The sequence below is a fragment of the Pseudoalteromonas sp. SR43-3 genome, from assembly GCF_014163875.1.
Classification (GTDB): Bacteria; Pseudomonadota; Gammaproteobacteria; order Enterobacterales; family Alteromonadaceae; genus Pseudoalteromonas; species Pseudoalteromonas distincta.
Genome location: NZ_JACJEC010000009.1, coordinates 16,444 through 74,114, shown reverse-complemented (window position 1 = coordinate 74,114; position 57,671 = coordinate 16,444). Strand labels below are relative to the sequence as shown.

The window sequence follows — 57,671 nt, the reverse complement described above, 5'->3', positions numbered from 1 at the left end:
TTTATGGCTTGGATCAGCACTTGTATTTTTACTGATTGCAATGCTTATTTTACTGCGTTTTTTTACCAACCCTATTCAACGATTGGCGCGGGATGTAAGTAAAATTGAAGCGGCTAATTACAGTATTACCGATACAAAGCTCAGTAACTATTCAACGCAAAAAAGTAACGAAGTTCATAGTTTAGGGCGAAGTATTCAAGCCATGCTAACGCGTATTAACGAGCAGTTTAAAGCACTTGAACAAGGCGATAAACAACGCAAAGAGTTACTAACTCACTTATCGCACGACCTACGTACACCACTTGCTTCACTGCAGGGGTTTTTAGAAGTATTAAATCAGTCAGGCGAGCAGCTAAGTAAAAAAGAGCAGCAAGAATACTTGCAGGTATCGCTTAATAATTGTGGGCAATTAAAGCTACTCATAGAGCAAATATTTGAGCTTGCTCACTTAGAAAATGGCGAAATAAGTATAAATAAAGAAACCTTTAATTTAGGTGAGCTTATTTACGATTGCATGGCAAAATTTAGTTTAGCCGTTGATAAAAAAGGCATTAGTTTGTCGGTAGAACCTGCGATTTGTGATTTTCCTGTGGTTGCCGATATAGCTAAATTAGAGCGCGTGTTAAGTAACTTAATTGATAATGCAATTAGGCATACCCCTCGCGGCGGCAGCATTGCAGTACATGTAAAACGCAGTGACGATAATCAACTATTTGTGCATGTATCAGACACAGGCGTAGGTATAAAAGAAGATGAGCTGAATGCTATTTTTGACCCGCACTACCAAGCAAGTAATTCTAATAAAGAAGGGCGCCAGCAAGGTGGTTTAGGATTGGCCATTTGCAGAGGGTTATTAAAACTAATGGATAGTGAAATTTACGTACAAAGTGAAATTGGTAAAGGCACTATGTTTAGCTTTAATTTACCACAAAAAAAGGTGCTTTCTTAAAAAGCACCTTATTGAGTTAAATCTATTTAAATATAAAGAGTAACTACTTTTTAATACCCGCTAAATCAAGCATAAATGCATAGTTTAGCGCGGTATCTTCTAGGCGCTTAAAGCGACCCGATGCACCACCGTGCCCTGCTTCCATATCTATTTTAAACAGTAACTTATTGTCATCAGTTTTATAGTCACGCAGCTTAGCAACCCATTTTGCAGGCTCAAAGTATTGAACTTGCGAATCGTGCAAGCCAGTCGTTACTAACATATTAGGATATGCTTGCTTAGATACTTGGTCGTATGGCGAGTAAGATAGCATGTAATCGTAATACGCTTTTTCGTTCGGATTACCCCACTCACCGTATTCATTTGTTGTAAGCGGAATGCTCGCATCAAGCATAGTGGTTACTACGTCAACAAATGGTACCGCAGCAACCATGCCTTTATAAAGCTCAGGTGCTTGGTTTGCTACTGCGCCCATTAATAAGCCACCAGCACTGCCACCTAACGCAAATATTTCATCTTTTGCGCCATACTTTTGAGAAACCAATGCTTTAGTTACATCAACAAAGTCATTAAACGTATTCTTTTTAGTGAGTAGCTTGCCGTCTTCGTACCAAGGACGACCTAGCATTTGCGAGCCACGTACATGGGCAATTGCAAATACAAAGCCACGGTCAAGTAAACTCAAACGCGTGCTTGAAAAAGTAGGATCCATGGTTGCGCCATAAGAGCCGTAACCGTATTGCAGTAGCGGGTTAGTACCATCTTTTTTAAACGCGTCTTTACGGTAAACTAAGCTTACCGGTACTTTTATGCCATCACGTGCTGTTACAAAAATACGCTCTGAGGCGTAATTATCAGCATCAAAATCACCTAATACAGCTTGCTGTTTAAGTAGTTTTTTATCGCCAGTCGCTAAATCTACATCGTACGATGAGCTTGGTGTAGTCATGCTTGTGTAATAAACACGTAACGTGCTGCTATCTATATCGTTATTACCATAAGTACCAATTGTATAAGCGCTATCGTTAAAGCTCAGTGGTAACTCTTTACCTGTTTTTAAATGACGAGCAATCAACTTTGATTGGCCCATTTCACGCTCTTGGTAAACTAAGTAGTCATTAAATAAATCAATGCCTTCGAGCTTAATATCATCGCGCGCAGGGATCACACTTTGCCAATTTTCTTTGTCACCAGCTTTATCAATATCCACTTTCATCAGCTGAAAATTTACAGCATCTAAGTTAGTTACAATGTAGTAAGTATTCCCTAGTTTAGATATTTCATATTCAAGCCCTGCTTCGCGCTCAATTAAGCGTTTAGGCATTGCCTTAGCATCATCAGCACTTAGTACCGATACGCCTGATGCAGCTGTGCTGCTGTGCCAAATATAAATTTCTGACTCATCTTTGCTTTTACTGATACCCATGTAATAACTGGTATCAGTTTCTTCGTAAATTAGCTCATCATCAGCTTGTGGTGTACCTAATGTATGACGATAAACCTGATAACCTAATAAAGTTTGTAAATCTTTTTTAATGTAATAAACCGTTTTATTATCGTTTGCCCAAACTATACCGCCGTTGGTGCCCTCAAGTGCATCTTCGAGTAATTTACCGGTTGTTAAATCTTTTATTTTTATACTATAAATACGACGGCTAACAGTATCTTCGCCATAAGCCATTAAATTGCCATTCGGGCTTACATTTAAGCCACTTACTGCATAATAATCATGGCCTTTCGCAAGCTCATTTACATCTAAAATAACTTGCTGATCGGTACCTGCAAAATCGCTGCTGCGTAAGTAAGTAGTGTACTCGTTATCGCCACGTGTTTGCGTTGAGTAAAAATAATCACCGTTTTTAACTGGGACTGAATCATCGTCTTTTTGGATACGCCCTTTTAGCTCTTCAAACAATTCACTTTGCAGCGTTTTGGTATGTGCAAGCATTGCATCTGTGTATGTATTTTCAGCTTCTAAATAGTTAATCACCTCTGGCGCTTTACGTTCGTCATCACGTAACCAATAGTAATTATCTACACGTGTGTCACCATGAATAGTCATCTCATGAGGCACTTTTTTAGCAACTGGGGCAATAGCTTGGGCTACTTGAACCGTTTTAACTTGTGTATTATTTTTTTTGGTTTCTTCAGGGGCTTGATTACAGCCACTTAAAATAGCTAGCGATAATGCAGCAAGTGCGAATGGAGTACGTTTCATCAGTCAAAGTCCTTGTTGTTTTTTGTTTTTTGTTTTTTATTTTTTATTAAGTAATTAAATATACCTAAAAATAACCTGTGTTGTGATTTACTTTGTGAAGCTATGTAAAGTAAATCAACGTAATTCCTCTTTTCTTAATAAGCCTACATCAGGTACTCTGTAGATATATAAGTCATTTTCAAGCTCAACTGATTAAGGGTAGGAATGAATAACGAAGTAATAAATATTTTAACTATGGCTAAAGTAATTCAAACAGCTGTTGCCCCAGTATTCTTGATCACGGGTATTGCCGCTACTTTAGGTGTTTTATCTAATCGTTTGGCACGTATTACCGATAGGGCACGTCAGTTAGAACGCAGATTAAAAGTAAGTACTGACGAGGACTTTAATAAATCACTCGCTACAGAGCTGCGCGCTCTTTTAAAGCGTTCTCGATGTATTCATATTGCTTTTAGTTTAAGTGTATTAAGCGCATTACTTGTATGCGCTGTGGTTATGTTGTTATTTTTATCGCACATTCAATCTATAAACTTAGGCGTGACTATTGCTTGTTGTTTTGTAGCAGCAATGGCATTACTCATATGTGCATTTATGTCGTTACTTGGTGAGGTATTCTTAGCAACTAGAAGCATGCGTCGCGGGATGATATTTGCAGATATTGATATAAACGATTAATTTTTTATAAAAAAAACCCGAGCAACTAATGTTACTCGGGGTTTTTATTAAATAAGCTTATTTAATAAAATAACTTATTGTGCAGTATAAATCGTCTCTAGCACTTCAATTCTAGCTTCTTTAGCATAACCTGAAGCATTTAACTGCTCTGCTGCAACTAAAATGTCTTGTCCATCATTCACTGCTAAAACGGCAATCTTAGTACCAGGAAATACAGACACCACTTTTAATCCAGCCGCTGCAGCAATGTCGCTAGCAGTAATACCATCTTTTAAAAGTACCGTAATATTACCTGATAAAGAACTTAAGTTATTAGTAAGAATATTACGAACTAATGACCCTTTAGTTACTACATCAGATGTACTTGCAACATTAACAACCGCCATGTCGCCTTTTTGCATAACTACATGCTCATCGGCAGCAACACTTGATGGCACTAAGCGTAAATTTTTCTCTACTTTATAAGAACCAAAATCAGCTTTAGTATACTTTAAGCTAGGTGCTTGCTTCTTTGGTAGTTGAAGCTCTTTATCAAAGCTTGTGTTTGCCGTAGCGCTAAAAGACATACACGCAGCAGCACTTAATACGATTAATTTATTAACTTTCATTTTCATAATCCTTACTCTTGACCTGCGTGACCGAATGCGCGTAAAGACACACCCTCTAAAACACTTGCTGAACTATTATTGCTAATACCTACTACACCTAAACCATTGTCATCACCTTTACTAAGTGCATAGCTATCTGCGCTCGTATCTAGTAAACGAACTGTCCAAGTGCCTTTAGTCGACTCACCATAAAACGCATTTGAAAGCATTACTGCATCTTTTAGTATATAGCCAACACTCCAACTGCTAGTGAAACTATATGCTGGGTAGAATAAAGCTTGCTTAGATGACAGTAATACACTTCGTGTACCCGCTGGCGATGTAACTTCTATAGCTAAATCTGTTCCGGCTGAAGTTTGTGTACCATCGCTTAAGCCAAAGCCCATTTCAGCATTACTTACATCAAACTTAAACTGCATTGCTTCAATGCTTAGCTCTTCAGTCACTTCAATTTCTTGTGTAAGACCCGTTGCATTGTTATCTGGAATTTCAAGTGCAAGTGCGTCTTCAGCAACTGCTGAACCAACACCACTCCACTGAGTAATAACTTGTTCACCTAAAGCAACATCGTAAGATTTAGCCATAGAAACCGCAGCTCCAGCATCTGCACGACCAAAACCATATAAGTTATTGAAGTTATAACCGGCAGAGTTTTCAATCCAACCGTCATGAGCAACAAACTCGCCTTCACCAACTGTTAATTTAACAGCAGCATTATCTGCATCAATTAAAGTGCTAGTTGATGCAAGGATATGGCGAACGTCACGCCATGTTAAATCAGGATTAGCCGAAAGAATTAACGATACCACACCCGATGCATTTGGCGCAGCAGATGATGTACCATTAAACGTTGAAGTATAGTTACAGCTTGCATTATCTGCATGACCTGGGTAGTTAAATGGATATTGACTTGCAGCAAACTCTTCACCGTAAGCAGCAGCCCATGCTGCAATAGAACCACCATTGAAACCTGAATAGCCATTTATACAAGTCATTTGATCTGTTGTTACCATTGCAGGAGCATAACGACCAAACTCACCCGCTGGAGCCGACACCATTACGTTAGCACCCGCTGTAGAATAGCTAGTATGTTTACCATTAGCATTTACTGCAGCAACACTTAAATAATAAGGGTGGCCTTGGCTTGGCTCAAAGGCGCCATTATAACAAGTTAAACCTAAGTCATTTGCGCCATTGTCAGCACATAAAGAACCTTCATCGCCACCGTCTTCAAATGAGTTACCGCTAGATTTCATATTTAGCGCACCTTTACCATCACGAAGGTTAAGGTTAGGGTAAGATTCAATTGCCTCATCTAGCTCTGAATAACCGATAAACGTAGGGAACGTAATACCATAACTACGGTTAAACGCTGAAATATTTTCAGACGTACTAATACCACTACCAGGGAAGCCATGAGCAAGTAAATCAGTTTGTGCTACTTTATCTCCACCAAGGTAGTTCATTCCGATTAAGCCTGCATCAGGTGCAACACCGCGGCCGCCTTTGCCATTCCAACCTTTTGCTGCAATTAAGCCGGCAACACTTGTTCCGTGGTCACCACTGTTTGATGTACTTGTAGGGTCTGTACGGTCTAGCGCTTCAGCGTTAAGGTTTAAAGAGCGATTTGGTAATACATTATCTACTAAATCTTCGTGGCGAATTTCCATACCTGAGTCAACAACAACAGCAGTTACACCAGCACCTGTAACGCCTTGAGCATAAGCGGCTGTTACATTCATATCTTCACCAGCAACCAAACCAGTAGCTTCTGCATTAGCAAAACTAGTATCAACACTTGCTTGCGCTTCTTCTTCGGTATCGCCAAATAGATTTACATATAAATTAACTAAGCCCTGCTTCATTTCATCGCTTAATGAGTATGCTTTTTGGCCTGTATTATTTAGGTGCCATTGTTGATTTGCTAATGGGTCACCAACAACTCCTGAAATGTTTATTTGTGCAGAAGCCGTTTTACCATTTGCGTTTACAGTGTAATCAATAACTGCATCATCATCCGTCATTGGAACATAAGTAAATGATGTTCCCTCTACAGTTAGAGTACCGTGACTAAATGTGAATACGCCATCTTCTGCAACCACTTCTTCACCATTTTCAGTGAAGCTAAATGTAAGTGCATCGCCATCGTTATCGCTGGCTTTAAATTCTGCAGTAACAGGGATCCATTGTTTTAAATCTACAACAACTACATCGCTCGCTTTAGGCGCTACGTCAGTAACTAATGGTACGCTACTTTTATTATCGTCATCACTACTTCCACAACCAGAAAGTGATACCACTATTGCAGCAGACAATGCTGACATTTTAAAAATATTATTTTTCATAAACTCTCTTTGTTAGTTATTTTTATGATGGCGTGACGTTACACAACAACAATCAAAATAACAACGAGGCGTTTACAGTCATTAACAATAAAGACAATAGATGTAACGATAGGGTAATCATTGTATGCTTAGTTAAAGAAACAATTATTAAGCACATATATTAACTTGAACATTTAAAGAAGCTAATATAAAACAGGATTAACAATTACTTTAAAAGGGGCAAACATGAAATTAAAAAAAGTATTAGCAACAATAGCGCTGGCAACGTGTGCATTTAGCGTATCGGCAAATTCTGCATTTAAAGAGCCAAGTGACGCGATTGAATACCGCCAAGCAGCATTTTCAATGATCTCAGTGCAAATTGGTGACATGGGCGCAATGTTAAAAGGTAAAGTACCTTTTGACGCAGAGCAATTTAAAAAGCGTGCTAACAACGCAGCTGCGCTTTCAAAAATGCCATGGGAAGCGTTTTACGAAGGAACAGATAAAGGCGACACAGCTGCACTTGCTGCTGTTTGGTCTGAAAACGATACTTTTATGAAAAAAGCAACTGCATTCCAACAATACGCGGATGAGTTAGCAGTAGCGGCTCAATCAGGCGATAAGGCCGTAATTGGTAAAGCTTTTGGTGCATGGGCTAAAGGCTGTAAAGATTGCCATAAGCAATTTAAAGATTAATTATTGTTGTAGCCAGTTTAACAACAATAAATAGATAATAAAAAGCACTGAGCGTTAATAACGGTCAGTGCTTTTTTATGCTTTTTATCTACGAGACTTTCACAGCTCGGCTTTTAAATGGGCGTTTAAATACGGCACCAATATCACCTAGAATAATATATAAACACGGTACTAATATAAGCGTTATTAACGTTGCAAACATCACTGCAAAGCCAAGTGCTACTGCCATAGGTATTACAAACTTAGCCTGCAGGCTTGTTTCAAACATAATGGGCAATACACCAGCAAAGGTAGTGATTGATGTTAATAAGATTGCTCTAAAGCGGGCACAACCTGCTTCTATTACTGCATTTTTAACGCTAACACCCTCGCGGCGAACTTGGTTTACGTAATCGGTCATTACTAGGGAGTCGTTTATAACAACGCCTGCAGCAGCAATTAAGCCAAAGCCCGACATTAAGCTCATATCTAAATCAAACCAGTAATGACCCCAAATAGCGCCAGTTAAGCTAAACGGAATAACCGACATTACAATAAGCGGTTGTGAATAGCTTTTAAGCGGAACAGCTAGCAGTATGTATACTAAAATCATTCCGCCAATAAAAAACATTATTTGCTCATTAGCTTGAGCTTGCTGCTCTTCAATGGCGCCACCAAGCTCTGATTTAACACTTGGGAATTCTTCAATTAGCTGTGGCAGTAAGTTTTCTTTTACTTGTTTAACCACTTCGCCTGGCTCAATTTGCTCTTCATCAATATTGCCATAAACATACACAGTACGGTAGCCACCTTCGCGGCGTATATAGCTAATACCTGGCGTTTCTGTTAGCTCTACTACATCACCAAGAAGCACTTCTCGACCTTGCGGGGTAGTAACAATGGTGTGTTTAAGCGATGAAAATGCCTCTCGAGTCAGTTTAGGATAACGTACCATTACGCGTACTTCTTCGCCGTTACGGATTACGCGCTGTGCTTCGCCACCATAAAAACTAGCACCCACTTGATTTGCAATACCTGCCAAATCTAAGCCTAAATCGTATGCAACTGGTTTAAGGCTCATTTGCACTTCTTTGCTCGCAGGATCTATGGTTGAACTAATATCAAACAACCCTTTTTGCTGTTGAAGTAATTGAATAAAACGACGACCCGCTTGATTTAAAGTATCTATGTCTGAACCATACAATAAATAACCAAACTCGCCGCCACCATTACCACCGCCGCCACCAACATCGTCTTGAATAGTTAACGACTTAATACCAGCAATAGACGGCATAGCCTCACGCCAGCGACGCGAAAGCTCAAATGCATTGTATGGACGTGAGTCTTCGTCAACCAATGGCGCAAGTAATTGCGACTCGGTTCTGCCTTGATTAAATACCAATACATCACGAATAATTTTTTGACCAAACTCACGCTCAGTTTCTTCATCGACTCTAAGTACCATAGCTTCTATTTCACGAATAGCAGCAATGGTTTGTAAGTCAGAAACGTTGTCGTTCATTTCTACTTGTATTTGTGGAAAGTCGTGCGGCACTTTAGGAGTTGGAACTGTACGTACTTTATTAGACGTAATAAGTGCAATACTGATTATAAACATTGCAATAAAAGCAAACAAAACAGTCCAGCGCCAATCAACACACTTAGCAATAAAACGTTTATATGGGCCATTTACGAAACCAAAGAAGCGTGTATTGAAGCGATCGCGCCAGCCACCTTTTTTAATCGGCGAAAAGTGCGTATGAGCAATGTGAGCTGGCAGTATCAGCTTTGATTCAATCAAACTAAATACTAAACACAGCATTACCACAACGGCTATACCATAAAAGAAGGCACTTTCTGGCCCGCTCGACATTGTGAATGGTGCAAATACAGCAATCGTTGTTAACACACCAAAGGTTGCAGGGGTCGCGACTCGGTTAGCGCCACGCACAACATTTTCTACACCACCGCCGCTTTTTTCAACTTCGGTGTAGGCAGCTTCCCCTATCACTATGGCATCATCCACCACGATGCCGAGCACCATTATAAAAGCGAATAACGAAATAATATTAATGCTAATGCCAAATAGCGGCATCATCATCATGGCCCCTAAAAAACATACAGGTAAGCCAATCATTACCCAAAGCGCTAGTTTAAATCGCAAGAATAACGACAACATAATTGCCACCAAAATTGCACCTTGAAACAGGTTAGCTTTCATCATATCAAGGCGAGCATTTAGGTAGTAGGTCATATCCATTAATGGCTCTAATCGAATACCTGGCGGTAGCTGCTTATTTTTTTGATCAATAAACGCTTTAACCGAATCCGCAACGGGAATCATGTTTTGCTCTTGCGTTGCTTTTACCGATAAATACACCGCGTTTTCGCCATTAAACTTAAAGTAGCGCTCACCTTCGGTAAATTGATCTTTAATAACTGCAATATCTTGTAGTAAAACTTTAGCGCCATACTCGCCAATTTTTACCGGAATTTGCCTAAACTCTTCACCTGAGTAAAACTGATTCTCGACGCGAACAGAAATAACACCTGCGTCTGTTTTTAGCTGCCCCGCCGAAAAGTTAGCTGAGTAACGGCGTACCGCATTCATTACATCACTAAGGGTTAGATTATATTGGCGCAGCGTATCAGGCTCTATTTCAATTGCTATTTCATCAAGAGGAACATCGTTTACCACTAACGACACGTTAGATAACTGTAGTAACTCATCCTCTATTTGGTTTGCTATAGGCTTAAGCTCTGTAAGTGGTAAATCAGCAACGAGCGTCATACCTATTACGTCTTGCCTAAACTCAACCTGACTTATGGTGACCGGTTCCATACCGGCCGGAAAAGTCGCAATACCATCAACACGCAACTTTACTTTATCAAGCACATCAGTAAGTTTTGCATCGGTGTTTATTTCAAGACTTGCTGTACCGCCATTTCTAAATGCGCGATACACGCCTTTTTTAATTTCGGTTATATCTTTAAGTGACTCTTCAACTTTTATAAGAATACTTTCTTCTATTTCCTGAGGAGAGGCACCTGGGTAATTAGCCTCAATATTAATGTAGTTAATCTCTACATTAGGAAACATTTGACGCTGAATCGTAAAGTAACTTATAGCCCCCATAATAATGATAAAAAACATCATTAAATTAGCGGCTACTGAATTATTAGCAAAGTAGGCAATTAGCCCTGTTTGTTTTTGTTGTATTGACTCGCTCATAACTATTACACCCTACAGCTGTTGCGTGTTTGAAGTGCTCGTTTCTGAGCTTTCAGGTTTTGTAGCTACACCTGCAATTTTAACCTGCATTCCTTTTTGCGGGTATTCAGGTAGAGTAATAACAAGTTTATCATCGGCATTTAAACCACTGCTAATGTAAAAATACTCACCCTCTTCACGAATAACCGTTACTTTACGTGGCTCTAGTTCTTGGTTTTCGTTTACTACCCACACAGTCTGGTTGTTAACTAAAGCTTGCGGTAAGCGGTAAATATTATTAAGCATTGCACCTGCAAAATTTACCTGTACGTAGCTGCCAAACTTAATGGCTGGTTGTATGTTTTTAAGACCGTATGGGTCTTCTATACGCACTACTAAACTGCTCATACGCGTAGCGTTATCAACAATCCCTAGGTCGCGGTCAATTACACCTTCACGGGTGAAGCTGTTTAGGCCTTTTTGAATAATCGTTGCGGTAATACCTTTAATACGTTCTGGCAAAAAAACGCTATCGAACCCTGCGATAGGAATAATCACTTCAGCGGTCTCAATATTATTGAGTTCAGCAACTTGCGAACCCATAGTGACAAACTGTCCAACACCTATATTTCGGCTAATCACCAATGCGTCGTAAGGGGCTGTAACATCACAATTATCCAAATCACGTTGCGCGCGCTTTAATGCTGCTTGCGCCGACTTAACAGATGCTTGAGCACTGAGCACTTGAGGTTTACGTAAAAATAAATCTGTGCGCGCTTTACTTGGAAAGCGCTTGGCTTCGTCTTCGGCTACTTGAGCTTGAGCTTGTTCTTCTATTAAACCCGCTTGTGCGCGAGCAAGCTCAGCCTCTGCAACAAGTACTGCTGCTTCATAGTTGTCTTTTTCGATAGTGAATAAGGTTTCACCGCGAGCAACTATGCCACCGGCTACAAAATTAGGATGCCAACTTAACACCTCGCCCGACACCTGCGCCGAGAGCTGTGTATTTTCAAGAGGCTTTACTTCACCGTAGCTATTAATAATAACTTGATGATCGTTTGCAGCCACTGGCTCAACTTGCACTGTTGGACGAGTATCAATTACTTCTTTTTTTTCTGGCTCTTGTGCAATGGCATTTATTCCCATAAAGCCAACAACACCAACAATGAGCGCTACAAATGGAAAAAACCATCTAAGTGAATTTGTTTGCATATCCTATTATCCCCAAAATTCTATTAACGCCATAATACCAGAGCCATATGAAACATTAAGGTGACATTTGTAAGCAACTGTTACAAATGAATATATGCCACTGCTATTTAGGGCTATAGAATATAACTTTACATGCAGCTCACCTCATTCGTTATATTTTGTTACAAACTTTTATTCTTTAATATCAGTTAATTAGCGTTAAACACTTAAATTTCATCGCGAAGATGTGCGAAATTAAATTAATTTACGTACAGTCCAATTAAATTAACAAATATTAAAAGTCTCAAAATGAAATTAACGAGCATCACCCTTGCGCTTAGCTTAGCGTTTGGCAGCCATGCATTTGCAGCCGATAAAAAAGACGAAAAAGAGTCAAAAACACTTAGCGAAATGATCAAAGGACAAACTGAATTTGCCGGTATATTTAGCCTTTATCAAGACGAAAAAACCGGTAAGCACCTTATGGTGATTAACGAATCCCAACTCAATACGCCGTTTGTGTATTTTGCGCACACTGTCGATGGCGTTACAGATGCAGGCCATTATCGTGGTTCGTACCGCGAAACTAAGTTAATTGAATTTAGAAAATACTTTGACCGTATCGATATTATTAGCAAAACACCTCGCTACAAATTTGACGAAAGTAGTGCAATTTCAAAAGCAAGTGATGCCAATATTAGTGAAGCGGTACTTGCGAGCATTAAAATAGAAAAAGAAGAAGACGGTAAAATAGCATTTAATGTAAATAAGTTATTTTTAAGCGAAGCACTTCACAAAGTATCACCTACGCCAAATCCAGCAGATAAAAACGCTAAAGAACGCTTTAAAGTAGGTAAACTAGACGATAAAAAATCACGCATTATTAAACAGCGTCCATATCCTAATAACTTAGACGTAGTTGTTGATTACGTATTTACTAACCCAAGCCCAACGGTACGTGGCTCAAATGCAGTAAGCGACCCGCGTAGCGTATCGGTAAAAGTTCAGCACTCGTTTGTCGCTCTACCTAGCAATAACTACGCACCACGTATGGATGATGCGCGCATTGGTTATTTTACAAATCAATTTGATCAAATGACATCTACCGATTGGGCACCTTATCAAGATGTTATAAAACGCTGGGACTTACAAAAGAAAGACCCAAGTGCAGCGCTTTCAGAGCCAGTAAAACCAATTACTTGGTGGATAGAAAACACCACACCCATTGAATGGCGCGATACTATTCGTGACGCTGTTTTAACGTGGAATACCTCTTTTGAAAAAGCCGGCTTTAAAAATGCCTTAGAGGTAAAAGTACAACCAGACGATGCAGACTGGGATGCGGGCGATATCAATTACAACGTACTGCGTTGGACTTCGTCACCTAAGCCTCCATTTGGCGGATACGGGCCAGCACTTGCTAACCCATTAACAGGCGAAATACTGGGCTCAGACATTATGCTTGAGTTTGCATTTATGAAAAACCGCTGGATTTACGACACACTTTTCACACAAGGAACAATGAGCCACGGTGAAACAACAAATACAGGCGAGCTAAATTGCTCTCTTGGGCATGAGATTCAACAAAATCTAATGCTTGCCAAAGGCCTTGCTAGCGGCGACAAAATTGAAGATAAAGAAATGCTTCGCCAAGGTTTAACACAATTAGTACTTCACGAAGTTGGCCATACTTTAGGTCTTAACCACAATATGAAATCATCTATTTTGTGGGATGAAAAAGAAGTACACGACAAAAACAAAACCCAAGGCATAGTAACCGGCTCTGTAATGGATTATGCACCCGCTAACATTGCCCCAATTGGTATGCAGCAAGGTGATATTTTTCAAACAAAACCTGGTCCTTACGATGATTGGGCAATTAACTATGGCTACAGCGTAGCGCTTGCAGATGAAGCTGCTGAGCAAGCTCGACTTGAAAAAATACTTGCTCGTTCAAGTGAACATGCCCTTGCCTTTGGTAACGATGCAGACGATATGCGCACACCAGGTCGCCATATCGATCCACGTGTAATGATTGGTGATTTGTCGTCAAACCCTGCTGCCTATGGCGCAGATCGTATGGCACTAATTAATAAACTATTTACTGAGCTAAAAGATAAAGCAACGGTTAAAGGTGAGTCTTACCAACAGCTTGTTACCTCTGCTAATAGCTTATTTGGTCAGTACCGAGCTCAAGCAGGTGTGGTTTCTCGCCAGATTGGTGGCGTATACGTTGAGCGCGCTGTAGTGGGTGATGCAAACGCAGATAAACCATTTACACCAGTATCGCTTGAGCGTCAAACACAAGCAATGGATATACTCGCAAAGTTTGTATTTGCACCAGATGTACTACAAAACATGCAACCTCTTTATAGCTACTTACAGCTGCAACGTCGTGGCTTTAATCACTATGGCAAAAATGAAGACCCTAAAGCACACCAAATGATTTTAGGAATGCAAAAGTCTGTACTTGCACAGCTATTACACCCAGCGGTATTACTGCGTATTTCTGATACTGCTTTGTACGGTAACGAATATAGCCTAACTCAGTTTATGGAAGATTTAACCGCCAGCATTTTCGTGAAAAACAAAGACGCAAACTCTATTAGTCACAATTTACAAATTGAGTATGTTAACCAGTTAATTGCAATTGCAGGTCTTGGCAAAGCAAGCAAATACGATAACTTAGCTAAAACAGCAGCGTTATATCAGCTAACTCAAATAGCCGATACCAGTGTTGCTTGGGGTGCAGATACAGCAACTAAAGCGCATAAGAAATATATTGATCGCTTAATTGCAAAAGCGCTAGAAGCATAAAACCTCTATTAATTGAGTAAACCAAGGCCACAATTTACGTGGCCTTTTTTATAACTTAATTCACAGTTTAAATATAAATAGTGCCTTTTAAATACCTTACAGCATGCCCGGTCAAAGTGACGGTTGTATCATCCACTTTGCAAATTAAATGCCCGCCTCTGCTTGAAGCCTGATAAGCACTTAACGTAGTTTTATCCAATTGCTGCGCCCAGTAAGGTGCCAAGCCAGTATGAATTGAGCCCGTTACATAATCTTCATCGCCACCGCTTGCAGGCCAAAAATAACGAGATATAAAATCGTAATCATCACTAGGTGCTGTAGCCACTACATCTAGTGGATAAAGCGTTTTTAAAAGCTCGGAGTTAGTTTTTAATTCAAGTATTTGATCGGCATTTTCATAAATAGCAAAGTAAGCTTGGCGATTTTTAAGAACCTTAATCGGTTGTATAGACAAGCCATCAAGCAATTGCTGCGGTACATTTTGTACCTCAATCGGTGCTTGTTTAGGAAAGGTCATTGCAAAGCTGCCATCAGCGTTTCTATTAACGATTAGCTCGCCCACCGCATCAGCAACAAAGCGAATTTTCGATATATTATGCTCTTCACATAAAACATAGGCAGCCGCAAGTGTGGCGTGACCACAAAAGTTGATTTCCATCAACGGCGAAAACCAGCGAATAACAAAGCTTCCATCGTCTTGCAGGCAGGTAAAAGCAGTTTCAGATACGTTATTCTCAGCGCCAATCTTTAGCATTAAATCGTCACTTAACCACGATTCTAGTGGGATCACTGCCGCATAGTTACCTTTAAATAACTCATTCGTAAACGCATCAATTTGATGAATAGCTAATTGCATTGTTTAAACTTTGTAATGATTAATAGCTTAAAACTGCCATACCTAAACTAAATTAGCACTTTTATTTTTGCTTTAAGCCATTACAGGTCGCATTCTATAGTATTGCATACAACCAAATTGCACAGCATTGGTAAGCAATAGCATAATAAACATAAGTAAGTGCGCCGTGCTTGGAGCAACTGTCGTAAGCTCAACAACTAAGCCGCAAATACCAGCAATAAACTGCAAGCTAAAGTAGCGCGCGCTTAAATTACTCACATTACCCGTACGCAATGTTTTATAAGTTTGCGGCATAACACGTACCGAACTCATCACAAGACCAACATACGTTAAAGCGCTTAATACCGTTGCAGTATCAAGGCTTGAATTTAAAAGCAGTGAAAAAGGCAGTAACGAAAAACCTAGCATAGTAACCAGCTGTACACGTTCTCGTTTAGCTGCATTGAAACGTGCAAAAAAATATAAAATAAGCCCGCTTAACGCACCGGTTACAATAAATGGTAACGCAATATAATAGCGCTCAAAGAAAATATTGTAGGTTATAAAATAAAGGCTTTGTGCTAATCCAAATGCCATCATTAATAGTGACAAACCAGAGACACTACGATTTTTTCGAATTTTGTTTAGTAATGGTAAAAAACTAAAAACCAAAATAAAAGAAGACAATATAGGCAAATAATGCACCAAAGCAACCTCGCTCGTTACATAAATGTTAATTAAAAACAGAAATAAAAACATTTAATAAACATCTGTTTTTAAAAGGCTTTTACTATGAGCGCGGCATTGTAGAGCCGCGTAAATTTAACTCAACTAAATAAGACATTCTTATTTTAGGTACTGGCAAGCTAGGTATACAAAAACCGTAGAATTAAGTTCACGGTTTACTTATTTAATAGGAAACCTACTCACAAGCTATCAAATGAAAATGATAGTTGTTATCATACGCAAGTCATTAACTGCAATATATAAAACTATCTATGAGAAAAACTCTTTTTAAAATTCACAGTTGGATCGCTCTTATAGCTCTCATTCCCTTGATTGTTATTAGTATTACAGGGAGCGTATTAGTTTTTAAAAGTGAAATAGATGGCTTACTTATGCCAAGCAGTCACTATGTTGTAAAAGCACTGCCAGAGCGCATGCCAATCGACAAATTAATCGCAAAAACAGAGCTTGCTTACCCTGAGTATGTAGTAGGTAGTTGGGAGATATTTAACGATGATACTGCTGATCGGGTTTACTTAGTTAAACGCGGGACAGAGCAATGGTATAAGTTTCATTTAAACCAGTATACGGGTGACATTTTGTCAGAGCCTGTTGGTACCAGCCATTATTTTACTGATTGGTTTTTAGAACTGCATTACACCTTTTTACTTAACGACTTTAAAAACCTGCCAGGTCAAACAGGCACAGTACTAGGCTTCTTTTTTGCTCTGTTTTTATTGGTATTAGGTATTACAGGACTTATTATTTATCGTAAATTTTGGCAGCGCCTATTTAGTGTGCGCTGGCGTGCAACACTGCAAATTGTACTTAGCGACATTCATAAAATGACGGGGGTGATAGGGTCGCCCATCATTATTATTTTAGCTATCACAGGTGGCTACTTTAACTGGGCGGTGTGGTATCACGAAGTTATTGAACACGCTGAGGAAGAGCACTTTGTACTAACCAAAAACTTGCACAATAGCGATATTTCGTTTCAACACATACTCGATGACAGTAAAAAGCAAATACCCACTTTTAATGGTACGTTTTTAGTTATGCCACTCGAGCCTGACGAAAACATTACCTTATTCGGCGAAGTCGATACCGCCAACCCACTTGCGAGCGAATATGCCAATACGGTTAGCTACGATAAACAAACAGGCAAACATTTAACTAACTGGGATATTCGCGAAGTAGGCGTTGGCTGGCAAGTAATTGATAGTTTTAGAAAACTTCATTTTGGCTACTTTGCAGGGCTAATAAGTAAAATACTGTGGTGCGTAATTGGTTTAAGCCCAGTGTGGCTAGCAGGTACTGGTTTTTACTTGTGGTTTACCCGCCGTAAACGTAAAAAACAATCACAAAAAAATCGCTCAAGTAAACGCAGTACAGCAAGTGCTTGATTAAAAACCCACCACATTGTAATGTAAAATTTAACAATGGAGTGGGTTTATGATGTTTTATAAAATAGCAGTCTGTATTACTTTTTTATATTTAGTTGGATGTAACACAACCAAGGTTCACCAAGTAGAACAACAAATAGAGCTTGAACAACTATTAAACCATTCTTTGTTTAATAAACTCGACACTCCTTCTGAGTACAGTATTTTCGAGCTGCCAAATGCTGAAAAAGAAAAATTTTTAGCCTATGCCGAAAAACAAAAACAGTCTGAAATCCGTCATGACCGCATTATTTACAACTACCTCGAAAGCAACTTAGCTAACTTTAAATACCACGGCGATACACTTACTTCAGCCCAAGCCTTAAAACTTTCGCAAGGCAACTGCATTAGCTTAGCTGTTTTAACACAAAGCTATGCACAAGCTCTCGGATTAGAAACGAGCTTTCAAGAAGTAACAAGTCAGCCTGTATACGCAAAAGAAAATAATGTTGTTTATGTAGCAAGCCACTTTAGAACAAGAGTATACGCCCCAAAAGTAGATAAAAAGGATGATAATATTGTTGAATTTTTCAGAGCGGGCACCTTAATCGACTACTTTCCTACCCGTCGCAGCTTTTATTCAAGCAGTGCAGATTATAACGATTTAGTTTCTAAGTTTTACAGTAATTTAGCTGCAACAGCGCTAGCAGACAAACAGCTGGATATTGCTTACTCACTTATTCTACAAGCAAACAAATACACTCCCAATGATCCTGAATTATTTAATATAGCGGGCATTTTGCATCGTCGGGCTGGTGATTTACAAAGCGCTAAAAACATCTATCAAACAGCACTTAGTAATAATGAAATAAGTATTAATTTAATCAGAAACTATCAGCTTTTAGCTAAAAAATTAGGCGACAAAGAGCTGGTTAAAGAGCTCACTTCACAATTAGTTAATAAAGAAAAAGACCCATACGAATTACTAGTAATCGCTAAAAACGACTTACAAGCTGGCCACGCTCATCAGGCTAAAGCACACCTTGAGCAAGCGATTACTAAAGCGCCTTACATTGCTGAGTTATACTTGGAACTCGCAAAAGTTCGCTATCAACAAGGTAATATTAAACAAACACAAACCTTACTTGAGAAAGCTATCGAACTAGAACGTGATAACCAAAAAATCGATGTATATCAAGCTAAGTTACTATCCTTGCAGATGGATAAGTAACTTAGTCAATTGATATTTATAGCGAATAATAAAAGCTCAGCCACGCTCGCATTTCATCCTCAAAACTGTCGCCTTCTACTCGCGACAGTCCCATATTAAATATTAAGTCATTTATACCAGCAGGCCCCATTCCAAAACTAAAATCACCTTGGTGTTTTATCCCGTAACTTTGTGCATATACGGTGCCGTCGAGTTGATGCTGCTTGTAATAAAGCCACGGCATGCCTTCTTTAAAGCTAAAGCCGCCACCGTAACCTTGATAGCGCTTTGCAGCTGCGCTATAAAAAGGCAGCTCAGATGAAAGTACATATTCACTATTTTGCTGCTGATTAATAAGATTTGAGCTAAAGCCACCTAATGCAAGGCTGCTGTCATCACGTTGTTTTTGAGAAAAATTTGCATAAAGAGGAATACCAAACGCTTTACCAAAAATTTTGGCGACTAAATCGTAACCTTGCCAACTATTACTTTTACTACTGCCATCGTACCAACTTGCATAAAGGCTTTGGCCTATCACAAAGTCTTGACGATCATATTGCCAACTTTGGGCAACGCCTAAACGCGTCCAATTTTTATGGCGTTGTTTATAATCAGTGTAATTGTAGGCAAGCTCCGGCGTTAAACTTAGCTGCCCAAATTTAACAGGGTAACTTATTGCAGCAAAACCACCACGGGCATCCATATCTGCATTTAGCCTTTGTTGATACTGGCGCGATGTATTTAAATTATAGTCAAACAGTGCAAGTTTCAGTTTTACATCAAGCGCATTATATTTTGCCTGCACATAACCACCGTGCAGTGCTCCATCGTGTAAATCAGTGCTATATCCCGCTTGCAAGTCGAGCTGTTTTAATAAATCGCTACTTTTAATGCTTAAATCTAACAAACTGGTAGAAGCCGAATAATACTGCGTCCCTAGTGCAAAAGTAGCGTGCTGCTCGAGCACGTTGTAATTTGTTTGCTGCGTTGTTTGATGCGTATATATTTTAGCTTTTGGAAGCGTATGTTCGTTTACAATGAGCAGCGGTGCTTTTTTATTAGCCGAAAATTCAGTAACTACAGGGCTGTTTATAGCTTTTGGCAATGTTTTTACATTTGGCCCATCTGCGGTTATCGAAAAATAGAGTAACGAGCCATCGGCCATTTCAATCGGGTGAGCAACGGCTTCCTGCCCCTGAGTTAACTTGCTGAGTGTTTTACTCTCTATGTTGTAGTTATAAATATCAGTAGCGCTATTTAAGCCTGCAACAAAGTAAAGTGACTCACCATTATGGCTAAAGCTAGGCTGACTTAAATATTGATACCCGTTTGGCATAGGTATTAATTGCTGCTTATTACTACCCACATCTTGTATATACAATTGCCAGTTTTCATTTAATGACGTTGATAAATAAGCTAATTTAGTTTCATCAGGACTGAGTATTGGGTAATCGTAAGTTGTCTCAAGGCTTTTTGTAAATAATGGTGTGATGGTTTGCGTATTGAGATCAACCTTTACTAATTCAGAGTAGCCACCTCTTATTTGCTCGCCATACAAGGTTTCACCGTTACTGGTTACGCTAAATCGTCGTATACCAGCAAGCTTGGTAAGCTGTGTAATATTTCCAGTGTCAGTGTTATAGCTAAATATGTCTGACACTTTATTATAAATACCCGACTCTTCATTGCTGTACGCATTAAAATATAACGTTGTGCTATTTACCCATTGCGGGTTTGCAATACCGGCTCGATTAATTTGATTAAGCACTTGTTTTTGTTCGCGCTTAAACACACTTGGCGCTGTATCGGGGATGTCTTGTGCATCGTTTTTGAGTAGCTCTTTTTGCGCTTTAGTAAACTCCTCTTGCGCCTTTATGTTGTCGTCCGTGCTATAAATTATAAGCTTGGTATTGCTCTCTTTGTCTCGCTCAACAATTGCAATTTTACTACCATCTTTTGATGGTGCAGGGTTACTTGCATATAAGTTAAGTTCAAGCCAAAGTTCACTATTAAGTAACGGCTCTCCTTGTTCTATTTGCATTGCTTTATAGGTATATTCAGCTATAAATCGGCGATATAGCTTGGCTGCACTTTGCCCAAACACACCGCTAAATGCCTCATCAAAGTCACGCGTTTTTACGCCTTGCATTCGCGTCCAAACACTATCGAGTGTTTGCTCTGAATAGTTTTGCTCTAGCCAATTTAAAAAGCGACTACCCATTAAATACGCCATTGAGCCGCCCATAAAGCCCTGCTCGCCATTTAATTGCCCATAGGTTGGCAAAGCACCTTGCTGAGCAAATTCTCGCAGTATTGACTCTGAGTAGTTATCAAATAAACGCCCACGGCCCGTCATTTTAGACTCAATCAATGTGGCATAACCTTCGGCTACCCAGCGCGGTGTATCACTGTAAGTTAAGTCGTATAAATCCCATATGCCACGTACTTTTTGCTGCCAGTGATTGCGTGTAGGCTGTGCTAAATGCACTAAGTGAATATATTCATGCAGTACAAGTAACTGCTGCCAGCCAGCGCTGTTTGATATAACGGTGTCGGATTGTGGTGGGGTTGTAAAAAGTGCCATTACAGGATTATTTGAGGTAGGTAGCGCAAAGCCATTTGCCGCATTTAGGGGATCAAACACCACTACATCAACTGTTTTATCAAGTGTTCGGTTTTGCTGCTCAAGCACTTTGGTGCGTACTATTTCAAGCTCTGCTGCAGTTGATTTAGCAAAATCAGCATGCTCAACACTGTAGTGAATGTTGAAATGTTCGGTATGAATAGTTTGCCAATCGGCTGCAAAGATCGGTGCTGCTAGTAATAAAGCTGATGCGATAAGTGTTTTTTTCATGAGCGTCCCTAAAATAATTCCTTAATACCATCTAGGGTATTATTAAATGTCTTTCATGGGCAGTAAGAAAATGTAATAAAACATGTGAAAATGGGTATTTACACATGTTTTATTAGGGTATTTTACATCCAGCTGCGAGTATCTGACTCAATCTGCTTAATTGTAAAATCAATAATAAAGTCAGCATCTTGCTGCTTTATGTAGGGCATAAATACAAAGCCTGAAGCAAGTTGTATATACAGGCTTTTTAAGCCTGATTTTCTCATTAGGTACGTACTTATACTGCGCGCACTTTGCGCTTTATAAAGCTCAAAAACACGGTAATGAACGCCAATCATACCTTTGCGTACAACCATGTAAAATCGACCATTATCCTCATGCATGTAATAACCATAACGCTGATACGACAAAGTCACCAAGCCAGAAAACACCACTAAAACACCAAGGCTTATCAAAGTATTAATATCAGCAATAAAACAAAAGCCAAACACTAATACACTGGGTAACAGTGAATAAAAGCCTAAATTTTTATACAAAAGCGCTCGCTCTGCGCGCTTAAAAGCGAGTTTTTTACTATTAAACCACGGGTAAATCCATTGGCATACACTATCAACTTGTTCGCTATTTAATACAGGTAGTACTAACGTTTGTTTATTTTTTTTAGCCGCCACACCGGCTGCTATTCCGCCGCTACTTGCTTGTAAACACTCAACGGTAAATCGCTTTAGTAATCGCCCCATTAGGTTTTGTTTAATAACAATAGATTGCACCTTGTCCATGCTCATTGAAAGCTGATGGCGCTCTAACAAGCCAGCAATGCGTTTAAACTTTAGACCTTTAAAATAAAGCTCAAAATTATAAAAACGAATAAGCGACATAGTCACCGATAGCATTACAGCCACCAAAACTAACAAACCAATTAAGGTGATCATCGCAAAAGTAGCAGCGCTGGCCAGCATACCAAGCTCTTGTTGGTAAAAGCCTTCTACTTTCGCAATAATTTGCTTCTCTAAAAAATCAACAATTAGGTTTATAAAAGGGGCAAAAGCAGCGATTGCTAAAATAGCCATATTCGACATTAAACCAAATTTGGCTATTTCTTTATTGCTAATGCTTAGGCTGTTTTCGATAGTGTCTGTTTCGCTTTGTTCAGTATTTGGTGCTTCTTGCTGTTGCTGCGCTTTAAAATCAAATATTTGTTTACGCATTTGCTGTGCATAATCTTTAGTGACACCTGGTAAAACAACTTCTTGCGACACACTGCCAGCGGCATCAAAAATACAATTAACTAAGTTTACGGGGGTAAAATAAAACGGCTCGGCAATATTAACGTTTTGCACGCGGCCAAATTTAAGCGTAAGTCGCTCTTTTTTAAATACACCTTTGTTAAGCAATATTTCGTTGTCGCTACTAATACTAAACTTAAAATTTAAATAATATAAAAATGAGTAAACAAGTAGCAAAATTAGTGCAATACCGCCTGCAACCTGCGACCAAAACAACTTATTTTCTACTTGAGTAACAAACACGACAAGCATGGGCAGTAAGTTTAAAAGGCCATCTTTTACAAAGCGCACACTAAAGTGCACAACAAAGTATAAAAGTGCCCAGGGCGATACTTTCTGCCAGTAAATAGGACTGGCTTTATCTTCGATAGTTGTATTACTCATCGACTAAAGCTGCCTGAGTAGTTGCGTCGTCTAGGCGGTAGTTTTGTACAAATTGGCGCATATTTTTACAATCATCATGGGTTAGCCCACTAATTTGTAAATCGGCACTTACACCGCCAGCGCTAAATAATTTAATGCTCGCAAGGCTAAGTTTTCGCTCTATTGGCCCTTGGTGTATTTCCATATGCTGTACACGCGCTAAAGGTAATACCGTCACTTGTTGCCAAATAACGCCTTTTTTAAAAGCAATGTCATGATTTCGCACTGCAAAACCTCGCAACCTCACACTTATTATGTTGTACGCCATAGATACGGCCACCAAAATTGGCATACCAATTAGCAAATACGTTTGTGCATTATTAGCAAAGGCTTCATTAAAATAACAAACAGCAATAAGCGCTCCAATTAGCGGTACATAAAACAGAAGCGAGCTAAGTTGTGTATGTAATAAGGCTTTATCAGCCAATGGCTTAAAGCTAATATCACTATGCTTTGGTAAATCCATTATTTGTTGATTGTTAAACACTATTTGTCCCTATTTCTGCTTTTAATTATGACTAGCTTACCAACTAATGGTAGTTATTAAGGTGTGGCTTTGTTTTGGCTCAAGCGTTACTTTATCTGTCAGTACATTAGCGGCCTCTAGGCACAGCATTGTTTTATACTCATCGTCAGCAAAATTAGATAAGCGTTTTGATTTTTCTATCCATGGATTCCACAGCACACACGAACTTGAGTTTTCGCGGCTCACATTAATAACACCTTCTGGCGTATTAATGCTTTGCACTGTACTTGCTTGTGTATAAACCATATCGGTTTCGCGATTAAAGCTTACAACATCATTTTGTACAAATGGCCCTTCACTAAACTCAATATATTGCGCGCCTTGCAAACCATCTACATGGGTGTTTGTAATATCTGAGGTAGGAAAATAGGTATGCAGTGCTTGAGTAAAGCTAAATGGCACACTACCTAAGTTAGTGGTCGTTAAGCGAACCTGTAATTTATCACTTAATACAAACTCAACTTTTAATGCGCACTGATGCGGCCAATACGTTGTATTAACAAGTTTCATGGGGAGCTTTAAACTAACTGTAATTTGCTCATCAGATTCGTGTACTTCATCGGCTTGCCATACGCTTGTGCGCGCAAAACCGTGGGCAGGCCACCCATCATTAGCGTGTGTACCAAACCACGGCCAACAAATAGGAATACCGCCTCGAATACTCGCCCCTTCTTGATAGGTTTCCTCTTGTGAAACCCAAATAAGTGGCTTGTTATTTTTAGGGATAAACTCGGTAATTTGCCCACCTTGCAAAAATATTTTTGCGTCGCACTTTTCACTAGCTACTTTAATAAACTCAAGTCCGGATTCGCTTTGCTCAATGCTAACTGATGGCGATAATTTCATACCTTCCCCTATAATACTGATACTAAAGATTTTTAATGTTTACATCTAAACAATAATGCATGCTTAAAGTATACGCTATTGATATTAAATATTGATTGCTGAATTTGTTCATTGCCGATTAATACATATACAGTAAACTCACAAACAATTACTTTGTACTAACAGCTGTAAATGAATAATACTAAAGTCTATACAATAAGACTTGCCAATTATTCACAACATACGTACTGTGCGCAACTTAATGCACACAAGGTGCTAATAAAATTTACCAATATTTAAACAATATAATTTTACATTAGTTACTGCTCTAACTATTAAAAACCAATAAAAGCGGGCTAAAGTACAATATATTATTTGAATTCAATTTATTTGATGTGTAACATTTCGCGATTACGGCAAACTACCGCCCCATCGACGAGATAAGCAAATGCAAAAATATGACGAGTTATTGATTTCTTTACGTAAAGTTATCCGCGCGATTGACTTACATTCTAAGCAGCTAAATAAAACTTCGGGTTTAACTGGCCCACAATTGCTTATAATGCAAGAAGTGCAAAAAACCGATGGAATAACGGCGAGCCGTATTGCTCAAAATGTAAATTTAAGCCCAGCAACGGTCACCAATATTCTCGACAGAATAGAAAGCAGAAACTTAGTAACACGCGTACGCAGTCAAATGGATAAACGCAGAGTGAGCTTATACCTCACCGATAAAGGAAAAGAGTTACTTGATAAAGCACCTCAGCCATTGCAAGAACACTTTATTGAAAAGTTTTCTGCACTTGCTGAATGGGAACAGAGCCTTTTACTCTCATCAATGCAGCGTGTAGCCGCAATGATGGATGCAGATAAATTAGATGCATCGCCCCTTCTAGAAGTTGGTGCGCTTACTCAAGCTCCTAAAGAATAAATAATAAAAAAAATACATAGTTTTTGTACTTACCCTAAACGTAAGGCGTTTTTTTACGTCTTGAATTTTTTATTTTTTAATCAAAATCTGAGCGGCAATTATGACTAAACTCTCAAAATTAACACTAGCACTAGTTCTAGGTGGTGTTACAAGTACTTCTTATGCGTCTGATGATCTAGACACGTTACAAAGCCAACTTAAGCAGTTAAAGCAACAAATGCAACTGCTTGAAAATAAGTTAGCTGATGAAAAAACAAAACAGCAAAAAATTAATGAGCAACACAAGCAAGAAGTTGCAAAAATTAGTAAAAAAGCTGATAACAAAGAAGTTGTTGTTGCTGCCGCCGAATCTGAGAAAAAAGACGAAGGCGTTAAAATTGGTGGCGCAGTGCGTTTTAATTACAGCACTAATTCATACGATGAAGACACTCAAGATCGTAGCGGCGACTTAGACTTTGAAGTATTTCGCATTAACTTATCTGGCGAAATAAACGATATTTCTGTTAATGGTGATTTTCGCTTTTACGATTACATGACCATTGTTAAGTATGCATACTTAGGTTACGAATTTACTGATGGCTGGGAAGCACAAGCTGGTATTGCACCTGTCCCTTTTGGTAATGGCCCATACAACTCACACAGCTACTTTTTTAGCACTAACTACTATGTTGGCCTAGAAGACGACTTTGACTTGGGTGTAACAGTAAACCGTAAACTAAAAGATAACTGGAAACTAGACCTAGGCTTTTTCAAAAATGATGAAGTAGGCGGCGTTGATGGCAGCTCTGAAGTTAACGAGCGTTACTCTTTTGATATAGTTGGTAGCCGTGCAACAACCGAAGGCACATACGATGCACCTGGCTCTCGCCTTGGTGAATACAACACATTTGCAGCTCGTACAGTGTACCAAATTGAGCATGGCGAAAACGCTAAAACCGATGTGGGTGTATCATTATTAAGCGGTGGCTTACATGATGGTAACGACCGTGCAGGTAACTACGGCGCATGGGCGTTCCACGTAAACAGCCAAATAAATAACTGGAATATTCAATTTCAGCACGGTGAGTACGACTACGACCTAGACGACAACAGCAACCGCTTTGTTGTAGGTGCGTTTGACTACTACGATACCGTATCAAGCGAAGCTACCATGACTAACTTTAACGTAGCTTACGACCTATCGGTTGATTTAGGCCCTATAACAGGCGTGCAGTTCTACAACGATTACGGCATCATTTACGACAAATCTGACGACAGTGCAGATACATGGATGAACGTAACAGGTATGAGCGTATCAGCAGGCCCGTTATTTACGTACTTTGACTTTATTCAAGCACGTAACCAGCCATTTATTGGCGGAACAATTATTGGTGATGGCGATACAGAGCGTCGCTTTAACATCAACGTAGGTTACTACTTCTAGATAAGTAAAACCTATTTTATAAATTTAAAAGGGCAAACTTAGTTTGCCCTTTTTTATGTTTTTACACTTCGATTTTATAACTATTTGGCCTACAATCGAAAGTATCAGCCATTACTAAAAAGAGCCTAAGTGAATATAAAAGCAGTGTTTATTTGTTATAAAAACTTATGGTTTAAAGCACTTGGCTTAATACTTGTAGCCTTGGGTATTATTGGCATTGTGCTGCCGGTCATGCCTACCACTATATTTTTTATTTTAGCGCTCACCTGCTTTACTCGCTCATCACCCGCGCTTGAACAATGGCTGTTAAACCACCCTCGTTACGGTGTAACTTTGCAGCAATGGCAAGCCCATAAAGTAGTGCCTGTAAAAGCCAAATGCTACGCCGCCATTGGCATGTTAATTGGATTTACATTTTTACTGTATTCAGCCGCCCCTATTTGGGTTATTTATCTCGTTGCAGTAATAGAAGTATTGGTAATGATTTACCTTATTTTAAGACCTTCCAGCCCTCCTAAGCGTTAAATATTCATTTTTTACCTGCTTACCGCCTTTGTTTTAAAGTTTTTATGTAAAGATAAGTAAGTAAATTTGTAATAGCTAATGCAAATCATTATCATGCTGTAAATTTAATTTATTTACTGTTTTTATGTCGTTTATTAACAAGCGGGCTTTGTATAGCACAAGCCGTGCTCTACATATTTATATTTCTACAGCTTTGTTTTTTTTGCTTATCTTATTTTGCGTTAGCGGCATTGTGCTCAACCATATTGATTGGCTTAAAAACGATAAAAATAATGGCCAAGTAACGGCGGTAATTCCAGCAGAGCTAGTTACCAAAGCGAATGAGCAGCTAAATACGCTGCCAACGCTTTACCCTGAAATAGAAGCTTACCTAGCCGAGCAATATGCACTTACAAAAGTAAAAAGCATTGAGTGGGAAAAAGAAGACGCGCTTGTCATGCTCGACTACCCACTGCCTGCTGGGTTTGCCTACGCAGAGCTTGATTTTACAACTGGCGAGCTAAATCTTGATTACCAAACAGGTGGCTTTTTAAGCCTTATTGGCGACTTACATAAAGGCCGCCACAGCGGTGAAGTATGGAGTTGGGTAATTGATATATCTGCCGTACTAATGATTTTATTTGCCATCACCGGCATGATTATTTTGTTTCAAAATAGAAAAAAACGCTTAGCAGGAATATGGATAACCGTACTCGGAGTGGTAACTCCACTGGTTATTTATTTATGTTGGGTTCCACAAATAAAAGGAGTGTCTTAATGGTTAAATTTAAATTATTTATAAGCGCCGCATTACTGCTCGTAGCTGCGTTTTTTCAAACAACGGCGCATGCAAAAACACCACAGCTAGAGGTTGAATTAACGCTGCCTGACTTAGAAGTACAACCGTATCACCGCCCATACGTTGCAGTTTGGCTTGAAACACCAGAGCGCAAACACGTTACAACGCTTGCACTTTGGGTGCAAAAAGCAGAATGGTTTAAAGACTTACGCCAATGGTGGCGTAAAGCTGGTAAAAGCGATGCCAACTTTGACGGCATTAGCGGCGCAACAAAACGCGCAGGTACTTACACCATAAATTGGCAAGGTAATGATTTAGACGGTAACCCAGTAAAACCAGGTAAATACTTACTAAATATTGAAGTTGTACGCGAAGAAGGCGGCAGAGACTACACCCGCGTTGAGCTTGATTTAACTAAATCAGGCAAACTAACAATTGATGGTAAAAACGAGTTTTCTAAAAGCTTCGTCACTGTAAGCACTAAGTAGCTGCTACTTAATCATTTGAATTTAAGGAAATACAATGAAAATTAATTTATTAAAAACGGCATTAATCGGCGCATTGAGCTTATCTGCTTTAGTGTCAACTTCAGCAAGTGCACACGGACGTTGGTTACTACCTTCGCATACATCTTTATCAGGCGATAAAGCGCATTACGTAATGATTGACGCTAGTATCTCTAACGAAATGTTTGCACCAGACAAAGCCTTTAAACCTAAAGAAAAAGGCGCCGAGTACGACGACACATTATTAATGGCACTTGCGCCTAATGGTGAGCCAGTAAGCGACACCATTCGTGCTTATTACTTAAAGCGTAAAAGCTCAGCTGCGGTAAGCTTAACAGAGCAAGGCACTTACCACATTGCAATGACCCAAAAGCCAATGTACATGACCTTCTATAAAAACGAAGAAGGTAAGCGCCAGCGCGTATTTGGTAAAAAAACAGAAGCCGAGTTACCTAGCAATGCAAAAGATGTAACGACAACGAAGGTTGTTTCAACAGTAGATACATTTGTAAGCCGAAATGGCACCTCAAAACCTGCACAGCTAGGTTTAGGCTTAGAGCTTAGCGGTCCAACGCATCCAAACGATTTATTTGTAGGTGAACAAGCACGTTTTCAGTTACTACAAGATGGTAAATCTGCTGGTGAAGGCGTTGAAGTAAGTATTTTAAAAGGCGACACACGCTACCGTAACGAGCGTGGCGAAGTAAAAGTAACGACCGATAAAGACGGTATGTTTACAATTACGTGGAAAGAGCCAGGCCTATACCTAATCGAAACCTCTAACAAGGTTACCGTAAATGAAGAAGGCGTAGATGCAGGACGTTATGCATTATTTACAACGCTTGAAGTTGCCCCTGAATAATTTAAATTACTAAATTTAAAAAATTGAAAGGCCAAGCATTTGCTTGGCCTTTTTACGTCTTACTAACTTTTATCTAAAATCCCCTTGAATTCGCAACCATTCGACACAAGATTGCAACTACAACGATCCAAACGCCTATATCACGCGTAGACAGTGACCTTACTTGTTAACAACTTAGAATATCTTAGATAGTTTTTATCTTTGCACTAGGGTAGTCGCTTCTATATGATGCGCTCCTTTTTAAAATCAATAGTCAGCAGCCCTCAAGGGAATCAACATCATGTTAAAGCCATTATCAGCCAAAAAAGTAGCACTTAGCCTGGCCGTTTCTTCTGCACTTAGTGCACCCTATTCTTCTGTATTTGCTGCAGAACAAGATGTTCAAGCCGAAAAAAGCATTGAAGTGATTTCAGTAACAGGTACTCGCCGTAGCTTACGCAGTATTGCCGAAAGCTCAGTACCTGTAGATATTATTACCAGCGGTGATATGCAAAGTACGGGTCAGCTAGAAATAAGCCAAATACTAGCAAACCAAGTACCTAGCTTTAACTACCCAAGTGCCACTATGGGTGATGGTACTGACCATGCAAAACCAGCTGTTTTACGTGGATTAGCACCCGATCACACATTAGTACTTATAAACGGTAAGCGCCGCCATGCCGGTGCGCTATTAAACTTAGCGGGTGTTGTTGGCCGAGGCTCTACCGCTGTTGATTTGAACATGATCCCAACCTCTGCAATTAAACGTGTTGAAGTACTACGTGATGGCGCAGCCGCACAGTACGGTTCTGATGCAATTGCTGGGGTAATTAACATTGTACTTAAAGATGCCTCAGAAGGCGGCAGCGTTAGCGTAACGTACGGTAAATACGATACTCAAATGGCTGGCGTACCTCAGCTAGAAAGCACCTACGCAGATGCTAACGGCGACTTAGCGTTTAATACCGGTGGCGACAGAGAAGTAAACGACGGTGCAACACGCACTGTTAGTGCAAACTCTGGTTTTGCGTTATCTGATAACGGCTTTGTTAACGTATCAATTGAATACCGCGATAACGACTCAACGCAGCGCTCAGGCTTTGACCCACGCGAACAATACAGCCGTCTTGATGATGGCAGCTTAGACCCACGCGAATTTACTATCGATCGTTACAATCACCGTTTTGGTAAAGCAGACCTTGAAGACTACGCACTGTTTTACAACATGGGTTACGATTTAGATAACGGCTTAAACCTTTATTCATTTGGTAGCTACTCAAAGCGTGAAGGTAATTCAGGTGGTTTTTACCGCCGAGCAAAAGACAGCCGTAACGTTTTAGAAGTGTACCCAGATGGCTTTTTGCCGCAAATTGAAACAGACGTACAAGACTACTCATTTGCACTGGGCTTAAAAGGCGAAACTAACGACTGGACATGGGATGTAAGTACCAACTACGGCCGCAACGACTTTGGTTTTGGTGTTGTAAATAGTATTAATACATCACTAGGTGCCGACAGCCCAACTGAATTTGATAACGGTGCACTGGTTTACGATCAGTTTTTAGTAAACGCAACGGCCAACACCACACTCGATTTAGGCTTACCTGATGACGTATTTTTTACCGTAGGTACTGAATACCGCCACGAAAGCTACAAAATAGAAGAAGGCGAAGAAGCGTCTTACATCACCGCACTTGATAGCAACGGCAACCCAATTGCAGCCGGTGGCGCGCAAGTACTTGCTGGTTTTGGACCAGAAAGTGCGACTGACGAAAGCCGTCATAACATCGCTTTATTTGTTGAGTTTGATACCTACTTAACAGAAAAATGGAACGTCGTTTTAGCGGGTCGTTATGAAGATTACAGCGACTTTGGCGACACATTTACCTCTAAACTTGCCTCGCGTTACAGCATTACTGAAAACCTATCGCTGCGCGGTGCAATTAGCACCGGTTTCCGTGCGCCATCTTTAGCGCAAAGCTCGTACCGCCAAATCTCTACTGTACTTGAGAACAACCAACCATTTGAAGTTGGTTTATTCCCAACCGATTCAGCCGCAGCGCAAGCACTCGGTGCTCAGCCGTTAGATGCAGAAGAGTCAGTAAACGTTACTGCGGGCTTTATGTACACGCAAGGCAGCTTTAGCTTAACGGTTGATGCATACCGTATTGATATTGATGACCGTATTGTATTGTCTGAAAACTTAGAAGGCGATGCAGTTGTTGAAATACTACAAAATGCCGGTGAGCTAAATACCGAAAGCGTACGTTACTTTACCAACGCTATCGATTCACGCACGCAAGGTGTAGATATAGTTGCCACTTATAACCTAGATTTAGACAACTTAGGTGATTTACGCCTAAACGTAGCAGCTAATTTTAACGACACCGAAGTAACACACGTAAACGACAACCCAAGCGAACTTAACTCACTAGGTGACGACTACGTAGTGTTTGCGCGTCGTGAAGTAGGTCGCTTTGAAGAGGGCACGCCAGATAGCAAATGGAACCTATCAGCAGTGTGGAACTTTAACGAATGGCAAACAACGCTTCGTGCCACACGTTATGGTGAAGTCGCTGATATATCAACAACAGCTGATCGCGATGAATACTTAGACCCTAAATGGATCACCGACTTAGAAGTAGCATACCGTCCAGACGAATATTGGAAATTTGCCGTTGGTGCAAACAACTTGTTCGATCAGTACCCACAAGCCACCGTGGATAACATTGGTTACTCTGACTTTGGTCAAATATTCCCGTACACACCGTATGCACCTTACGGATTAGACGGGCGTTTCTTATACGGTAATATTACTTACAGCTTTTAATTAGTTTACTAGGGCGTGTTGATCTTTGGTGGGTGAATTTGCAGCAGTATGTTTGGTTTTTAGGCAAGGGAGAGCCTATGTAGTGTGGTTATTCCCCATAAATAGGCGATAACGCAGCATAAATACCAAACATGCGCTGCCCTTTGGGTTCTTTCTAGGGACGATTAACTCTTTGTTGCTCGGTTTTTACTTAGTCCACTAGGTTACAAACCTCGCGCCGCGATTTAATCGCCCCTAGATTGAACAAATTTCAATCCACAAAGATCAACACGACCTAATAAAAGCAGAGCAATTATAAAAGGATGCATCACGCATCCTTTTATATTAATAATTAGTTATTTTAACCACTTATTAGTATTTCAACTTTCATAAAAAACCACCACCCTATATAAAACAACAGCTTACATTTCGGCCTCATTTTTGCTCTATATTGTTTATATAAATACAAACAAAAATACAAAGGACTAAACATGAGCTCATCAACTGTATCTAACATTACAAAACCACTTTCACTTATTGGCGGCATTTTATTATTAAGTGGCTGTGTATTTCACATATCGCCAAGCGTTGCCTCAGTAAAGCAAACTCAACAGCTATCACTGCCAAGCAATAATCTTGAATATTTAAATGTATTAAGCGGTGCAGGTAGCCTTGAAATAAAAGGCTCAAAAACGGCCACCAGCATTAGTGTTGATGCCACTATTTACACAGCCGACATTGAAGACGAATACGAGCTAACGCTCGAGCAAGACGGTAAACAGGCAAAGCTTGTTGCCCAAAATAAAAGCCGTAATGGTATTAGCTTTTACAGTGGTCAATCTCCAAGTATTAATTTAGTGGTTACTGTGCCAAGTAATCTAAATTTAGATATTGATGATGGCTCTGGCGACATTTTTATAAATGCTATGCAAAGCAATATTAATGTAAAAGACGGCTCAGGAAATTTAACAATAAGCGGTGCTAAAAACCTAACTGTTGACGATGGATCAGGTGAAGTAAACTTTGAAAACATCGCAGGTAATTTAGAATTAACCGACGGCTCTGGCAGTATTCATATAAACAACGTAAGTGGCAATGCAACTATTGACGATGGTTCTGGCGAAATGCACGTGAGCAACATAAGCGGTTCGCTAAACGTTGAAGATGGATCGGGTGACTTAGTGATAAGCCATATAAGCGGTGCTGTTAATGTTGATGATAACTCTGGCGACCTGCTTATTGAGCATATTGGTTCAAGCGTAACAATTGAAGACGGTTCGGGTGATATTCGCGTTAACCATGCAAAGGGGCTGACTATTACAGAGTCGGGCTCGGGCGATGTAAGTATCGATAATATTAGCGGTTCAGTAAAAGTAGCTGACTAACTTTATTTAAGCGTTATTTAACTGCCATTTAATACACTTTATGCCCTATCAATCTGGGCATAAAGCACTCCCCTCAAAGTATAAATTATTTAAAAGCAGCACTGTTTCACGTTAACTATTTCCTAAAATAATGAAAATTTACTTATTTGATTTATTTTTTTGCTTTATATCTAATTTAGGTACATATTAATATTCAACTTATTAAAAGGATATTAATATTATGAAATGGAAGTTATTAATTTTAATTACTGCTTTATTCACCCTCGTAGCTTGTGGCTCTGGAGGTTCAGACCCCAAAACAGTAACTAAACCGCTCAGCACTAACACAAAGCCTATTGCGGTTATTACCACCGAGCAATCGGAGTTTAAAGTAAATACCACCCTCGTTTTTAGCGCAGCACAAAGTAGTGACCCCGATGGCGATGCACTCACCTATCAATGGCAATTAACCAGCAAAAACGAACAAGTAGAAATACCGATTACGGTTAATAACGAAAGTACCGTTGAGTTTTCAGTATCTGAAGCACAAGAATACCAATTAGTATTAACCGTGAGTGACGGCAAGCTTTCAAGCAGTCCTGCACAAAAACAATTCACCGTTACTGCAAATACCCAACTAACGGCTAACGCAGGTAGCACACAAACCGTTAAACAAGGTGATGTTGTGCTTTTAAATGGCGCGCAAAGTAGCACAACCAGCGGCGCCATTAATCAATACAAATGGCAATTTATTACCAAGCCCGTAGCAAGTAATGCAACGCTTGAAAATGCGACTCAAGTTAAAAGCCAGTTTGTTGCCGACGAAATAGGCGAATTTAAAGTTGAGCTTACCGTTACTGATTCACAAGGTGATACGGCAAGCACTGTCGTACTCATAAAAAGTGAATCGCTTAATTCTAACTCATCACCACAAGCGGTTATAAACGTAGAAAATAAAACAATTGCCCCAAATGAAGTTGTTACGCTTTATGGTAACCAAAGCACTGATCCCGATAAAAACGATACGCTTAGTTATGCGTGGGCAATTACAGAAAAACCCCAGGGCAGCACGCCAGCTCTTTCAAACATGCAAAATCATACCGCAGGGTTTTCAGCGTCAACAGCTGGAGATTACGCGCTTTCACTCACTGTTACCGATCAACAAAACGAAAGTGATACCGCATCTGTTACTTTAACTGTTACCACAAGTAATAAAGCCCCCGTTGCAACACTTGAATCCGAACGTGATATTACGTTAAACGAATCAACCACTTTGCAGTGCCAACAATGTAGCGATCCAGACGGAGATACGCTGAGTTATAACTGGCAGTTACAAGCCAAGCCTGTAAATAGTGCATCGCAACTCACTAACAACACATCAGCAACACCCTCTATTATTGCCGATAAAGAAGGCAACTACGTTGTAGTGCTTACAGTGTCTGATGGGCAATTAAGCTCAAACCAAGCAACCTCTGTACTGCATGCCAGTAGCAATAAAAAGCCTATCACTTTGGTAACTTATGAAACCTCCATAACGGTTGATGAACAAGTTTTACTTGATGCTTCCAATAGTTACGATCCAGAAGGCCAACCACTAAGCTACCAATGGGAAATCATTTCGTCGCAAGGCCAAGCAACGCTTAGCAGTAATACAATATCAAAACCAACGTTTAGCGCATCAGTAGAGGGGCAAGTTGTTATTTCGTTACGCACTAACGATGGCGTGCAGTTCTCTGACACAAAAACCCTAACAATTGATGTAATACAAAACGCATTGCCAGTAATTAGCTTCACGGGGGAGCAATCACGCTACGAAGTAGTGGGCAATGCAGTTAAATTTGATGTAAGCCAAAGTTACGACCCAGAAGGAACCACTCTCGATTACGCTTGGACACTATCAGCCCCATCAGGCTCGAGCACCAGCTTAAGCAATGCAAACCAAAGTATTACCGAATTTATCGCCGATATGACAGGTAGTTACACGCTAACCGTTGTAGCAACTGATGCTGATGGATTTTCAAAAAGTGTGCAATTCTCAATTACAGTAACTAACTCTGCTCTACTTACCGGTCGTATTAAAGGACAACTCACTAATGTGCAAAAAGCGGCTATAAGCAATGCACAGCTAACAATTAATGGACAGCAGTACAGCACCAATACAAATGGCTTTTTTGATGAAGAGGTTAATTTAGCGCAAGGTGAAAAAATAACGATAAAAACAGCAGATCAAAGGCTAGCAACTGGGGAATACAACTCTGTAGCAATTACGCAAAGCAACTTTACTGTGGATATAGGCCAAAATAGCATGCCCGTTTTACAAGCTGTTGAGGTTTCGGTATTTGTGTGTGCTGAGTTTTCAGGCCCCGACACAGTTAACCTACGCTTTAACATGGTAGATACACTTTTAGCGTCAGATAGCTTTCAATTTAGCTTTGATCAAACAAAACCACTTACTTTGCAAAAAAGCGGAAGTACTTACCTCGATAGCGAATTAGACATCGACCTACCTGCATCAGCAGAGTTTGAAGTAACAGCAATTGAAACAAGCGTTGAAAATACAATCAGCTCAAACATTACTATTTACCACTCTGATTCAGGCCAACCAAGCTCAGCAATTATAAGTATTTGTAATATTTAGCCCCCCAAATAAGCCCTTCAACATAAAGTGCTATTCTTAGCCCAGTAGTTATAACCATTAGTGTTATAACTACTGATAAATAAGCAACTTTGAGCCATATAATCCATTGTATTTTATAAGCAGCTAAGCCATTCTAAAAGCCTTGATGTTATTAGGATAAACGCGTGTTAGAAATTGCTTTAATTTACTTAGCAGCAGCCATAGTCGCTGTGCCTATTGCTAAACGAGTCGGACTTGGCTCAGTATTAGGTTATTTAATTGCCGGCATACTCATTGGCCCTTATGCGCTGGGTGTTGTGGGCGATCAAACCGATGTAATGCACTTCGCCGAATTTGGCGTAGTAATGATGCTGTTTTTAGTGGGCCTTGAGCTACAACCTTCGCGTTTATGGACATTGCGCCACTCTATTTTAGGGCTTGGCGGCTTACAGGTCGTGCTATCGGCAGCGGCAATTTTTACATTTTGTTATTGGTTTTTTGCCATGCATTGGCAAACCGCACTCGCCATTGGTTTAATGCTGGCGCTCTCCTCTACCGCTATTGTGCTGCAAAGCCTTGAAGAAAAAGGCTGGCTAAAGCAAGAAGCCGGACAAAACGCTTTTTCGGTATTGCTGTTTCAAGACATCGCAATTATTCCTATTTTAGCCCTATTGCCACTGCTTGCATTTGCCCCGCAAACTAGCACAAAAGAAATCAGCGATTCAATTATTGCAAGCTGGCCGGTATGGCAACAAGTATGTGTATCGGTTGCGGTTATTGCCGCTATTATTGCCGGCGGTAAATATGTATCGGCGCCGTTATTTAGATACATTGCCCAAACGCACATGCGTGAAATATTTACTATTTTTGCACTGTTTTTAGTGGTCGCTATTGCACTGGTTATGCAAAGTATTGGTTTATCGCCTGCTTTGGGGACTTTTTTAGCGGGCGTAGTACTTGCTGAGAGTGAATTTAGACACGAATTAGAAGCCGATATAGAACCCTTTAAAGGCTTACTTTTAGGGTTGTTTTTTATAACTGTTGGCGCATCAATTAACTTTGAACTGCTATTTAACGAGTTTAGTACTGTTATAGGCTTAGTGGTTTTACTCATTGTGGTTAAAGCCTGCATTTTATTTGCCCTTGCCGTTACCTTTAAAATTAACAGTAAACAGCAATTATTATTTGCCTTAGCGCTTGCCCAAGGGGGTGAGTTTGCCTTTGTACTGTTAAGCGTAACCACCACCTTAAGTATTTTAACGCCCGAGCAAACCAGCCTTGTTACCTTAGTTGTGGCGGTATCAATGCTAATAGCGCCGTTATTACTTATGGTTTATGAGCAAATACAAAAACGCAGCAGCAGTGCTCTGCCTGAGTTTGATAAGCCAGAACAAATTAGCACCGCTAAGCACGTAATTATTGCGGGCTACGGACGTTTTGGTCAAATTATGGGGCGTTTACTGCACGCGCAAGGCTACGAAATTACCGTACTTGATCACAGCCCTAGCCAAATAGAATTACTACGCCGTTTTGGCAATACCGTATTTTATGGCGATGCCGCACGCCAAGAACTCCTTGAAGCCGCAGGCGCGCACACTGCACAAATGCTGGTAATTGCAATTGATAACCCCGATAAAACTATTGAGATAATTAAGCTCGCGCATAAAAACTACCCGCAGCTTAAAATAGTTGCTCGCGCAATCGACCGCCGCCATGCGTATCAGTTACTTAATTTAAAAGTAGATGCGTTTAACCGCGAAACAGTCGACTCAGCTATTAACCTTGCCGTAGAAGCACTCGAGTTACTAGGTAACACTAAGCAAGATGCAGAGCGTGCTGGTAAGCTATTTAGAGACCACGACCGCGCTGCAGTACTGCAACTAGCTGCATTATGGGGAGACGACGCCAGCTACGGCGTAGCAGTTCGCCAACGCATGGAAGATTTAAAACAAGTGCTTCAACAAGATAAACAAGCACAAAGCGATTTAAATACCTGCGACAGCGGCGATTGCGAAGACGGCTTAACCGAAGTAGCGAGTAAACCTAAAAAGCCTGATGATGCTCATCTTGAGTAGCGTCTAAAAACTGATATGTGCTATTAGCGTGAGTTAATAGCACTGTGAATAAGCGCCACAATCAAATAAGTTATCTGAAAGCATAGCTGTACTTTTTAGTTAGTGTTCAAAGCGCTTATATGTTCCACGCCAATCTGAGTGTTCAGGATATTTAATCTTATAAGCATTTATTTCAGCCTTAGAAGCGTACTGAAAATAGATAGAGAAATAGTCACTTATGTAGCTTTCGCCGTCACCCATTCTCCAAAATATATCGCTCGGATGATAATTTGGAAATTTAATCCAAGGCGGTTTTGGCGGAGTATGCTTTAACTTATTTTCATAACGCTCTTTAAGCATTTTATTCCAAGCAGCTCTATGCTCTAGATACTTGCCCCATTTTTCATCGGTAGTGTTAGCTGGTTTTTCACTTCCCATTGATGAAATAGGTATAAGCATTAAAATAAACACTAAGACGGTGTAAATATTTATAAAATGACGCATGACTAAATATGAGCTTTAATAAATGCTTTTAGTTCTTCTTTTTCGGCTTCGTTTGTAAATGTGCTAGCTGGGATTATTAAAGCCAATAACTTGTCTACAAATATATATAAATCGCCTTTATTTTCTTCCATTGCTTCAACGGCTTGCCATTTATAAAAGTAACTTCCAAGATGATTAGTCTCGCGAATGCCATCAGCTTGAAATTCAATTGTTTTATTGCCAATCATTACGCCATTTTCATTGGGGATTGATTGCTCTTTTAACTTATGATTATTGTATAAAAATACAATAATTAATATTAAAAATGGCACTGCTACAATTAACCCACTTGGCCAATGAAAGTCAGAAAGGCGAATAGACTCGACCTGAAAGATAGTCATAAAAACAACAGTTATTACAAACCAAACAATCACATTTTTTATAACTCCTGAGTCTTTTTTACCTTGAGGCGTACACAACCTTTTTATTGCAAAATCAGCATAGTCGGTATAATTCTTTTTAGTAACAGTGATAGATTTGATCATAAAAAATGAATCCTAACTTTGTTTAAACATAGCGAACTACTTAAGCTATATAAATATAAGACCAAACAAAACCCGAACAAACTATTTCAAGCGCTTTGATCGACGTTTAAAAATAATTTAATAATTCGATCTATTTTAGTGGTGGTGGGGGCGCGATGATCATTTCTGGTTGATTTGCTCTGAGTAACTCTTTTAAATTTAACTGTATTCTTTCACCACACATTACAATTCCTTTTTTGTCTTTTGTTGTTGAATAACCAAGTACTATATTTAATGAATCTAATCTCTCAGGATTAACTTGAAAAAATACCTTGTAATAACCTTCATAACTATTAGCTTCAGTAAAATCCAAGTCTGCTAATAAAGTATCTTTTATCACTACTGTAAATGACGTTAAATAATAGTCTTTAAATATCTCAGGTACGTAGACATCATAGCCAACAAAGTTACCTACGCTATAGTCTTCATTTATTTTTGCAAAAGAGGCTGATTGGCCTAGTTCATCATTGCCGCAGGCAAATAATAAGCTAGTCCATAAAAAACATATAACTAAAAGTACTCGCATTTAAGTTCCAATATAACAGCTTTGCTAATAAGTACTTTTTCAAGCGTCCCTATTGCGTGGACTTCTATTAGTATCAAATAGCGTAAGTTATTGCGAACTATAAATAATTAGCAGCAGGCGGTGCTTATTTATAAGATGAGGCGATTATTCGAAGTATTATTTAGGCGGAAGTATTTTAAATTCACTTTATTTTAGAGGCCGGTTGATAGCTCACCACAGCTTGCTGACTGAAGTATAAATTTACCCCCAACACAGCAAGCTCGTCCTACGCCACATTAAAACTCAACTAAAACCTAGTGGTGATGCCCGCCTTGAATAGCCTCGCCTTGCTGGTTATAAAACCCCGTTGCGCTGTGCTCTATAAAACCAAGGTTTATCATTTTAGCTAAAAATGGGTCGCCTTCGTTATCGCCAATGTCGGCGTAATCGGTGGTTTGAAAGCGATCCCACTGTGCAAATTGAGCACTAATTAATGGCTCATTAGTGTTTACATTATTAAGGCTTAGCAATGTACTTGTTTGGCTTTTTTTATTACTAATACTAAATGTTTTAACTAATTTTGAATGCGTAATAAAGGCAAGGTTAAAGTCGTTGCCATTTTCGCTCAGTGTATAGTTTTTTACTTCATCGCAGCCTTTGCCTTGGGTGCTTACTAGGGTCATTTTTTCGATTAGGTGGTTATCCACCAGCTGACTTTTAGCACTCCAGTTTTGTACGCCGCGTACCTCAGATGGTTGGTATTCAATACCGCGTTGCTGGGCGTTAAAGTAACGTATTGGTCGTATTTGATTATTGGCTAAGTGCTGCCAAAGCTCGGTGATTACTTCACTTTGATGCGCTACTTGCTGGTTGTTTCGCCAAAGGGTAAGTGACTCGCTACTTTGCTGCGCTTTATGGCTGTTGGTAATTTTATAATCCGCTTTTAAATGCTTGGCATCAATATCACATTGCGAGGCAAAGCTACTTGTACTTACAAGCGTGGCAATTATTAATAACGCTTTTTTCATTTAGCTATCTCTTATTTATATTTCAAGTTTATGGCAATAACATAACGATTATAAATGTCAGTTTAATGACAAAAACCCCGCAAAGTAGGCGGGGGTTTTTATTTAGATATATTTAACTAAATTTATAACTAGCCGGTATTTATTGCGCTAGTTTTTCGTCTGCTGCTTTTACAAAGTCAGCGGCAAAGTCCATTACATGGAATAAAAAGCTTTGCTCGTTTGTGCCTGTTACCAAGTGTGCACCTGGGCCCATTGCATAAACGCCAACATCTTCACCGGCATGTGTTTCTGAGCCAAGTGGTACTAACGACTCTTGGTGAAAACCCGGTGTTGTTGTATCAACATCTGTTAAATCAACACGCCCTGTAACAGGTGCAAAGGCATAACCTGCATCGGCATCTGTCTCGCTACCTAAGTTTCTAAAGCCACCACCATTGGTGTAACCAACCGTTGTATAAGGCATATCATCGGCAGCTAAGCTTGGCTCAGTAGCGCCTACTGCAACCACTTTACCTAAAATTGGGTTACCGCGTTTAGGGTAACCAGCAATGGTAAATACATGGCTGTGATCGGCAGTTACAACTATTAATGTTTCTTCTGGGTTGGTGTTTTCCATTGCCACTTTAACGGCTTTGGCAAGCTCAATAGTGTCGTTTAACGCGTTATAAGCATTACCCGCATGATGCGCGTGGTCAATTCGACCCGACTCAACCGTTAAGAAAAAACCTTGCTCGTTGTTATCAAGCACGCTTATTGCTTTTTCAGTCATTTGTGAAAGCGAAGGCTCGCCTGCTACATCATTTGCTCGATCAGCTTCGTACTGCATGTGGGATTCGTTAAATAAGCCAAACACTTTAGTGGCGTCGTCACTTATTGCATCAAAACCGGTTTGATCCATTACGTACGTGCCATTTGGATATTGCGTTTTCCACTCTGCGGTTAAGTCGCGGTTATCTGTACGATCCCCTTCAACAGCACTTACTGCATCGGTTGAATTAAACGCAGCATCTTTTGGTAAAAAGTGACGACGACCGCCGCCCATTACTACGTCAATACCGTCTACATCAACACCACTAAAGCGTGCTTCTAGATTGGCTTCAAAGTTAACCAGTTGCGATGCAATGTCTTCACACGTTGCAGCACTTTCTGGCATATCGGAGATATCTTCCCAGTTACGCTCTGCCGATTTAGCATACGTTGCAGCTGGTGTTGCGTGAGTAATACGCGCTGTAGAAATAATCCCTGTTGCTTTACCTGCAATTTCAGCAAGCTCTAACGAGGTAACAAGTTCGTGCCCTTTGCCTGATGCACAATTACCACGCTCAACCGCTTCATCAATACCAATAACGCCTGCGTCGGTTTTAACGCCCGATGCCATTGCGGTCATAGTGCCTGCCGAATCTGGCGTTTGCGCATCTACGTTGTATGTTTTTACAAAGCCCGAAAAAGGCATAGTTTCAAAGCTTAACTGGTGATCTTCACCCATTTCGCCCTCTAACTGACCCGCTAAAATACGTGCTGCGGTTATGGTAGAAATACCCATACCATCGCCCACAAATAAAATAACGTTTTTAGCTTTGCCTGATTCAGTAACAATGTTGCTACTTGCTGTTTGTGCAGCACCTAATTTTGTTTGTGCTTCACTAAACCATGCATTACTAGTAAGCGAGGCTAATTGCTCGTTTGTGAGCGACGTTGCAGGTGCATTACACACTAAATTAGTTGAATTAACTTCGTCGCTGTCTAGCACGTCGTTATTATTGGTATCTGCGCCTACTTGAGTCTCTACACCGCCATTAATGCACTGCTCAGAGCCCACTGCAATAGCGTTATCTACTGCAATAATATTATTTTCATTTTTGTTATCGTCACTCGAGCAACCTGCTAGCGCGACCATTACTGCCAAAGAAAGTACCGTTAATTTGTTCATGTTAGCCGCCATTATTGCTGAGTTAGTTCAAGAGCTTGATTAATTAAATGAAATACAACGTTTTGTTCAATTACACCCTGTGCTAGCTGAGCACCAGGACCTTTAGCATGCAAAGATATGTCTTCACCTGCGTGTGTTTCTGAGCCCATTGGTACAGTTGCTTCTTGGTGAAAACCTGGGGTTGTTGTATCAACGCCATTTAGCTCAACACGCCCTGCTACAGCAGCACTTGTGTAGCTTGCATCAGCATCAGTCTCGTCGCCTAAGTTTCTAAAGCCTAAACCATTTGCGTAACCGACTGTGGTGTACGGCATATCGTCGGCGGCTAGGCTTGGAGTAGTTTCGCCTACTGCAACTACTTGACCTAAAATTGGATTACCACGCTTAGGGTAGCCAGCAATAGTAAATACATGGCTGTGATCGGCGGTTACTAAAATAAGGGTTTCTTCTGGGTTGGTGTTATCTACCGCTGCTTGCACGGCTTTAGCAAACTCAATGGTGTCGTTAAGCGCGTTGTATGCATTACCCGCGTGATGCGCGTGGTCAATTCTTCCCGACTCAACCGTTAAGAAAAATCCATTATCGTTTTTACCAAGCACTTCAATTGCTTTAGTGGTCATATCGGTAAGTGAAGGCTCGCCCGCTACATCGTTTGCGCGGTCAGCTTCGTACTGCATGTGGGATTCGTTAAATAAACCAAATACTTTAGTGGCGTCGTCTGCAATTGAATCAAAGCCTGTTTGATCCATTACGTACGTAGCATCTGGGTATTGTGTTTGCCACTCAGTTACTAGGTTGCGCTCGTCAGTACGGTCACCTTCTATAGCGCTTACTGCATCTGTTGAGTTAGCTGTTTCGTCTTTTGGTAAAAAATGACGACGACCGCCACCCATTACAAAATCAAGGCCGTCTACGTCGGTCCCTACAAATCGTGCTTCTAGGTTTTTTTCAAAGTTAACCAGTTGCGATGCAATGTCTTCACAGCCACCCGTTACGGCATCTTCTGGCATATCGGATACGTCTTCCCAGTTACGGTCAGCCGATTTAGCATATGTGGCAGCAGGCGTTGCATGAGTAATACGTGCTGTAGAAATAATACCGGTAGATAGCCCTTTAATTTCAGCCAATTCAGTCGCGGTAATTAGCTCGTTACCTGCCACTGTTGAACACACGCCGCGTTCAATATCTTCGTCTACACCAATAACGCCCACATCGGTTTTTACACCCGAAATAATAGCCGTCATCGTGCCTGCTGAATCAGGAGTTTGAGCATCTACGTTATACGTTTTAACTTGTGCAGAGTATGGGAACTCTTCAAAGCTTAAATAACCTTCTTCGCCAGATTGGTTATTACGCTGCCCTTGTAAAATGCGCGCGGCGGTAAGTGTAGAAATACCCATGCCATCGCCCACAAATAAAATGACGTTTTTAGCTTTAGTGGCTTGTGTAGCCTGCGCTTGTGCTGTTTTTGTTGTTAGTTTAGTTTGCGCAGCGCTATACCAGCTGCTGTCTTTTTGGCTTTGCGGTAGTACATCAGCATGGCTAACTGCGCTAAACGCAAATGTTAGCGCGATTGCCGCAGCGACTTTTTTAATTTTCATCCGTAATTCCCATTGTTTAGTGGTTATTTTTTGAAATGTGTAAACACAAAAAAGATCAACCGCTGCACTATAGAAAACAGATGTGACTGATAAAGGTAATTTTGATGAAAGTAAAATGACCAAACTATTACAACAATAAGTCACAAAAAAAGCGCAACGTGTTAAACGTTGCGCTTTTAAGGGAAATTATTGAGGGAGTTATTTAAATATTAAAAACGTGCTTTAAACGATACCCCAAAGTAGCGCTCTGCATCGCGCGGAATTTGATAACGGAAGTTATCGCCACTGTAGGTTGTTGCGTAACTTTCGTCGGTTAAGTTTTTAGCAATAAGTGATACTCTAAACGCGTCATCTTTAAACGATAAACCCACACTTGCGTTTAAAATACCGTAATCTGGTAATAAAGCAGCTGGATTAAATTCGCCTACGTTGTCTGGTAGGTCTGAGTATTGCTCGTCGGTGTAAATATAAGAGCCATTTATATGTACGTTAAAGCCATGGTCGGTTTCAATAAAGTAGTCAGCCGTTAGTGAGTATTTTAAATCTGGCGAAAATGGTACATCTAAACCTGAGCGGTCAGTACATGAACCTGCGGCTACCTCTGCCGGACAATTAAACTCGTCAATTTCAGCTTTAATATAAGCAACACCACCGGTAAGCGTTAGCGACTCTGTTGCAGCCCACATAAAGTCAACTTCAACACCTTGTGTACTTACATCACCCGCATTGGTTAAGCGCGTAATACAAGTGCCGTCTGAACAGTCAAAGTTGTTAGCTTGAAAGCCTTCAATTTCGGTTCTAAAAAGAGCCATGTTAAATACAAATTCGCGGCTTGCGTATTTGTAGCCTATTTCATAAGCGTCTGACTCTTCAGGTGCTATTTCACGGCTGTCGTTATCTGGATTAAAGTTATAATAAATATTAAACCCAGGGCCTTTGTAACCTTGCGAGTAAGTACCGTATACCATTTGGCCATCGCCTAAATCGTATTGCATACCTAGACGACCCGACACGTTGGTTTCTTCGGCTTTGCCTTCATCATCTGTATTAAGTGTTGCTGGGCGCACGCCTACACCGGTGCGGCCATACACATCATTACTTACACGGCGATGCGTGTAAGACACTTCATCGTCGGTGTAACGAATACCAAATAATACGCGTAAATCTTCAGATAAATCGTAAGTACCATCGGCAAAAGCGGCCCAGTTATTAAATTCTGTGCTCATAAAAGCAGTGGCCGATACAATATCGTTTGCGTTACAGCTAACACCTAGGCCTTGTGTGTAACCTTCTAAATCAGCAAGCGCTGTATCAAGCTCAGCGCCCGATAAGTTATTTTGCGCGTAAAAAGCCATTGCGCTATCAAGCTGGCCACCATTATTTTGACAACTAGCATCGCGAGTAAAGTTACGTTGTGAATCCATGTTCCAATAAAATAAGCCAGCAACATAGTTAAATGGCCCAGCTAGGTTTGATGTAACTCTAAATTCTTGCGAAAACTGATCCCATTGCTGTGCACCTAAATCGTGTAATTGAAACGGCGCGTCAAATACCGGCTCGCTGCTGTCGCCAGCAATAGAGGTAAAGTCGCCTTCACGGTACTCTGTGTTATCCCACGAACGCTGCGCTGTAATTGAAGTATATGTATAGTCGCCAATTGTTTTATCAACCTGTACCGAAAACGCGCTATGTTCGTCAATTGTCCGCGACTCGTAGTCGTGATCAACGCTGCGTTGGTCTAAATCAATATCGGCTACACCATCAACAATACCGTTACTATTTGGTACTGATTTTGAATCTGGATTACGGCCACTTGGTAGTGCTTCTAAGTCGGCACAACAATCATCGTCAGCGTTATAAAATTCAGCAATAAATTTTACGCTCAAGTCATCCTCTGGCTCGTATTTAAATACAGCACGTGCACCTTCACGGTCGTAACCGTTTACTTTTTCGTTGTTGTAAACGTTATCAATGTAACCGTCAAATTTACCTTTAAATACCGTTAGGCTTGCCGCTAGGTCGTCGGTTAAACCGCCGCTTATAACGCCTTTAAAACGGTATTCGTTATCTTGATAAAACGAGGTTTCTACGCTGCCTGTTGTGTCGTACGAGGGATCTTTTGTTGTTATGTTTACCACACCTGCTGAGGCGTTTTTACCAAACAATGTACCTTGTGGCCCGCGTAATACTTCAATGCGGTCTACGTCGTATAAATCGGCAAATGCTTGACCCGAGCGCCCAAGCACCACGCCATCAACAACAGTTGCTACACTTGGCTCGGCAGCAATACTAAATGAAATAGTACCAATACCGCGCACTGTTAGTGCTGAGTTACGGGTTGTGGTGCCTTTTCTAAAGCTAACCGAAGGGACAAGTGACTGTAAGCCTTCCATGTTATTAGCAAAAGCTGAATTAATTTGATCGCTATTAAGTACCGAAACCGCAACAGGTACTTCGTTTAAACTTTGCGTTCTTTTTTGTGAAGTAACGACTATTTTTTCAAACGTATCGTTTTTAGCTGTTTCTGTTTTTTGTTGTTCTTGTTCGGTTTGCTCTTGCTGCGCATGTACCTGCGCGCTAAGCGCTAAACCGGTTGTCATTGCTAACGTGACTGCCAAGCTTAAGACGGACTTTTTAGCTCTCATGTCATTCTCCATATTGTGCGTGTGTGCTGTGTGGTACCGCGCTAGCAATTGTGTGTGTTGCTAATAAAGCGGTGTCAGTGTGTGATACTTCCCTTAAAGCTCTTATATCTTATATAAGAGCTTTAAATTTAAACAAACTATCTTACTAATGCAAACATTATGTGAATTAAATGTGATTTAAGTTTGGTATACAGAATATAGCCGCAGGTTATGCGGCGTTTTTAGCACCAATACGCGCTAAGCTATTTTCGTAACTAACCTGCCAACGACGTACACTCCACCAGCTAAGCACTAAGGCTGTAGACCATACAGCAGCTAAACTTGGTACAAAGTACACACTGGTTCCACCAACCAATCCGAGTGGCGAAAATAATATATATAAGCTAACAATCAAGCTTACTAATACAATTGCGCAAGGTAATGCGTATTTCCAAGGGTTAAGGTCTACCTCAGCTTTGCGTGTAAATTGCCATGGTGTTTTAAGTGGTTTGTAGTAACCAATACCCAGCATTATCACCAATTCAATTAAGAACAAAATGGCGTAAATATGAATAAAGTTAATGTCTACATCCCATACAAATTTAAGCAAGGTGTAGGCAATAATATGGAATATAATCGCGACTTTAGCGCCCAGTGCAGGCACTTTTCGAGTAAACAAACCTACCAATACAATTGTGATGACCGGAATGTTGTAAAATCCTGTAAACACACGAATTATGTGCCATAAACCTTCAGGCGCAAACATCAATAATGGCGCAGTTATAAACGACAATATGGCAATAACAATACTAGTAATTTTGGCTACTTTTATAAGTTGGCTGTCTGTTACCTTATTTTTTTTCATTGGCTTATAAACGTCTAAGCAAAACAAGGTTGCCGCGCTATTGAGCAGTGAATTAAATGAGCTAAATACAGCACCTAGCAATACGGCCAAAAAGAACCCAGATAAATACTGTGGAAGCACTTCTTTTACCAAATGTGGGTAAGCTAAATCGATAGTTGGCAGGCTTTCGTGTTTATAAAGATGGTAAGCAATAACGCCAGGGATCATCATCATAAACGGTACTAGCACTTTAAAGTACCCTGAAAACAACACCCCTTTTTGACCTTCAACTAAGTTTTTAGCGCCCAGCGTACGCTGGATCACGTACTGATTAGTACCCCAATAAAACAAATTAGCGAGGATCATACCTGTAAAAATAGTGCCAAATGGCACGGGATCATCCTCGCTACCAATAGCGTTGAGTTTTTCTGTATCGGTGTTTACAAGGGTGCTTAACCCTTCTGAAAAACTACCGTCGCCTAGTGCTATCAAACCTAGTGTGGGCACTAGAATACCAATAATTAATAACCCAACACCGTTAATGGTATCTGATACCGCAACCGCCTTTAAACCGCCAAAAACAGCGTATATAGCGCCAACTGAGCCCACTGTAATAATGGTCACAATCAGGCTTGCTTCGTAACTCATATTTAATAAGGTAGGAACATCAAACAGCCTAAGTACGGCTATTGATCCTGAGTACAAAACCGAAGGGATCGTTATAAAACAATACCCTACCATAAATAAGATCACCGTCATACGGCGTACGGTATCGTCAAAACGATCCCGTAAAAATTCAGGCAAGGTAGAAAACGCACCCGCTAAATAACGAGGCAAAAAGATCAACGCCATAATAATGGTTGATACTCCCGCGGTTACTTCCCACGCCATTGAGCTTAGGTTGTAACCATAGGCTGAGCCATTAAGGCCAATTAGTTGCTCGGCCGATAAGTTAGTGAGGATCATTGACCCTGCTATAAATGTACCTGTTAACCCACGACCCGCTAAAAAGTAGCCATCTTGGGTGTTAACTTCCCCTTTGGTTTTTTGGTACGAGATATATCCCACCAGCGCCATAAACGCCAAGCACGATAGCAGTGTCATGGTAATGTTCATACCTTCCATCTTGCGCCCCTTTTAGCTTACTTTACTCGGTAAAAAGTAAGCTAATATCTTTATTATTGTGTGTGTTGTGTGTGTTTTATTAAGCCGAGTTTTATTTAGGCCATGCTGTTAATTGGCTCATGTCTTGTTCTGTGTGTTGAACCTCTGGGCCAAGCATTAGGCTGTCGCCTTCGCGTACAAATACTGCCATCTCTTCAAGTGCGAGTGTGTGCTCGTAGTACTTACCACCTTCGTAAGATTGTTTATCAGGAAAGCGAATCCAGTTGCCTTGTGGTAAATAAAACTTCACTTTACCGTTTGGTACGACACACGGCACTACTAACAATTTTTCACCGCACATAAATTGCTGATCAAAACTATGCGCTAGCACATCATCAGGAAATGCCAATGCCATGGCACGCTGAACCGGCAAGCCTGTTTGCTGCGCTTGCTCTGCACATGTTTGTAAGTACGGAATTAACTGGTAGCGTAATTTAAGAGCTGCAAATACCGCATCACTTGCTTGCTCGGTGTAAGACCACGGTTCGCGAGGACCAATACCGTGTAAGCGCATATGTGCGCTAAATACTGAAGCTTGTGCCCAGCGCACGTAAAGCTCTGCGTCGCGGGTGTCTTTGTAAAAACCACCAATGTCGGTTGCAAAAAATGGCCCACCCGACATACCCCACGCTAAACTGCCACGAATGCTTGCCGCTAAACCCTGCCAATCGGCTTGCGGGTCGCCGCCCCACTGTGCAGGAAAACGTTGGCTGCCCGTCCATGCTGAACGGCTAAACAAAAATGGCCCTGTTTTACAGTATTTTTCGGCGGCCTCAAAAACGCAGCGGTTATACAACATGCTGTAAACGTTGTGTAATCTTATGCCGCTGTCGCCACTGTGCGATACCATGTTTTCGTCTTCTAGCTGTTCGCCAAAGTCTGCTTTTATCATATCTACGCCAAGCTCAAACAATGGCTTGTGCGATTCGAGCCAGTATTCGTAAGCGTCGGGGTGAGTAAAATCTAAAATACCCGACTCTGGTAGTGGTGTAAGTACTTCGCCAAATGGGCTTAAATCCCACTCGTATTGATACGCTTTACCGGTGCGTTTATCTTTTATAAGCCAGCCATTTTCGGCCGCTTTAGCAAATAATGGGTTATTTACCGAGATCATCGGGTATTCCCATACGCAAATTTTAAAATCCATCGCTTTTAGTTCATCAAGCACTGGTTTTGGGTCGGCGTAGCGTGTTGGATCCCATTCAAATGCAAAGCGGGTGTCGGTGTCTTGCCATGCACGGCCATCAAGAGTAATTACATCGCACGGCATATTTTTAGCGCGTACTTCGCGGGCAACACTAAGTAATTCGTGAGCATCTTTGTAATACGCTTTTGATAAAATAACACCAAAGCTCCACTGCGGTGGTACCGGTGCAAAACCTGTTAGCTCGCAGTAACGGTTGATGCTTTGGGCAGGTGTTTGTTCTTGATATAAAAATACATCTAGCGCCTCATCTTCAACTAAACATACATATGCGCGTTGCGACCATAATGCATAACCTACACCATGGGTAACAGGCGCGGCTGTATGTACAAATAAATTCCAGCCTTCTGGGCTCCATGCATACGGGGTATTTTTATAAGACTTTTCGGCGTTAACGCCTAGCGCATCGTGGTTGTATGAACGAATAAGTTGGCCGCGTTTATCAAGCTTGCCCCATTTTTCGCCAAGGCCATACACGGCTTCGTCGTAGTTAAGCTCAAGGCTTAAAATCCAGCCGTTATCGGTTTTAGCCAGTGGCGGTAAACGGTGCTGGCGTACAAAGTGACCATCAGTTGCTGATTGCTGTACTAACTCATCGTTTTTATAAAGTTTGAAATGAAAAGGGTCGCTGTAAAATTCTAGGCGGTATTCGCCACCACTTACACTGTAATCATTATTGTTTTTGCTAAGTGTAAGAGGGTATTCTGATGGGGTTGTGGTTAATATTTTAAACTGCTCATCATGCGTGGTACCTGCATTTAAACGTAAGCCAAACTGGCTAATCGTTACGCTAATATCACCAAACTGAGTGGGCAAAACCAGCACATTACCTTGTAACTTTGGCTGTGCGGTTAAGCGTGCTGGCTCTATTGCGTTCCAGTCTGGCTCACGTAATTCAAATGCATTCATGGGAGTTCCTTAACCAATTATTAGTCTTGTATAAGACACAAGTTAAATAATTGTAATCCCCATGTCAACGTAAATAAACTCAAGATGAATTATTTACATCGCATTTTTTAAAAAATGCCAGGTGCCGATGTAGCCACCAGCGATACGCCGCTCAGTCCTAGTAACGTAATAGCTATAATGCGTATCCATTTAGCGTCAACGTAAGGCGTTAATTTACGAGCAAAATGCGTAACTAACAACACTAAGGGAATAGCCGCTGCAATTAAAAACATAATGTCGAGCCCCGGCAAAGTACCAAATAAGGCGATACCTACACGTACTAACCCGCCAATAGTAAATACCGCTAATAACGTACTGCGAATAGCTTCAATAGACCAACTTTGTTTATAACACTGAAACACAAGCGGCGGCCCTGAGGTTGAAAACAACCCACCAAGTAATCCACTCACCCCTCCAGCTATTAAAAACGAACGAGGGCGGCTTTGTTTATTAGCACGATCGCGGCCAATCAGCATTAAAGCGCAGCACAGCAGAATACTTACACCTAAAATAAAGTTTAAATAGTGCGTTAAATGCGACGACATAAACTCAAGTAGCACAAAACCTATCAGCATTAACGGTATACCGGTATACAACATAAGTTTTAGCTCGGGTACTTTTACCGAACTGCGGTTTTTAACGACCACGGTTGTTGAATTAACTAACCCTAGCAAACTCACTAAAAATGTAGTTGCCGTAAGTGGCAATACATCAAGCAACGTAAAGCTTGCAACCACCAGCAACCCAAAGCCAAACCCGCTAAGAGTTTGCATTACAGTGGCAAGGCTTAGGCACAACGCCATAAGCAAAATGAGTTCAAAAGAAATACTGAGCACTTTTAATTTCCTAAGGGTGAGCTATTGTAGTGTAACGATTTGTTTTTAGGCATAATGTATATTTTGCGCCTATAAAACATTACAGCAGTAGTTCACGTTTAATTGAGCTAGCGCAAATATGCGTAAAAGGTTTCACCTATGATATAACTACAGGTGGATTAAATTTAATGGTAAATAATAATGAGTAATTCTATGTTTGATCACAAATTAAGTGGCCCAAGCTTGGCTTTTCAACCGCTTTACTTACAAGTGGCTGATTATATTAAACAGCTCATTGTTGAAAGACGCTGGGTACCTGGCGAAGCACTACCAAGCGAATTTCGCCTTGCTGAAGAATTTAACGTAAGCCAAGGTACGGTTCGTAAAGCACTTAATTTATTAACCGACAATAAAATAGTGACTCGTCGCCAAGGCGTTGGTACGTTTGTATCAGAGCATACTGCGCAAGATGCCTTATTTAGGTTTTTTCCGTTACAAGCCGACGGTAAAGGCGCTGATTTGCCAAAGGCTGAACTGCTATCGGTTGAGCTTTGTGCAGCGCCAATTGAAGTAACAGAAGCGTTACAACTCAATAAAAAAGACAAAGTTACCAAGCTTGTTCGTAGGCGTATTCTTGATAACGAATTTTGCATGAGCGAAACTATATACCTACCGCAAAGCTACTTTCCTGATATACATCAAAGTAGTGATATTCCGCATACATTGTACCATTACTATCAGACCAAATTTAACCAAACTGTACACAAAACCCAAGACAGTATTAAAGCTGTACTTGCTACAGCTGATGATGCCAAAATGCTTGCTATTAAAGCTGGCGACCCACTGCTGTTGGTATCACGAATTACCGAATCAATCGAAGGTAAGCTAATTGAATACCGCCAAAGCAAATGCCGTAGCGATCATTACCACTATCAAATTGAACTTGATTAATTAAAAGCGTGTTTAGTGCTAAAAACTTACTTTAGCGCATAATAATTAAATATTTTTTAAAGGCAGCAAACGCTGCCTTTTTGCTGCCTGTAGGTTTTTTAACCCACCCATTTACTACTTTGCTGTTAACACAGTATTGACACTGTTTGATTCGTATAATAACTTATGTCTTATACAAGACCTAAGTCATTATGCATTTTTAACAGGAATTCCCAATGAGTTCATTAAATAATATCCCTCCAGTAGGGTTCGGTTTATGGAAAGTAGCACAAGAAGATTGTGCGCAAACGGTATACCAAGCCATTAAGGCAGGTTACCGCCATCTTGATTGCGCATCAGACTACGGTAACGAAGAACAAGTAGGCGATGGCATAGCCCAAGCAATAAACGATGGTTTATGTACTCGCGAAGAATTATGGGTAACATCAAAACTGTGGAATACCTTTCATGCACCAGAGCATGTTGGCCTCGCGATTGATAAAACACTGAGTGATTTAAAGCTAGATTACCTAGACTTATACCTAATTCATTTTCCGATTGCGCAAACATTTGTGCCAATAGAAACCCGCTATCCACCAGAGTGGTTTGTTGACCCAGACGCGCAAAATCCACAAATGGAGCTGGCAAAAGTGCCGCTATATTTAACATGGCAAGCAATGGAAGAGCAAGTACATAACAACAAAGCTAAACGCATTGGAGTATGTAATTACTCAAGCGCGCTGCTTCACGATTTAATGACCTACGCAAATATCAAACCCGCTATGTTGCAAATTGAGTCGCACCCTTATTTAACGCAAGAGCGATTAGTAAGATTAGCTAAGCAGTACGATATTCCGGTTACTGCGTTTTCACCACTGGGTGCGCTTTCATACCTTGAGCTAGAAATGGCTGATAAAACTGAATCAGTTCTTGAGCAAAGCGTTGTTAAAGCGGCTGCACACAATCATGGCAAAACGCCAGCACAAGTAGTTCTTCGTTGGGGCGTGCAACGCGGCACAGCCATTATTCCAAAAACTTCAAAACTTGAACGCATGAAAGAAAACCTCGCACTGTTTGATTTTGAATTAACAGAGCAAGAAATGGCGCAAATTTCTGCGCTTAACAGTAATCGCCGATTTAACGACCCTGGGCACTTTTGTGAAGCTGCCTTTAACCGTTTTCACCCAATTTACGATTAGGAATATATAATGTCAGCTACCGAAATTAACTACGCCTCAGTGCCAACTCAATTAACATTCGATGATTCGGTTTTTCCGTGCATTGTGGTTAATAACAATAACGCCAGCACCGTTGAAGAAGCGGTAGCTTTCATTCGCGCGAATAAAAGTGAATTGGCTACAAAGCTTCGCAGCTCAGGTGCTGTACTGTTTCGTGGCTTTCCGGTAAATAGCGCCGAAACCTTTGATACTTTTTCAGCCGGGTTTGACTACACAAACTTTACCTATAAAGAGTCACTGTCTAACGCGGTACGTATTAATTTTACCGAACGTGTATTTACAGCTAACGAAGCGCCAAAAGATGTAGAAATATACTTACATCACGAAATGGCGCAAACGCCTATTTCGCCAAGTAAATTATTCTTCTTTTGTAAATCGGCCGCAGAAAAAGGCGGTGCAACACCTCTTTGCCGATCAGATAAATTATTTAGTGCGTTAAAAGAATACGACAGCAAGCTTGCCCATGACTTTGAACACAAAGGCCTAAAATATACCACCTATATGCCAGCCGCTGACGACGCAACATCAGGCCAAGGCCGAAGCTGGAAAAGTACGCTAAGTGTAGAAACCAAAGACGAAGCACATAATAAATTAACCGAACTTGGTTACGAGTGGGAATGGCTTGAAGACGGCTCACTAAAAGCCGTTACACCGGTACTGCCTGCGGTAGTAACTCTTGAAAATAACGTACAGGTTTTTTATAACCAACTGATTGCCGCTTACATGGGCTGGAAAGGTGTACGCGAAAACCCATCAATCGCCATTACTTTTGGCGATGGTAGTGCAATACCCAAAGCAGGACTTGATAAAATTGTTGAGCTTTCTAAAGTATTTACCTTTGATCTTGCATGGCAAGACGGTGACGTTGCTTTAGTTGATAACGAAATGGCTATGCATGGTCGTCGCCCTTTTACAGGTGAACGTAAGCGCCAAGTATTAGTAGCACTTACCGCAGCTAAAGCGTAATGCAGCGCTTAAGCAGTAAATTAAGCTGTAAAATATCACCTTTATGGCAAGGTGCCAGCATTGCTGCAATGACTGGCCTTGCCGCCTTATTTTTGAGTGAGCATTACGGCGCGCCAGCCATGTTGTTTGCTTTGTTACTGGGTATGGCAGTCTCATTTTTGTATCAAAGCGATAGCCCTTGCGCCAAAGGTATCGATTTTACCGGCACCACGGTTTTGCGTGTAGGTATAGTACTGCTAGGCACACGCATAGCGCTGGGAGATTTAGTAACACTGGGTTGGCAAACAGCACTTATGTTAGCGGGCGCCATATTTACCACTATTATTTTAGGTGTAGTGCTAGCGCGCGTATTTGGCTTACAAAAACGCTTTGGTGCACTAACAGGTGGTTCGGTTGCTATTTGTGGAGCGTCTGCTGCGCTGGCTATCTCGTCTATTATGCCAAACAGCGAACATAAAGAACGCGACACCTTATTAACCGTTATTGGCGTAACAGCCATGTCGACTCTAGCTATGATCCTCTACCCTATTGTGGTTAATTATCTTGAGTTTGACGCCCATAATGCAGGCGTATTTTTAGGTGGCACAATACATGATGTAGCCCAGGTAGTGGGTGCAGGTTATTCGGTATCACCCGAGACAGGCGATATAGCAACTCTAACTAAGCTAGTACGTGTTGCAATGCTACTACCCGTTGTACTTATTATGATGGTTGTTATTAATCACTCAAATAAAGAAAAACACGGAGAGTTACCTAAAGTACCTGGGTTTTTAATTGGCTTTGTAATACTTATGGTAATAAATAGCTGCTTTTCAGTTCCTACAATAGTACTTGAAACCGCTAACGAACTTTCGCAGTTCTTTTTAATTGCTGCTATTTCAGCCATAGGTATGAAAACTAATTTAGGAAAACTAACCGAAGTAGGTATGAAACCCATTATTTTAATTGTGGCTGAAACACTTTGGATTGCGTTATTAATACTTGGATTTGTAATTTGGAGCTAAAGAATTACATTATTTAGGGTATATCTCAAAAAAAATTAGTAGGTAATTAGGTCATGTTTTAACCAATTAAAAGCTGTATTTTGCCTACTTTAAAACTACGCACAAAAACAGGCTTAACGTATTGATTAAACAAAGCTTACCTTTATTTTAAAAGTATAAAATATCATCTTAATCATAACTAATTAGTTAAAAAAACAACAAACAAATAAAGTACTTACTCTAAAATAAATTTACAATAGGGCTTGGTATATACTTTAATTTACTGTTATCCTGCCTCGCATCGGGTTGGCAGAAAACCCTATTTATTTGTAAGTACCACGTTGTTTTAGTAATAATCCTTCGCGTTATCCTCAGTTAAATGTATGTTTTCTTCCTGTTAAATTGCCTAATTTAAGGCGCACTTTTATTAATTCTTAGGATACTATTATGTCTACAACTACAACTGGTACAGTTAAATTTTTCAACGAAGCAAAAGGTTTTGGTTTCATCGAGCAAGAATCTGGTCCTGATGTTTTCGCACATTTCAGCGCAATCTCTGGCGACGGTTTCAAAACTTTAGCTGAAGGCCAACGTGTACAGTTTACTGTTACTCAAGGTCAAAAAGGCCCACAAGCTGAAAACATCGTTAGCATCTAATTGCTTTCGTTAAATGGGTTAGCAATAGCCCATTTTGAATACTAGTTTGAAAGAAGTTTTGTTTTATTTGTTAGTACCGAGTTGTTTTAGTAATAATCCTGCACGATATCCTCAAGTTAACTATTTTTTCCGGCTCAATCGCCTCTTTTCAGGCACACTTATATTAATTTTTTAGGATACATATTATGTCTAATACAACTACTGGTTCAGTAAAATGGTTTAACGAAGCAAAAGGTTTTGGTTTTATCGAGCAAGAATCTGGCGCAGACGTGTTCGCACATTTCAGCGCGATCTCTGGCGACGGTTTTAAAACTTTAGCTGAAGGCCAACGTGTACAGTTTACTGTTACTCAAGGTCAAAAAGGCCCACAAGCCGAGAACATTGTTAGCATCTAATTGCTACACAATTTAATGGGTTAGCAATAACCCATTTTGAATACTAGTTTGAAAGAAATTTTGTTTTATTTGTTAGTACCGAGTTGTTTTAGTAATAATCCTGCACGATATCCTCAAGTTAACTATTTTTTCCGGCTCAATCGCCTCTTTTCAGGCACACTTATATTAATTTTTTAGGATACA

43 protein-coding genes (1 of these 43 running past the window's edge) are annotated in these 57,671 nt (G+C 40.4%); 22 read left to right on the top strand and 21 right to left on the bottom strand.

Annotation, left to right across the window (positions count from 1 at the left end; translation table 11 throughout):
* On the top strand, positions 1 to 949 hold the 3' portion of the coding sequence (locus tag H5088_RS12215) for a cell wall metabolism sensor histidine kinase WalK (RefSeq protein WP_182752989.1). 539 nt of this gene lie to the left of the window's left edge; 949 of the gene's 1,488 nt are visible here — the last part of the coding sequence; the start codon falls outside the window, past its left edge; the stop codon is at positions 947 to 949.
* Between the two features lie 43 nt (positions 950 to 992).
* On the opposite strand, the gene H5088_RS12210 is transcribed toward H5088_RS12215, so the two are convergent.
* The gene (locus H5088_RS12210) at positions 993 to 3,167 is read right to left on the bottom strand and encodes a S9 family peptidase (protein WP_182752987.1); all 2,175 of its coding nucleotides are present in this window, start codon (positions 3,165 to 3,167) and stop codon (positions 993 to 995) included.
* Between the two features lie 204 nt (positions 3,168 to 3,371).
* Between H5088_RS12210 and H5088_RS12205 the strand changes: the two genes are divergently transcribed.
* Entirely contained in the window at positions 3,372 to 3,842 is a 471-nt protein-coding gene (locus tag H5088_RS12205; RefSeq protein WP_007377300.1) for a DUF2721 domain-containing protein, read from the top strand.
* Between the two features lie 74 nt (positions 3,843 to 3,916).
* Here the strand turns inward: H5088_RS12205 and H5088_RS12200 are convergent, their stop codons facing one another.
* A complete protein-coding gene (locus H5088_RS12200; RefSeq protein ID WP_182752985.1) occupies positions 3,917 to 4,450 on the bottom strand; it encodes a S8 family serine peptidase in 534 nt (177 codons plus the stop codon).
* Between the two features lie 11 nt (positions 4,451 to 4,461).
* Positions 4,462 to 6,795 carry a S8 family serine peptidase gene (locus H5088_RS12195; RefSeq protein ID WP_182752983.1) on the bottom strand — a complete coding sequence of 778 codons (2,334 nt, stop codon included), beginning with the start codon at positions 6,793 to 6,795 and terminating at the stop codon, positions 4,462 to 4,464.
* Positions 6,796 to 7,020: 225 nt separating this feature from the next.
* Here H5088_RS12195 and H5088_RS12190 point away from each other — a divergent pair, with 225 nt between their 5' ends.
* Entirely contained in the window at positions 7,021 to 7,473 is a 453-nt protein-coding gene (locus H5088_RS12190) for a cytochrome c (protein WP_024595584.1), read from the top strand.
* 88 nt (positions 7,474 to 7,561) lie between these two features.
* Here H5088_RS12190 and H5088_RS12185 read toward each other — a convergent pair whose 3' ends face one another.
* The gene (locus tag H5088_RS12185; protein ID WP_182752982.1) at positions 7,562 to 10,684 is read right to left on the bottom strand and encodes an efflux RND transporter permease subunit; all 3,123 of its coding nucleotides are present in this window, start codon (positions 10,682 to 10,684) and stop codon (positions 7,562 to 7,564) included.
* A 12-nt stretch (positions 10,685 to 10,696) separates the two neighbouring features.
* On the bottom strand, positions 10,697 to 11,875 hold the full coding sequence (locus tag H5088_RS12180) for an efflux RND transporter periplasmic adaptor subunit (protein ID WP_182752981.1): 1,179 nt from the start codon (positions 11,873 to 11,875) through the stop codon (positions 10,697 to 10,699).
* Between the two features lie 288 nt (positions 11,876 to 12,163).
* Here H5088_RS12180 and H5088_RS12175 point away from each other — a divergent pair, with 288 nt between their 5' ends.
* A complete protein-coding gene (locus tag H5088_RS12175) occupies positions 12,164 to 14,671 on the top strand; it encodes a zinc-dependent metalloprotease (RefSeq protein WP_182752980.1) in 2,508 nt (835 codons plus the stop codon).
* A 67-nt stretch (positions 14,672 to 14,738) separates the two neighbouring features.
* Here H5088_RS12175 and H5088_RS12170 read toward each other — a convergent pair whose 3' ends face one another.
* Positions 14,739 to 15,527, bottom strand: coding sequence for a PhzF family phenazine biosynthesis protein (locus H5088_RS12170; protein WP_182749169.1), 789 nt, complete (start codon positions 15,525 to 15,527; stop codon positions 14,739 to 14,741).
* A 72-nt stretch (positions 15,528 to 15,599) separates the two neighbouring features.
* The gene (locus H5088_RS12165) at positions 15,600 to 16,214 is read right to left on the bottom strand and encodes a PQ-loop repeat-containing protein (protein WP_182712550.1); all 615 of its coding nucleotides are present in this window, start codon (positions 16,212 to 16,214) and stop codon (positions 15,600 to 15,602) included.
* Between the two features lie 290 nt (positions 16,215 to 16,504).
* Between H5088_RS12165 and H5088_RS12160 the strand changes: the two genes are divergently transcribed.
* Positions 16,505 to 17,638 carry a PepSY domain-containing protein gene (locus H5088_RS12160; RefSeq protein WP_182752979.1) on the top strand — a complete coding sequence of 378 codons (1,134 nt, stop codon included), beginning with the start codon at positions 16,505 to 16,507 and terminating at the stop codon, positions 17,636 to 17,638.
* Positions 17,639 to 17,687: 49 nt separating this feature from the next.
* On the top strand, positions 17,688 to 18,848 hold the full coding sequence (locus tag H5088_RS12155) for a lipopolysaccharide assembly protein LapB (protein WP_182674507.1): 1,161 nt from the start codon (positions 17,688 to 17,690) through the stop codon (positions 18,846 to 18,848).
* A 16-nt stretch (positions 18,849 to 18,864) separates the two neighbouring features.
* On the opposite strand, the gene H5088_RS12150 is transcribed toward H5088_RS12155, so the two are convergent.
* The 4 genes from H5088_RS12150 to H5088_RS12135 all read right to left on the bottom strand — a co-directional run bounded on the left by H5088_RS12150 (position 18,865) and on the right by H5088_RS12135 (position 24,762).
* Positions 18,865 to 21,681 (bottom strand): PD40 domain-containing protein, encoded by a 2,817-nt coding sequence (locus H5088_RS12150; protein ID WP_182752978.1) that lies wholly within the window; start codon positions 21,679 to 21,681, stop codon positions 18,865 to 18,867.
* A 122-nt stretch (positions 21,682 to 21,803) separates the two neighbouring features.
* A complete protein-coding gene (locus H5088_RS12145) occupies positions 21,804 to 23,351 on the bottom strand; it encodes a PH domain-containing protein (RefSeq protein ID WP_182752977.1) in 1,548 nt (515 codons plus the stop codon).
* Positions 23,344 to 23,877 (bottom strand): PH domain-containing protein, encoded by a 534-nt coding sequence (locus tag H5088_RS12140; protein WP_182752976.1) that lies wholly within the window; start codon positions 23,875 to 23,877, stop codon positions 23,344 to 23,346. Before H5088_RS12140 ends, H5088_RS12145 begins: the two co-directional genes overlap by 8 nt.
* Before the next feature lie 36 nt (positions 23,878 to 23,913).
* Positions 23,914 to 24,762, bottom strand: coding sequence for a D-hexose-6-phosphate mutarotase (locus H5088_RS12135; RefSeq protein WP_182712511.1), 849 nt, complete (start codon positions 24,760 to 24,762; stop codon positions 23,914 to 23,916).
* A gap of 427 nt (positions 24,763 to 25,189) precedes the next feature.
* On the opposite strand from H5088_RS12135, the gene H5088_RS12130 reads away from it, so the two are divergent.
* From H5088_RS12130 to H5088_RS12085, 10 genes are all read left to right on the top strand, one after another.
* Entirely contained in the window at positions 25,190 to 25,672 is a 483-nt protein-coding gene (locus H5088_RS12130; protein WP_182692757.1) for a MarR family winged helix-turn-helix transcriptional regulator, read from the top strand.
* A 100-nt stretch (positions 25,673 to 25,772) separates the two neighbouring features.
* Entirely contained in the window at positions 25,773 to 27,095 is a 1,323-nt protein-coding gene (locus H5088_RS12125; RefSeq protein WP_002960190.1) for a hypothetical protein, read from the top strand.
* A gap of 129 nt (positions 27,096 to 27,224) precedes the next feature.
* Entirely contained in the window at positions 27,225 to 27,620 is a 396-nt protein-coding gene (locus H5088_RS12120; protein WP_024596096.1) for a YbaN family protein, read from the top strand.
* Between the two features lie 124 nt (positions 27,621 to 27,744).
* Positions 27,745 to 28,377: a PepSY-associated TM helix domain-containing protein gene (locus H5088_RS12115; RefSeq protein ID WP_182692760.1), complete on the top strand. Its 633-nt coding sequence runs from the start codon at positions 27,745 to 27,747 to the stop codon at positions 28,375 to 28,377.
* A complete protein-coding gene (locus H5088_RS12110) occupies positions 28,377 to 28,886 on the top strand; it encodes a DUF2271 domain-containing protein (RefSeq protein ID WP_024596098.1) in 510 nt (169 codons plus the stop codon). Before H5088_RS12115 ends, H5088_RS12110 begins: the two co-directional genes overlap by 1 nt.
* Before the next feature lie 34 nt (positions 28,887 to 28,920).
* On the top strand, positions 28,921 to 29,766 hold the full coding sequence (locus tag H5088_RS12105) for a DUF4198 domain-containing protein (protein ID WP_182692761.1): 846 nt from the start codon (positions 28,921 to 28,923) through the stop codon (positions 29,764 to 29,766).
* A 280-nt stretch (positions 29,767 to 30,046) separates the two neighbouring features.
* Positions 30,047 to 32,575, top strand: coding sequence for a TonB-dependent receptor (locus H5088_RS12100; RefSeq protein WP_220488869.1), 2,529 nt, complete (start codon positions 30,047 to 30,049; stop codon positions 32,573 to 32,575).
* A gap of 470 nt (positions 32,576 to 33,045) precedes the next feature.
* Entirely contained in the window at positions 33,046 to 33,939 is an 894-nt protein-coding gene (locus H5088_RS12095) for a hypothetical protein (RefSeq protein WP_182752974.1), read from the top strand.
* Positions 33,940 to 34,159: 220 nt separating this feature from the next.
* Positions 34,160 to 36,556 carry a PKD domain-containing protein gene (locus H5088_RS12090; RefSeq protein WP_182752972.1) on the top strand — a complete coding sequence of 799 codons (2,397 nt, stop codon included), beginning with the start codon at positions 34,160 to 34,162 and terminating at the stop codon, positions 36,554 to 36,556.
* A 164-nt stretch (positions 36,557 to 36,720) separates the two neighbouring features.
* A complete protein-coding gene (locus H5088_RS12085) occupies positions 36,721 to 38,610 on the top strand; it encodes a monovalent cation:proton antiporter-2 (CPA2) family protein (RefSeq protein WP_182752970.1) in 1,890 nt (629 codons plus the stop codon).
* Positions 38,611 to 38,709: 99 nt separating this feature from the next.
* Here the strand turns inward: H5088_RS12085 and H5088_RS12080 are convergent, their stop codons facing one another.
* The 10 genes from H5088_RS12080 to H5088_RS12035 form a co-directional block, all read right to left on the bottom strand.
* Positions 38,710 to 39,093: a hypothetical protein gene (locus H5088_RS12080; RefSeq protein ID WP_002960201.1), complete on the bottom strand. Its 384-nt coding sequence runs from the start codon at positions 39,091 to 39,093 to the stop codon at positions 38,710 to 38,712.
* Positions 39,094 to 39,095: 2 nt separating this feature from the next.
* Positions 39,096 to 39,617, bottom strand: coding sequence for a YcxB family protein (locus H5088_RS12075; RefSeq protein WP_182696065.1), 522 nt, complete (start codon positions 39,615 to 39,617; stop codon positions 39,096 to 39,098).
* A 130-nt stretch (positions 39,618 to 39,747) separates the two neighbouring features.
* On the bottom strand, positions 39,748 to 40,182 hold the full coding sequence (locus tag H5088_RS12070; protein WP_182696066.1) for a hypothetical protein: 435 nt from the start codon (positions 40,180 to 40,182) through the stop codon (positions 39,748 to 39,750).
* A gap of 293 nt (positions 40,183 to 40,475) precedes the next feature.
* Complete coding sequence (locus tag H5088_RS12065) at positions 40,476 to 41,189, bottom strand: hypothetical protein (RefSeq protein ID WP_182752968.1); 714 nt, start codon at positions 41,187 to 41,189, stop codon at positions 40,476 to 40,478.
* Positions 41,190 to 41,328: 139 nt separating this feature from the next.
* Complete coding sequence (locus H5088_RS12060) at positions 41,329 to 43,119, bottom strand: alkaline phosphatase (protein ID WP_182752966.1); 1,791 nt, start codon at positions 43,117 to 43,119, stop codon at positions 41,329 to 41,331.
* An 11-nt stretch (positions 43,120 to 43,130) separates the two neighbouring features.
* A complete protein-coding gene (locus tag H5088_RS12055) occupies positions 43,131 to 44,720 on the bottom strand; it encodes an alkaline phosphatase (protein ID WP_182752965.1) in 1,590 nt (529 codons plus the stop codon).
* 209 nt (positions 44,721 to 44,929) lie between these two features.
* Positions 44,930 to 47,365 carry a TonB-dependent receptor gene (locus H5088_RS12050; RefSeq protein ID WP_182752964.1) on the bottom strand — a complete coding sequence of 812 codons (2,436 nt, stop codon included), beginning with the start codon at positions 47,363 to 47,365 and terminating at the stop codon, positions 44,930 to 44,932.
* A 208-nt stretch (positions 47,366 to 47,573) separates the two neighbouring features.
* On the bottom strand, positions 47,574 to 49,313 hold the full coding sequence (locus H5088_RS12045) for a solute:sodium symporter family transporter (RefSeq protein WP_182712502.1): 1,740 nt from the start codon (positions 49,311 to 49,313) through the stop codon (positions 47,574 to 47,576).
* A 91-nt stretch (positions 49,314 to 49,404) separates the two neighbouring features.
* Positions 49,405 to 51,465, bottom strand: coding sequence for an alpha-xylosidase (locus H5088_RS12040; protein WP_182752963.1), 2,061 nt, complete (start codon positions 51,463 to 51,465; stop codon positions 49,405 to 49,407).
* A gap of 107 nt (positions 51,466 to 51,572) precedes the next feature.
* Complete coding sequence (locus tag H5088_RS12035; protein WP_024595864.1) at positions 51,573 to 52,340, bottom strand: sulfite exporter TauE/SafE family protein; 768 nt, start codon at positions 52,338 to 52,340, stop codon at positions 51,573 to 51,575.
* Between the two features lie 180 nt (positions 52,341 to 52,520).
* On the opposite strand from H5088_RS12035, the gene H5088_RS12030 reads away from it, so the two are divergent.
* From H5088_RS12030 to H5088_RS12005, 6 genes are all read left to right on the top strand, one after another.
* Positions 52,521 to 53,270, top strand: coding sequence for a GntR family transcriptional regulator (locus H5088_RS12030; RefSeq protein ID WP_024600661.1), 750 nt, complete (start codon positions 52,521 to 52,523; stop codon positions 53,268 to 53,270).
* A gap of 215 nt (positions 53,271 to 53,485) precedes the next feature.
* Positions 53,486 to 54,448, top strand: a complete 963-nt coding sequence (locus tag H5088_RS12025) for an aldo/keto reductase (RefSeq protein WP_076925524.1) — start codon at positions 53,486 to 53,488, stop codon at positions 54,446 to 54,448.
* Between the two features lie 9 nt (positions 54,449 to 54,457).
* Entirely contained in the window at positions 54,458 to 55,453 is a 996-nt protein-coding gene (locus tag H5088_RS12020; protein WP_182752962.1) for a TauD/TfdA family dioxygenase, read from the top strand.
* A complete protein-coding gene (locus H5088_RS12015; protein ID WP_182737782.1) occupies positions 55,453 to 56,457 on the top strand; it encodes a YeiH family protein in 1,005 nt (334 codons plus the stop codon). The genes H5088_RS12020 and H5088_RS12015 overlap by 1 nt, the downstream gene beginning before the upstream one ends.
* Before the next feature lie 426 nt (positions 56,458 to 56,883).
* Complete coding sequence (locus tag H5088_RS12010; RefSeq protein WP_024595869.1) at positions 56,884 to 57,093, top strand: cold-shock protein; 210 nt, start codon at positions 56,884 to 56,886, stop codon at positions 57,091 to 57,093.
* Between the two features lie 185 nt (positions 57,094 to 57,278).
* A complete protein-coding gene (locus tag H5088_RS12005) occupies positions 57,279 to 57,488 on the top strand; it encodes a cold-shock protein (protein ID WP_007580429.1) in 210 nt (69 codons plus the stop codon).
* Positions 57,489 to 57,671 lie beyond the last annotated feature (183 nt).

What these genes read in the sequence shown, in the direction of transcription:
- H5088_RS12080 (WP_002960201.1), bottom strand. Translation starts at nt 39,093, where the DNA reads ATGCGTCATTTTATAAATATTTACACCGTCTTAGTGTTTATTTTAATG.
- H5088_RS12125 (WP_002960190.1), top strand. Translation starts at nt 25,773, where the DNA reads ATGACTAAACTCTCAAAATTAACACTAGCACTAGTTCTAGGTGGTGTT.
- H5088_RS12070 (WP_182696066.1), bottom strand. Translation starts at nt 40,182, where the DNA reads ATGCGAGTACTTTTAGTTATATGTTTTTTATGGACTAGCTTATTATTT.
- H5088_RS12105 (WP_182692761.1), top strand. Translation starts at nt 28,921, where the DNA reads ATGAAAATTAATTTATTAAAAACGGCATTAATCGGCGCATTGAGCTTA.
- H5088_RS12065 (WP_182752968.1), bottom strand. Translation starts at nt 41,189, where the DNA reads ATGAAAAAAGCGTTATTAATAATTGCCACGCTTGTAAGTACAAGTAGC.
- H5088_RS12185 (WP_182752982.1), bottom strand. Translation starts at nt 10,684, where the DNA reads ATGAGCGAGTCAATACAACAAAAACAAACAGGGCTAATTGCCTACTTT.
- H5088_RS12210 (WP_182752987.1), bottom strand. Translation starts at nt 3,167, where the DNA reads ATGAAACGTACTCCATTCGCACTTGCTGCATTATCGCTAGCTATTTTA.
- H5088_RS12205 (WP_007377300.1), top strand. Translation starts at nt 3,372, where the DNA reads ATGAATAACGAAGTAATAAATATTTTAACTATGGCTAAAGTAATTCAA.
- H5088_RS12110 (WP_024596098.1), top strand. Translation starts at nt 28,377, where the DNA reads ATGGTTAAATTTAAATTATTTATAAGCGCCGCATTACTGCTCGTAGCT.
- H5088_RS12005 (WP_007580429.1), top strand. Translation starts at nt 57,279, where the DNA reads ATGTCTAATACAACTACTGGTTCAGTAAAATGGTTTAACGAAGCAAAA.
- H5088_RS12095 (WP_182752974.1), top strand. Translation starts at nt 33,046, where the DNA reads ATGAGCTCATCAACTGTATCTAACATTACAAAACCACTTTCACTTATT.
- H5088_RS12175 (WP_182752980.1), top strand. Translation starts at nt 12,164, where the DNA reads ATGAAATTAACGAGCATCACCCTTGCGCTTAGCTTAGCGTTTGGCAGC.
- H5088_RS12170 (WP_182749169.1), bottom strand. Translation starts at nt 15,527, where the DNA reads ATGCAATTAGCTATTCATCAAATTGATGCGTTTACGAATGAGTTATTT.
- H5088_RS12145 (WP_182752977.1), bottom strand. Translation starts at nt 23,351, where the DNA reads ATGAGTAATACAACTATCGAAGATAAAGCCAGTCCTATTTACTGGCAG.
- H5088_RS12100 (WP_220488869.1), top strand. Translation starts at nt 30,047, where the DNA reads ATGTTAAAGCCATTATCAGCCAAAAAAGTAGCACTTAGCCTGGCCGTT.
- H5088_RS12040 (WP_182752963.1), bottom strand. Translation starts at nt 51,465, where the DNA reads ATGAATGCATTTGAATTACGTGAGCCAGACTGGAACGCAATAGAGCCA.
- H5088_RS12060 (WP_182752966.1), bottom strand. Translation starts at nt 43,119, where the DNA reads ATGAACAAATTAACGGTACTTTCTTTGGCAGTAATGGTCGCGCTAGCA.
- H5088_RS12130 (WP_182692757.1), top strand. Translation starts at nt 25,190, where the DNA reads ATGCAAAAATATGACGAGTTATTGATTTCTTTACGTAAAGTTATCCGC.
- H5088_RS12115 (WP_182692760.1), top strand. Translation starts at nt 27,745, where the DNA reads ATGTCGTTTATTAACAAGCGGGCTTTGTATAGCACAAGCCGTGCTCTA.
- H5088_RS12200 (WP_182752985.1), bottom strand. Translation starts at nt 4,450, where the DNA reads ATGAAAGTTAATAAATTAATCGTATTAAGTGCTGCTGCGTGTATGTCT.
- H5088_RS12055 (WP_182752965.1), bottom strand. Translation starts at nt 44,720, where the DNA reads ATGAAAATTAAAAAAGTCGCTGCGGCAATCGCGCTAACATTTGCGTTT.
- H5088_RS12075 (WP_182696065.1), bottom strand. Translation starts at nt 39,617, where the DNA reads ATGATCAAATCTATCACTGTTACTAAAAAGAATTATACCGACTATGCT.
- H5088_RS12010 (WP_024595869.1), top strand. Translation starts at nt 56,884, where the DNA reads ATGTCTACAACTACAACTGGTACAGTTAAATTTTTCAACGAAGCAAAA.
- H5088_RS12195 (WP_182752983.1), bottom strand. Translation starts at nt 6,795, where the DNA reads ATGAAAAATAATATTTTTAAAATGTCAGCATTGTCTGCTGCAATAGTG.
- H5088_RS12090 (WP_182752972.1), top strand. Translation starts at nt 34,160, where the DNA reads ATGAAATGGAAGTTATTAATTTTAATTACTGCTTTATTCACCCTCGTA.
- H5088_RS12155 (WP_182674507.1), top strand. Translation starts at nt 17,688, where the DNA reads ATGATGTTTTATAAAATAGCAGTCTGTATTACTTTTTTATATTTAGTT.
- H5088_RS12180 (WP_182752981.1), bottom strand. Translation starts at nt 11,875, where the DNA reads ATGCAAACAAATTCACTTAGATGGTTTTTTCCATTTGTAGCGCTCATT.
- H5088_RS12025 (WP_076925524.1), top strand. Translation starts at nt 53,486, where the DNA reads ATGAGTTCATTAAATAATATCCCTCCAGTAGGGTTCGGTTTATGGAAA.
- H5088_RS12030 (WP_024600661.1), top strand. Translation starts at nt 52,521, where the DNA reads ATGAGTAATTCTATGTTTGATCACAAATTAAGTGGCCCAAGCTTGGCT.
- H5088_RS12150 (WP_182752978.1), bottom strand. Translation starts at nt 21,681, where the DNA reads ATGAAAAAAACACTTATCGCATCAGCTTTATTACTAGCAGCACCGATC.
- H5088_RS12190 (WP_024595584.1), top strand. Translation starts at nt 7,021, where the DNA reads ATGAAATTAAAAAAAGTATTAGCAACAATAGCGCTGGCAACGTGTGCA.
- H5088_RS12135 (WP_182712511.1), bottom strand. Translation starts at nt 24,762, where the DNA reads ATGAAATTATCGCCATCAGTTAGCATTGAGCAAAGCGAATCCGGACTT.
- H5088_RS12020 (WP_182752962.1), top strand. Translation starts at nt 54,458, where the DNA reads ATGTCAGCTACCGAAATTAACTACGCCTCAGTGCCAACTCAATTAACA.
- H5088_RS12045 (WP_182712502.1), bottom strand. Translation starts at nt 49,313, where the DNA reads ATGGAAGGTATGAACATTACCATGACACTGCTATCGTGCTTGGCGTTT.
- H5088_RS12015 (WP_182737782.1), top strand. Translation starts at nt 55,453, where the DNA reads ATGCAGCGCTTAAGCAGTAAATTAAGCTGTAAAATATCACCTTTATGG.
- H5088_RS12050 (WP_182752964.1), bottom strand. Translation starts at nt 47,365, where the DNA reads ATGAGAGCTAAAAAGTCCGTCTTAAGCTTGGCAGTCACGTTAGCAATG.
- H5088_RS12160 (WP_182752979.1), top strand. Translation starts at nt 16,505, where the DNA reads ATGAGAAAAACTCTTTTTAAAATTCACAGTTGGATCGCTCTTATAGCT.